Annotated in this window: 35 protein-coding genes, 1 tRNA gene, 2 rRNA genes and 5 pseudogenes (1 of these 43 only partly in view); 19 read left to right on the top strand and 24 right to left on the bottom strand. The window is 63.0% G+C overall.

Annotated features, from left to right (window positions below; genetic code table 11):
* The first annotated feature begins 204 nt into the window (after window positions 1-204).
* The 3 genes from JGR78_RS12825 to JGR78_RS12815 all read left to right on the top strand — a co-directional run bounded on the left by JGR78_RS12825 (window position 205) and on the right by JGR78_RS12815 (window position 3,401).
* Window positions 205-3,036: ribosomal RNA gene (locus JGR78_RS12825) — 23S ribosomal RNA — on the top strand.
* 88 nt (window positions 3,037-3,124) lie between these two features.
* Window positions 3,125-3,239, top strand: a 5S ribosomal RNA gene (gene rrf / locus JGR78_RS12820).
* 85 nt (window positions 3,240-3,324) lie between these two features.
* Window positions 3,325-3,401 (top strand) — tRNA-Met (locus tag JGR78_RS12815).
* Window positions 3,402-3,695: 294 nt separating this feature from the next.
* On the opposite strand, the gene corA is transcribed toward JGR78_RS12815, so the two are convergent.
* Entirely contained in the window at window positions 3,696-4,652 is a 957-nt protein-coding gene (gene corA / locus JGR78_RS12810) for a magnesium/cobalt transporter CorA (RefSeq protein WP_182793276.1), read from the bottom strand.
* Between the two features lie 219 nt (window positions 4,653-4,871).
* Between corA and JGR78_RS12805 the strand changes: the two genes are divergently transcribed.
* Both JGR78_RS12805 and JGR78_RS12800 read left to right on the top strand, forming a co-directional pair.
* Window positions 4,872-5,909, top strand: a complete 1,038-nt coding sequence (locus JGR78_RS12805) for a PHB depolymerase family esterase (protein ID WP_182793275.1) — start codon at window positions 4,872-4,874, stop codon at window positions 5,907-5,909.
* A gap of 242 nt (window positions 5,910-6,151) precedes the next feature.
* On the top strand, window positions 6,152-7,255 hold the full coding sequence (locus JGR78_RS12800) for a Gfo/Idh/MocA family protein (RefSeq protein WP_182806064.1): 1,104 nt from the start codon (window positions 6,152-6,154) through the stop codon (window positions 7,253-7,255).
* A 148-nt stretch (window positions 7,256-7,403) separates the two neighbouring features.
* On the opposite strand, the gene JGR78_RS12795 is transcribed toward JGR78_RS12800, so the two are convergent.
* The 6 genes from JGR78_RS12795 to JGR78_RS12770 all read right to left on the bottom strand — a co-directional run bounded on the left by JGR78_RS12795 (window position 7,404) and on the right by JGR78_RS12770 (window position 13,222).
* On the bottom strand, window positions 7,404-7,571 hold the full coding sequence (locus JGR78_RS12795; RefSeq protein WP_182806061.1) for a hypothetical protein: 168 nt from the start codon (window positions 7,569-7,571) through the stop codon (window positions 7,404-7,406).
* Window positions 7,572-7,586: 15 nt separating this feature from the next.
* A complete protein-coding gene (locus tag JGR78_RS12790) occupies window positions 7,587-8,240 on the bottom strand; it encodes a TIGR02594 family protein (protein ID WP_182806059.1) in 654 nt (217 codons plus the stop codon).
* Between the two features lie 90 nt (window positions 8,241-8,330).
* Window positions 8,331-8,666, bottom strand: coding sequence for a hypothetical protein (locus tag JGR78_RS12785; protein ID WP_182806057.1), 336 nt, complete (start codon window positions 8,664-8,666; stop codon window positions 8,331-8,333).
* 85 nt (window positions 8,667-8,751) lie between these two features.
* Complete coding sequence (locus JGR78_RS12780; RefSeq protein ID WP_182806055.1) at window positions 8,752-10,026, bottom strand: hypothetical protein; 1,275 nt, start codon at window positions 10,024-10,026, stop codon at window positions 8,752-8,754.
* Window positions 10,026-10,760 carry a hypothetical protein gene (locus tag JGR78_RS12775; protein WP_182806052.1) on the bottom strand — a complete coding sequence of 245 codons (735 nt, stop codon included), beginning with the start codon at window positions 10,758-10,760 and terminating at the stop codon, window positions 10,026-10,028. The genes JGR78_RS12780 and JGR78_RS12775 overlap by 1 nt, the downstream gene beginning before the upstream one ends.
* Window positions 10,760-13,222 (bottom strand): phage tail protein, encoded by a 2,463-nt coding sequence (locus JGR78_RS12770; protein WP_182806050.1) that lies wholly within the window; start codon window positions 13,220-13,222, stop codon window positions 10,760-10,762. The genes JGR78_RS12775 and JGR78_RS12770 overlap by 1 nt, the downstream gene beginning before the upstream one ends.
* A 117-nt stretch (window positions 13,223-13,339) precedes the next feature.
* Between JGR78_RS12770 and JGR78_RS12765 the strand changes: the two genes are divergently transcribed.
* On the top strand, window positions 13,340-14,368 hold the full coding sequence (locus tag JGR78_RS12765) for an IS110 family transposase (RefSeq protein ID WP_200559299.1): 1,029 nt from the start codon (window positions 13,340-13,342) through the stop codon (window positions 14,366-14,368).
* Window positions 14,369-14,684: 316 nt separating this feature from the next.
* Window positions 14,685-15,617 (top strand): IS5 family transposase, encoded by a 933-nt coding sequence (locus JGR78_RS12760; protein ID WP_200559301.1) that lies wholly within the window; start codon window positions 14,685-14,687, stop codon window positions 15,615-15,617.
* 407 nt (window positions 15,618-16,024) lie between these two features.
* Here the strand turns inward: JGR78_RS12760 and JGR78_RS12755 are convergent.
* From JGR78_RS12755 to istA, 6 genes and pseudogenes are all read right to left on the bottom strand, one after another.
* Window positions 16,025-16,150: pseudogene (locus JGR78_RS12755) on the bottom strand (ATP-binding protein); the annotation flags it as partial.
* 21 nt (window positions 16,151-16,171) lie between these two features.
* The gene (locus tag JGR78_RS12750; protein ID WP_182806247.1) at window positions 16,172-17,740 is read right to left on the bottom strand and encodes an IS66 family transposase; all 1,569 of its coding nucleotides are present in this window, start codon (window positions 17,738-17,740) and stop codon (window positions 16,172-16,174) included.
* Window positions 17,741-17,807: 67 nt separating this feature from the next.
* Complete coding sequence (tnpB, locus tag JGR78_RS12745) at window positions 17,808-18,164, bottom strand: IS66 family insertion sequence element accessory protein TnpB (protein ID WP_200559292.1); 357 nt, start codon at window positions 18,162-18,164, stop codon at window positions 17,808-17,810.
* Window positions 18,161-18,544: a transposase gene (locus JGR78_RS12740; protein WP_200559294.1), complete on the bottom strand. Its 384-nt coding sequence runs from the start codon at window positions 18,542-18,544 to the stop codon at window positions 18,161-18,163. Before JGR78_RS12740 ends, tnpB begins: the two co-directional genes overlap by 4 nt.
* A gap of 132 nt (window positions 18,545-18,676) precedes the next feature.
* Window positions 18,677-19,354 (bottom strand): annotated as a pseudogene (gene istB, locus JGR78_RS12735) (IS21-like element helper ATPase IstB); the annotation flags it as partial.
* Window positions 19,344-20,873 carry an IS21 family transposase gene (gene istA / locus JGR78_RS12730; protein ID WP_200559303.1) on the bottom strand — a complete coding sequence of 510 codons (1,530 nt, stop codon included), beginning with the start codon at window positions 20,871-20,873 and terminating at the stop codon, window positions 19,344-19,346. The pseudogene istB and the gene istA, both read right to left, overlap by 11 nt.
* 251 nt (window positions 20,874-21,124) lie before the next feature.
* Between istA and JGR78_RS12725 the strand changes: the two genes are divergently transcribed.
* Window positions 21,125-21,346, top strand: a complete 222-nt coding sequence (locus JGR78_RS12725; protein WP_182793803.1) for a type II toxin-antitoxin system Phd/YefM family antitoxin — start codon at window positions 21,125-21,127, stop codon at window positions 21,344-21,346.
* A complete protein-coding gene (locus JGR78_RS12720; RefSeq protein ID WP_182793802.1) occupies window positions 21,343-21,771 on the top strand; it encodes a type II toxin-antitoxin system VapC family toxin in 429 nt (142 codons plus the stop codon). The genes JGR78_RS12725 and JGR78_RS12720 overlap by 4 nt, the downstream gene beginning before the upstream one ends.
* Before the next feature lie 328 nt (window positions 21,772-22,099).
* Here the strand turns inward: JGR78_RS12720 and JGR78_RS12715 are convergent, their stop codons facing one another.
* A complete protein-coding gene (locus JGR78_RS12715) occupies window positions 22,100-22,528 on the bottom strand; it encodes a GFA family protein (protein ID WP_182806141.1) in 429 nt (142 codons plus the stop codon).
* A 376-nt stretch (window positions 22,529-22,904) separates the two neighbouring features.
* Window positions 22,905-23,129 (bottom strand): tautomerase family protein, encoded by a 225-nt coding sequence (locus JGR78_RS12710; protein WP_182793857.1) that lies wholly within the window; start codon window positions 23,127-23,129, stop codon window positions 22,905-22,907.
* A gap of 155 nt (window positions 23,130-23,284) precedes the next feature.
* Between JGR78_RS12710 and JGR78_RS12705 the strand changes: the two genes are divergently transcribed.
* Complete coding sequence (locus JGR78_RS12705) at window positions 23,285-24,883, top strand: alpha/beta fold hydrolase (RefSeq protein ID WP_182806143.1); 1,599 nt, start codon at window positions 23,285-23,287, stop codon at window positions 24,881-24,883.
* A gap of 189 nt (window positions 24,884-25,072) precedes the next feature.
* Window positions 25,073-25,531, top strand: a complete 459-nt coding sequence (locus tag JGR78_RS12700) for a transposase (protein WP_234450744.1) — start codon at window positions 25,073-25,075, stop codon at window positions 25,529-25,531.
* Window positions 25,532-26,027: 496 nt separating this feature from the next.
* On the opposite strand, the pseudogene JGR78_RS18210 reads toward JGR78_RS12700, so the two are convergent.
* A pseudogene (locus JGR78_RS18210) lies at window positions 26,028-26,398 on the bottom strand (integrase core domain-containing protein); the annotation flags it as partial.
* A gap of 125 nt (window positions 26,399-26,523) precedes the next feature.
* Between JGR78_RS18210 and JGR78_RS12690 the strand changes: the two are divergent.
* A complete protein-coding gene (locus JGR78_RS12690; RefSeq protein WP_200559324.1) occupies window positions 26,524-27,807 on the top strand; it encodes an IS110 family transposase in 1,284 nt (427 codons plus the stop codon).
* 211 nt (window positions 27,808-28,018) lie between these two features.
* Here the strand turns inward: JGR78_RS12690 and JGR78_RS12685 are convergent.
* A pseudogene (locus JGR78_RS12685) lies at window positions 28,019-28,628 on the bottom strand (IS481 family transposase); the annotation flags it as partial.
* Between the two features lie 473 nt (window positions 28,629-29,101).
* On the opposite strand from JGR78_RS12685, the gene JGR78_RS12680 reads away from it, so the two are divergent.
* From JGR78_RS12680 to JGR78_RS12665, 4 genes are all read left to right on the top strand, one after another.
* The gene (locus JGR78_RS12680) at window positions 29,102-29,674 is read left to right on the top strand and encodes a recombinase family protein (RefSeq protein ID WP_200559333.1); all 573 of its coding nucleotides are present in this window, start codon (window positions 29,102-29,104) and stop codon (window positions 29,672-29,674) included.
* Window positions 29,671-29,985 carry a WGR domain-containing protein gene (locus JGR78_RS18205; RefSeq protein ID WP_234450743.1) on the top strand — a complete coding sequence of 105 codons (315 nt, stop codon included), beginning with the start codon at window positions 29,671-29,673 and terminating at the stop codon, window positions 29,983-29,985. The genes JGR78_RS12680 and JGR78_RS18205 overlap by 4 nt, the downstream gene beginning before the upstream one ends.
* Before the next feature lie 65 nt (window positions 29,986-30,050).
* Window positions 30,051-30,311: an antitoxin gene (locus JGR78_RS12670; protein WP_182806073.1), complete on the top strand. Its 261-nt coding sequence runs from the start codon at window positions 30,051-30,053 to the stop codon at window positions 30,309-30,311.
* Window positions 30,308-30,715 carry a type II toxin-antitoxin system VapC family toxin gene (locus JGR78_RS12665; protein WP_182806075.1) on the top strand — a complete coding sequence of 136 codons (408 nt, stop codon included), beginning with the start codon at window positions 30,308-30,310 and terminating at the stop codon, window positions 30,713-30,715. The genes JGR78_RS12670 and JGR78_RS12665 overlap by 4 nt, the downstream gene beginning before the upstream one ends.
* A 426-nt stretch (window positions 30,716-31,141) precedes the next feature.
* On the opposite strand, the gene JGR78_RS12660 is transcribed toward JGR78_RS12665, so the two are convergent.
* Together JGR78_RS12660 and JGR78_RS12655 are read right to left on the bottom strand one after the other, a co-directional pair.
* A complete protein-coding gene (locus JGR78_RS12660; RefSeq protein WP_182793556.1) occupies window positions 31,142-31,786 on the bottom strand; it encodes a hypothetical protein in 645 nt (214 codons plus the stop codon).
* Between the two features lie 63 nt (window positions 31,787-31,849).
* Window positions 31,850-33,101: pseudogene (locus JGR78_RS12655) on the bottom strand (IS3 family transposase).
* Window positions 33,102-33,249: 148 nt separating this feature from the next.
* Between JGR78_RS12655 and JGR78_RS12650 the strand changes: the two are divergent.
* The gene (locus tag JGR78_RS12650; protein WP_200559332.1) at window positions 33,250-34,365 is read left to right on the top strand and encodes an asparaginase; all 1,116 of its coding nucleotides are present in this window, start codon (window positions 33,250-33,252) and stop codon (window positions 34,363-34,365) included.
* Between the two features lie 576 nt (window positions 34,366-34,941).
* On the opposite strand, the gene JGR78_RS12645 is transcribed toward JGR78_RS12650, so the two are convergent.
* From JGR78_RS12645 to JGR78_RS12635, 3 genes are all read right to left on the bottom strand, one after another.
* Window positions 34,942-35,085: a hypothetical protein gene (locus JGR78_RS12645; protein ID WP_182793555.1), complete on the bottom strand. Its 144-nt coding sequence runs from the start codon at window positions 35,083-35,085 to the stop codon at window positions 34,942-34,944.
* Between the two features lie 263 nt (window positions 35,086-35,348).
* Window positions 35,349-38,015, bottom strand: coding sequence for a penicillin acylase family protein (locus JGR78_RS12640; protein WP_200559331.1), 2,667 nt, complete (start codon window positions 38,013-38,015; stop codon window positions 35,349-35,351).
* 530 nt (window positions 38,016-38,545) lie between these two features.
* Entirely contained in the window at window positions 38,546-39,139 is a 594-nt protein-coding gene (locus JGR78_RS12635) for a hypothetical protein (protein ID WP_182806082.1), read from the bottom strand.
* On the opposite strand from JGR78_RS12635, the gene JGR78_RS12630 reads away from it, so the two are divergent.
* The gene (locus tag JGR78_RS12630) at window positions 39,138-40,166 is read left to right on the top strand and encodes an IS110 family transposase (RefSeq protein WP_200559299.1); all 1,029 of its coding nucleotides are present in this window, start codon (window positions 39,138-39,140) and stop codon (window positions 40,164-40,166) included. The genes JGR78_RS12635 and JGR78_RS12630 overlap by 2 nt on opposite strands.
* Window positions 40,167-40,475: 309 nt before the next feature.
* Here the strand turns inward: JGR78_RS12630 and JGR78_RS12625 are convergent, their stop codons facing one another.
* Window positions 40,476-41,408 (bottom strand): IS5 family transposase, encoded by a 933-nt coding sequence (locus JGR78_RS12625; RefSeq protein WP_200559301.1) that lies wholly within the window; start codon window positions 41,406-41,408, stop codon window positions 40,476-40,478.
* A gap of 316 nt (window positions 41,409-41,724) precedes the next feature.
* The gene (locus JGR78_RS12620; protein ID WP_200559299.1) at window positions 41,725-42,753 is read right to left on the bottom strand and encodes an IS110 family transposase; all 1,029 of its coding nucleotides are present in this window, start codon (window positions 42,751-42,753) and stop codon (window positions 41,725-41,727) included.
* Between the two features lie 93 nt (window positions 42,754-42,846).
* Between JGR78_RS12620 and JGR78_RS12615 the strand changes: the two genes are divergently transcribed.
* Window positions 42,847-44,425 carry the 5' portion of a hypothetical protein gene (locus JGR78_RS12615; RefSeq protein WP_200559330.1) on the top strand. The gene runs 371 nt beyond the window's last position, so only the first 1,579 of its 1,950 coding nucleotides appear in the window; its start codon is at window positions 42,847-42,849; the stop codon falls past the right edge of the window.

The raw sequence follows: 44,425 nt of genomic DNA, 5'->3' as shown, positions 1-44,425 counted from the left end.
CAGCGTTGTCGGCCGCACCCGAGTGGGGGTGCGGTTCTTCTTCGGAAGAAACGGCGGCGTTGTCCAAGTCAAGTACACTAACCAAGTCTTTCTCTTCGGGGAAAGGCGGGAATAGTTGCATGCTGATCTGGAAAGAAGTTGGCTTGTCCCGCCGAAGGACAGGCCGGACGCCGCAGGGATGCGGGTCTTTCTTCTTCCGGGTCAAATCAAGCGCGAAAAGGGCGTTTGGTGGATGCCTTGGCAGCAAGAGGCGATGAAGGACGCGATACCCTGCGATAAGCTTTGGGGAGCCGGGAATAGGCTTTGATCCAGAGATCTCCGAATGGGGAAACCCACCTGAAATCCGGTTATTGTCACCATTCGGTGTCAATAACCGGGTTAACCAGGTATCTTCAACCTGAATACATAGGGTTTTAGAAGCAAACCCGGGGAACTGAAACATCTAAGTACCCGGAGGAAAGGAAATCAACAGATACTCCCTTAGTAGCGGCGAGCGAACGGGGACCAGCCGAGCCGTGAGACTGACCAGAATGGCCTGGAAAGGCCAGCCAGAGCGGGTGACAGCCCCGTATGGGAAGGTTGATCGGACGCATTAAGTAGGGCGGGACACGTGAAATCCTGTCTGAAGATCGGGGGACCACCCTCGAAGGCTAAGTACTCCTTGCTGACCGATAGCGAACCAGTACCGTGAGGGAAAGGTGAAAAGCACCCCGACGAGGGGAGTGAAACAGTTTCTGAAACCGGACGCCTACAAGCAGTCGGAGGGGCCTTGAGCCCTGACGGCGTACCTTTTGTATAATGGGTCAACGACTTGGTCTGTCTGGCAAGCTTAAGCCGTTAGGTGGAGGCGCAGCGAAAGCGAGTCTTAAAAGGGCGAATGAGTCAGACGGATCAGACCCGAAACCAGATGATCTAGCCATGTGCAGGATGAAGGTTGGGTAACACCAACTGGAGGTCCGAACCGACACCCGTTGAAAAGGGTCCGGATGACGTGTGGCTAGGGGTGAAAGGCCAATCAAATCTGGAGATAGCTGGTTCTCCGCGAAAGCTATTTAGGTAGCGCCTCGGATGAATACCCACGGGGGTAGAGCACTGCATGGATGATGGGGGCCCACAGCCTTACTGAGTCTAAGCAAACTCCGAATACCGTGGAGTACTATCCGGGAGACACACGGCGGGTGCTAACGTCCGTCGTGGAGAGGGAAACAACCCTGACCAACAGCTAAGGCCCCCAATTCGTGGCTAAGTGGGAAAGCATGTGAGACTTCCAAAACAACCAGGAGGTTGGCTTAGAAGCAGCCATCCTTTAAAGATAGCGTAACAGCTCACTGGTCTAATCAAGAGGTCTTGCGGCGAAGATGTAACGGGGCTCAAGCCACGAGCCGAAGCTTTGGGTGTGCAGCAATGCACGCGGTAGCGGAGCGTTCTGTGATATGGAACGCTGCCTCTTTTGCGTCCTCAGATGCAACGGAGGCAATGTTCTGACTGTGAAGCCGGGCTGTAAGGCATCCGGTGGAGTGATCAGAAGCGAGAATGTTGACATGAGTAGCGACAAACAGGGTGAGAGACCCTGTCGCCGAAAGTCCAAGGGTTCCTGCTTAAAGCTAATCTGAGCAGGGTAAGCCGGCCCCTAAGGCGAGGCCGAAAGGCGTAGTCGATGGGAACCAGGTTAATATTCCTGGGCCAGGAGATGGTGACGGATCCTTGAGGTTGTTCGATCTTACTGGATTGATCGGGCAGCTGCGGGGTCCCTGGAAATAGCCCTCCATGAGACCGTACCCGAAACCGACACAGGTGGACTGGTAGAGAATACCAAGGCGCTTGAGAGAACCACGTTTAAGGAACTCGGCAAAATACCTCCGTAAGTTCGCGAGAAGGAGGCCCCGTTGGCGCGCAAGCGTTGGCGGGGGGCACAAACCAGGGGGTGGCGACTGTTTACTTAAAACACAGGGCTGTGCGAAGCCGCAAGGCGACGTATACAGTCTGACGCCTGCCCGGTGCCGGAAGGTTAAAGGGAGGGGTGCAAGCTCCGAACTGAAGCCCCGGTAAACGGCGGCCGTAACTATAACGGTCCTAAGGTAGCGAAATTCCTTGTCGGGTAAGTTCCGACCTGCACGAATGGCGTAACGATCTCCCCGCTGTCTCAAACGTGGACTCAGCGAAATTGAATTGCCCGTGAAGATGCGGGCTTCCCGCGGTTAGACGGAAAGACCCCATGCACCTTTACTACAGCTTCGCACTGGCATCAGGATTGAGATGTGCAGGATAGGTGGTAGGCTTTGAAGCGGGGACGCCAGTTCCCGTGGAGCCACCCTTGAGATACCACCCTTCGCACTCTTGATGTCTAACCGCGGTCCGTTATCCGGATCCGGGACCCTGCGTGGTGGGTAGTTTGACTGGGGCGGTCGCCTCCCAAAGAGTAACGGAGGCGCGCGAAGGTTGGCTCAGAGCGGTCGGAAATCGCTCGTTGAGTGCAATGGCAGAAGCCAGCCTGACTGCAAGACTGACACGTCGAGCAGAGTCGAAAGACGGCCATAGTGATCCGGTGGTCCCGAGTGGAAGGGCCATCGCTCAACGGATAAAAGGTACGCTGGGGATAACAGGCTGATGATGCCCAAGAGTCCATATCGACGGCATCGTTTGGCACCTCGATGTCGGCTCATCTCATCCTGGGGCTGGAGCAGGTCCCAAGGGTACGGCTGTTCGCCGTTTAAAGAGGTACGTGAGCTGGGTTTAGAACGTCGTGAGACAGTTCGGTCCCTATCTGCCGTGGGTGTAGGATACTTGAGAGGAGTTGCCCCTAGTACGAGAGGACCGGGGTGAACGTTCCACTGGTGGACCTGTTGTCGTGCCAACGGCAGTGCAGGGTAGCTATGAACGGACAGGATAAACGCTGAAGGCATCTAAGCGTGAAGCCCCCCTCAAAACAAGGTATCCCTTGAGAGCCGTGGAAGACCACCACGTCGATAGGCCGGAGGTGTACGCGCAGCAATGTGCTCAGCTGACCGGTACTAATGGCTCGATTGGCTTGATTTGATCCGGAAGAAGACAGATCTGCCTTCTTCCTCAGCATCACTTGGACAACACGTGGCGAAAGCCGCAACGCTGAGCGTTTCTTCCCCGGTCTGGTGGCTACAGCACGAGCGAAACACCCGATCCCATCCCGAACTCGGCCGTTAAGCGCCGTCGCGCCAATGGTACTGCGTCTCAAGACGTGGGAGAGTAGGTCACCGCCAGACCTGGAAAGAAACGCACATCCCTCTGATACGATAAACCAACCCCGCACCTTACCACCAGCGGGGACGCTGCCACAGGCAGCACGGACGCGGGGTAGAGCAGCCCGGTAGCTCGTCAGGCTCATAACCTGAAGGTCACAGGTTCAAATCCTGTCCCCGCAACCAAATTTATACAATATGTCAGCAGCTTACGCCCCGCCTCAAAGCGGGGCTTTCGCATGTCCGCAATCCACATCAACGCCACATCAACGTTCGACGAGGCCCCCGACAGCTGACGCATTCTGCGTTGTGGGGGCGCAAACGGCTCCAGCTGACCAGGTCAGTTATCCGCAGTAGGGCTGGGTGCCGGACGACCCGCACATGCTGGCACTCTTCGCCTGGGATTGCTCCTTCAACCTCCGGTCCCCTGGCTTGCAGCTTGCCGGCTGCCGACACCGCCTCAAAATCCTTGAGCAATGCCTAAAGCCAGCCGCGCCGCTGGAAGTAGAGATAGGGCAGGATTGCAGAAAGGACCATCGTTCCGAGGGCGAATGGATAGCCAAAGATCCATTCCAGTTCCGGCATGAACTCGAAGTTCATGCCGTAGATCGAAGCGACCAAGGTCGGCGGCAGAAACACCACCGCAGCCACCGAGAAGATCTTGATGATCGCGTTCTGCTCGATGTTGATCAGGCCCAGCGTGGCATCCAGCAGAAACGTGATCTTCTGCGCCATGAAGCCCGAATGGTCGTTCAGCGACCGCACGTCGGCCACAAGCGCCTTGAGTTGCCCGCGGACCTCCTTGTCGGCCTGGGTAAGCTTTGGCCCGAGGAAGCCCAGAACACGCTCCAGCGTCGCCAGACTGTCGCGAATGTTCGAGGTCAGGTCGCCCTTGCGCCCGATCTCCTCCAGCGTGGTCTTGTAGTTGGCATCCTTCCGCGCTGCGGTCCCCTTCTGGCCGAACACGCTGCGCGAGATCGTGTCGATCTCGCGCCCGGCCCGTTCAAGGATGTCCGCCAGACGATCCACGATGGCTTCGAGCAGGCCAAGCAGGATCGTCTCGCCGCTGTTGAGGCCGAGCGCGGTCTTCTCGGCGCGCTGCGAGAATGTGTTGAAGGCGCGGGGTTCGGTATAGCGGATCGTCACCAACCGGTGACCACAAAGGATGAAGGTGATCGGCTGGATCACCACGTCGTCGGCATCGGTGTGCGACGGGATCAGCGCCGTCATGAAATGCCCGTCATCCTCGGAGTAAAGCCGCGAGGAAATCTCGATTTCCTCCATGTCTTCGCGGGTGGGCAATCCGAGACCCAATCGCTGCTCCAGCCCCGTCTCCTCCTCCCGGTTGGGGTTGAAGAGATCCCACCAGACTGCGGACTCGGCCAATGCGGCGACAGGCTTCAGCCGATCTGCGGACAATTCGTATGCACGGATCATGGCGCCCCCGAAAACATCTGCTTGTGCGCCTATCCCTTTGGGATGGCGTCGTGAAGCCGGCCTGTCAGGAAAATGCACGCGACGCCGTCTGGCTCTTTCGGCGGCCAGAACCAGTCAGGTTCATCAACGTGAGCGGCTTTGAATTGACCCGGCCCGCGACATGGGCGACTGAAGGCGCAGTTCCGTTCCCATCCTGATCATGTGCGCGCAGGGCATCACATGGCCGATCTTCTCAAGACGATGGCCAGCGCGGCGCGGCGCGCCAGAAGGCGACCCTTGTCCGCCGTCCTTGCGCTTCCACGTCTCCTGGTGCCGTCCACCCCGAAGCCCAAGCGCAAGCGCCGCGCATCGGCGTCGCCCCAGACGAAACCGAGTCCGTCCGCGGTGCCGCCGCGTCCGGCGCCGGGCAGCTTTCCCTCCGACACGTTCACCTGTCCGCAGGGCACGCTCGACTACAGGCTCTATACACCGAAGGGTTCGGCGCGCCGGCGCATGCCGCTGGTCGTCATGCTGCACGGGTGTTCCCAGTCGGCATCCGACTTCGCGGCCGGCACCGACATGAACAGGCTGGCGGACGAGCTTGGCTTCCTGGTGCTCTATCCGCAGCAGTCGCCCAAGGCGAATGTCGGGCGGTGCTGGAACTGGCACGATCCGAAGAATCAGGGTCGGGGCAGAGGGGAGCCCGCCGTCATCGCGGCCCTGACCCGGCATGCGATGTCCCTCGGCCGTGCCAATCCTGCGCGCATCTACATCGCCGGCATCTCGGCCGGGGGAACTGCGGCGGCGATCGTCGGCGCCGCCTATCCCGATCTTTTCGCAGCGATCGGCGTTCATTCCGGCCTGGCTCTGGGCAACATCCGGTCCTTGCGTTCGGCGATGGCGGCCATGCTCGGGAAGAACGGGCCCCAGCCGACAGGCAAACTGCCCCCGCAGCTGCCGACGATCGTCTTCCACGGCGACAACGACCGCGTGGTGCATCCCTCCAATGCCGCCGGGTTCCTGAGAAATCTGGAACGGTCGCGTACGGCACCGCTCGTCTGCAAGACAAGCTACGGCCGCTCGCCGGGTGGTCGCGACTATACGCGGAAGGTCCATGCCACCCGGGTCGGACAGACCCTTCTCGAAGAATGGACGGTGCATGGGGGCGGCCACGGCTGGTCGGGCGGCCGCGCCGCCGGCTCGCACACCGATCCCGCCGGCCCGGACGCATCGCGGGAGATGTTGCGCTTCTTCCTGTCTCGGCGGCGGTCCGGCTGAGCCGCAGGCCCGGCGCGCGCAGGCGCTTCTGCATCCTGCCATCTCTCTTTTCGAGGCAGACACGGGCCAGCCAGTCGCCATGTTTGCGGCGACAGGCTTGCCGCGGTACGACTGTGCTGATCGCCCCCTCGCAGCGCCGTACCTCACCTGCGTTCGTATGAGGCTGCGCCGATGGTTGCGAGGGTCGGGGCTGGATTCCAGTCGGGCAGAGGCCTGGCACCCAAGCTGAGAAGGAGAATTTCATGGGCAAGATCGGCGTCGGTATCATCGGCATTCAGCCTGATCGCAGCTGGGGTGCGATTGCTCATATTCCCGCCCTGCGTGAACTTCCGGACAGCTACGACATCGTCGCGGTCAGCACCCGGTCCGAGGAAAGTGCCCGCGCAGCTGCCGAGCATTACGGCGTTCCGCGGCATTTCGCATCCGCAGAAGCCCTTTGCGCGTGTGAGGACGTTGATCTTGTGGCCGTGACCGTGAAAGTCCCCGCCCATCGGGCACTGGTCAGCGCGGCATTGGCTGCGGGGAAGCATGTCTATTGCGAATGGCCGCTCGGGAACGGTCTGGACGAGGCGATCGACATGGCCGGGATGGCGCGGGAGGCTGGAGTTGTTGCTGCCTGCGGGAAGCAGGCGCGCTTCGCCCCCGAGATTGCCTATGTCCGTGATCTGGTTGCTGACGGCTATGTCGGAGAGGTGCTGTCATCGACGGTGGTCGGCACGGGCGGGGTCTGGGGATCGGCGGTGCCGCCGGCCGACGCTTACACTGCTGACATACGCAATGGCGCAACGATGCTGACGATACCGGTGGGGCACACACTTGACGGCATCGTATCGGCGCTTGGCGAGGTCGTAACTGTCTCGGCCACGCTTGCCAACCGCCGGCACGAGCAAGTGGTCATCGGCGAGGACCGGATGGTTCCGCTGACCGCGCCAGACCAGGTGCTGGTGCAGGCAACGCTCGAGAATGGCGCGCCGCTCGCGATTCATTACCGTGGGGGCACCACCCCTGGCACCGGCTTCTTGTGGGAGATCAACGGGACGGCAGGCACCTTGCAGCTGCGCGCCCCGACAGGTCATGCGCAGCTCGTTGACTTGACGTTGTCGGGAGCGACGGGCGAGGCAGACGTGCTGCAGAAGCTGGAAGTACCGGTACATTATCACGCGGGCCGCATGCTTCCTAACTTGGTCGGAAATATCTACCGAATGTATCGTAGTATCGCCGGCGACATCGCAACTGGATCGCGCAACTCTCCGACGTTTGACCAGGCGGTAATGCGGCACCGCGTTTTGGCGGCGATCGAGACCTCGGCTGCGGATGGCGCCCGAACGGTCCATGTTGACAAGTAATGTCACCGGATAAGTCGAAGGCGGAATTTTTTGCAATTGGATCGTGCCGGCGTTCCAGATCTGGTGCACGCGGCACGCCACGCCCGTAGGTGCGACGACCCGAACGCGGGCATGCCCGCTTCGGATCGCGCGCATTCGATTCCGAGCTTTACCGGATCCGCTTGTCGGCGACGGACCACACCACCGACCCGATGGTCAGCATGGCGCCGATCACCGGCTCGACGTCGGATGCCCCGATGTAGCCCTTCGCGACCAGCGCGGTGCCGGCGACGGTGAGGACCTGGCGGATGAGGGCCAGAATGGCAGGTTTCAGCATGGGAAGGTCTCCTGTTCAGGCTTCATTGGTGGTGATGAGAAGTTCGCCCGGCTTCATTGCCGGCAGAGACTGGGCACGAGGCGGAACGGTGGCAGGCCAGCGCGCGCCGAGCAGACGCGACTTGGCGATGCGGGCGACCGTGACGGCGTCGGTCTGGTTGCCGCCCAGCACGTGGAAATGCGTGTCGTCCTGACCGATGGCGAAGCCCACATGGCCGCCAGACCCGCGCGAGAAGACCAGCACCGCGCCACGGGTGGGCGTCACCTCCTGCCCGAACAGGAGCCAGTTGCGTGCCCAGTACGGATTGCTGCCGAGGGCGCCGAGCAGCGGCTCGTCGGGCAGGGCGATGCGGATGCAGGTCTCGACGAAGTCGCCGCACCAGGCATTCCTTGCCGGATCGCCAAGGCTGCGCCCGTCGCGTTTCAACCAGTCCATCAGCCAGGAGCGGTCGCGGGCCTCGTGGCGGCCCAGCGCCGATCTGGCCTCGGCGATCCACGGCAAGGGAGAGGCGTCCGCGACTGGGACCGGCCGTCCGTCGGCGACCAGCAGCGATTTCAGCGCGCCCGCCGTCCGCCGACCCCAGAGGCCATCGACGGCACCGGGGGAATGGCCCAGCCGGTCCAGTGCGCTCTGGATGTTCCGGATCGGCTCGCGGGTATCGGTGGTCATGGCAACTCCTTTCGCCCGGATCCTCGGGCATGAAAAAAACCCGCCTTGCGGGCGGGTCAGTGGTGGTCTGGAGGCGGGGTTCGGCAGGCGCTACGGCCGCTGGGCGAGCTCCCGCAGCAGATCGTTGGACTCGCGCCCCTGCTGTTTCAGCTCGTCGATCGAGGCGGAGAGCGCATCGAAGCGCACGTCTTGGCGGACGGCACTGTTTTCCAGCGCCCGCACGCGGGCCTCGAGCTGCGCCGAGCTGGCGCGTTCCGCCACGATCATCTCGCGGGTTTCCATCAGGGCGACGGTGAGGCGCTCGGCCGCGCCCTGCAGCGAAGCGAGGGTTCCGCCGCCCCACCAGATCAGCCCGGTCACGGAGACGAGCATGGTCCAGGCCAGCGCCTTGTTGACCGTGATGCCGCGGTCGGTGTTGTCGATCATGGGTCCTGCCTGACTGTTGCCCTGTCGGTGTGCGGTCACGCCGCGCGCAGCCGGATGGCCGTCGCGGCTGCGGTGGTTGCCCGGATCATCCCAGCGGGATGCAGCTTGCCGGGACCGGACAGCTGAACTGAGACGCGAGGGACCGCAGCATCGCGCCCTCGTTGGGGTCACGCCCCTGAACAAACGGATGCCAGACACTGCCGGCGTTCGAAGCGTAGGTCGGCGGGTCCGTGTCCGGGTGGTTCGCCCAAACCCCATCCTTGCCGATCCAGAGGCCGCGCGTCGCCGGATCGAAGGCGAACATGAGCACGGCGCCCTTCCCAAACGTCGGACGGGAGAACAACTTGCGCGAGCCGGTCGCCGAACTGTCGCTCGACCAGATATCGCCGTTGCCCCTCCACCCGATGGAGCCAAACTGAAGCGCGTTGCCCGAACCCCCCTGCGCCACCTGTTCCGCGCTCGCGACCCCCATGTAGCCGTTGTAATTCGCGTTCGGCCCGTATTCCCCGGCACATTCGACTTCCCAATATCGCCTCCCGGATGAAAACGACTTCTCGGTCGGCACAAAGCCCTGATAATCGATCCCTCCGGATGAATTGACGACCGTCATCCCCCCGCGCCAGGCCGCATAGCCTGCCTGGGTCCTCGCGGCGTCGAGCCGCCAGGCCCCGGGCGGCAGAACAATCTCTGCCGGAGGAAACGGCAGGAACTCCACCGACCAGAAGGTGGCGTTCCACGTCCCCGATGCGGCAAACCGTGCATGCGGGCCGCGCTCGAGCGCATTCTCTGCCAGAAAGCCCGCAAAGCGCCTTGCCGTGCCGGGGGGCGCCAGCAGCTGCCAGGGCGCGGTCACCGAGGTGACGCCTTCCCCGCCGAGCATTCCCGAGAGCAGGAAGCCCACGCCCGAGGTGTCGAGATCATGGAGCTGAGGCACGGCCCAGTTGGACGCAGGCGCGGCCGCCCACAATGTTCTGGCCACGCGGCCGACGTTCCGCGCGCCCCGCAGAGCGATGAGGAACCCGTAGGCCCCTGTCCAGCTGATGGTTTCACGCGCCGAGGGCGCGATCTTCGTCTGCAGCCGGAACCCGCGCCAGCCGCTCGCCGAGGTGCCCAGCGAAACCCCCGACACGGCCTCGGCATAGCCATGAAGCAGGGCCGGGGGCGCATTGAGCTCCCGGTTCCCCGTCACGGCCACGAGCATGTCACCGGGCTGGTGGGTCGCGAGGGTCAGGGTCTGAACCCCGTTCGCCGTCATGTTGGACAGCGCCACGCCATCCACGAACCTGACCGGCGTCTTTGGCGGTTCCGGCGGCGCAGCCCCGGCGCCGGTGCTGAACAAGGTGGAAAACAGAACGGGCATCAGACGAGGCTCCCCCGGATCGTGACGGAAATGCCCGCGATGCTGGCGTCAGGGACCCGTGGCGCCACGAAGCGCACCACGTCCCCCGCCGAAAGGACGACGGGCGCGTTGCCCGCGGTCGCAAAGGCATACGCGCCCGCTGTGTCGATCGTGATGGTCCCCACCGAGAACCCGTTCCGCGTCACCTCGATGGAAAAGCCCGCGGCGGGGTTCACATCGACATTTCCGACAGCCCCGGCGAAATCGGCCGGCAGGGTCACCGCACGCGGAAGGATGACCTTCCCGAGCGTTTCGGATGCCCCCGGCGTCGGGAAGGAGAGCATCCCGAAGTCGTAGACCTGCTCCTGCTCGGCCGCAGCCGTCGCGAGCCCCGCTGACGAAACCCCGCTCCCCGAGCTGTAGAACACGGCCTGGCTGCCCGGCGTGAGGATGACGACTGGACCGCTCGCATTCCTCACGATCGCCGACCGCAATGTGGTGTTGCTGATCAGCAGCAGGCGCGGAACGGCTGGCAGAAGCAGCGTGAAATCGGCTAGCGGCGTGCCGGTCAGGGCCAGTCGAACGTTCCGTCGAGCCTGCAGCGCCGTGACCGCCACTGAGCCGCCAGCCGAACAGTCCAGGTTGAGCGAGGCGGTGATCGCCAGATCAAGCGCATCCGTCGCGTCGTTGATCGTGACCTCTTTCTGGTTCTGCGCCGCGGCGACGTGCGGCGCGGCAAGGTTCGGGCTGGTCATCAGGCAATCTCCAGGGTGGCGGCGCGCGGGAAGCCCCGGCCGATGACGGCGCTCATCTGACAGATGACGACCGAGAGGGTCGTAGGGATCGCGCCGAAATCGGCGGCAATATCCGCGCTCGAATAGGTGACGGTCGGGCCGGTGGAGGTGAGCGTGCGGAGCACCGCACCGCCGGGCCCGGCGAGGATGTCGACCTCGTAAGCCTCGCGGGCCTCGGCGAGCGGCACCGCCCCTGTGCCATCACGCAGCTCGCCGCCCAGCCGCGTGCGCCTGATCCAGGACAACACGATGTTGCCGCCCGACAGCGCCGCCCGGGGCTGCACCACCGCATAGGGCATCAGATCGCGGCCGGTGTTGGTCCGCGTGATGGTCTCCGCGTCGTCAAAGAGCTGGCCGGCGCCCACCGCGCGCCAGTAACGCGAGACGCCCAGGTCACCCAACGGCAGGGTCAGCGCCTCTATCTTGGCCGGCTCGAGCAGCACGAAGGTCTCGCCGGCCTGATGCCCGGAGGCGAACACGTCCGTGCCGCGCCGGCCGCGCAGCAGGCCGCGCAGGACAAAGCCGCCGGCGGCGAGCGGCGTTGCCTCGCGGAACTGGATGATCTCGGGCTCGCCATTCGCCTTCAGCAGCAGCGCGGCATTGGCCCCGTTCAGCATCGCCTCCTGGGTGACGCTCTCGAGCCGATCAGCCCCCGTCGTCATGAACACACGCAGCTCATTGACCTCGTCGGTTGCGAAGACCGAAGCCGGATCCCCGAGCGGCGTGATCGTGGCGCCGTAGGCGACCTCGCGGCCGAGCCGGCCTGTCAGGTCCCAGACCGCATTGTCCGCGCTCCTGTAGACGGAGGCGCCCGGCCAGCGTTCCGGCCCGTAGCCGCCGGCCATCAGGTAGACACGGCTGCCGACGCCGGCGGTATCATCGACATCCCGCAGCAGCGGCAGATCCGGCAGGATCAGCCGGGTGAACGGCTCGCCCGGCAGCACCTGCGACGGCTGCCCGCTTCCCCCGTCCGCCACCAGCTCCGCCGTGTAGCTCGCCGCCTCCTGGGACACCGCGCGCAGGGCAACGCTGTAATCCGCGCCGACGTCCATCCGCTCGATGCGGGTCCTGAGCATGGCCCCGCCGGGCAGGGTGACGTCGACCACGTCGGTCGGTTCGAGCAGGAGATAGTCGGACGGCAGATGCGCCTCATGCTGGCTGCGCTCGATCCAGGCCGAGTAGAGCGCCTTGGCCGCGATGTTCTTGGCCGTGCTGGCCGTGATCGCCATCGGCAGCTCGACCGAGATCTGATGGCGCGACGACATGGTCGGGAACGGCAGCGCGGCCCGCTTCTGCTGCTGGGTGCCCTGCTGGTAATCGGAGTCCGGGTCCATGTGGATCACGTTGACCCGCTCGGGCAGCTCCACCTCCTGGGTCCGCTGCTCCCGCCAGGTCTCGCCTGTTGCCTCATCGAGCGGCAGCAGCAGATCGGCGTCAAGGGTTGCCACCGGGGCGCGGCCCCGCTTGCGGAACTTCAGCAGGTCGTCGCTTTCGACGCCGTCGAAGAAGAACGCTTGCGCCAGCGGCTCGATCGCGGCGCGCACGGTCGAGGGGCGGGCGATCACATAGCCCGGCACCACATCCGACAGCTCGGAGGTCTCGACGTCCCCGAGCCCGAGCCCGGCACGGTCGCAGAGATCGGAGACGATGCTCCCGACCGCCGCACCACCTCCGCCGCCGCGGTTGAGATGGATCCGCACAATTCCGGATGAGATCGTCGAAAGCAGGATCGAGTCCGAGACGGAGTCGTAGATCTGGAACCCTCTCAGATTGATCTGGCCCGGCCATTGCTCGTTGGAAACAAGCGCGCCGCTGCTGGTGTCGAGCTGGATGACACGGTTCCCGGCCAGCAGCGCCCAACGGCCACCCTGGAGCCGCGGCGCGTAGGATCTCTTGGGATAGACGGAGGTGATTGGGACAACCGTCTTCCAGACGATGCCGAAGCCGTCGCGCCACTTCACGGTGTAGATGTTACCGGGCGTTCCTCCGTTGGAGATCCGCAGCTGGAAGATGAGACTGTCGTCGGTCGGATCATAGGACAGATCCCCGGCCGCGTTGAAAAAGGCGGTCGCGCCCGCCTCGATCTCCGAAGGCATGAAGGTTTTGCGCTTCTCGAAGGTGACGCCGATGGTCTGACGCAGGTCAGTGTCATATCGCGCGCCCGCCATGACCCGGATGCGATACAGGGCAGCCTGGCCATGGTTCGTCCCAGTCCGCGCGCTGCCGAGAACCCACCCCTCGCCAGAACCAGCGCCCGTCGCCCCGCCGACGACGCCCGTGACCTGCTGCTCGTCAACCCCCTGACCAGCGCCCCAGACATAGGTCAGCCCATCTGTGGCCAGCAACCCGACGTCATCAAAGATCCCTCCGGTCAACAGGAAGTCCGAGCGCCCCCGCGGTCCGAACGCGGTGACCATGCCCATGAGTTGGACGTTGGCAAAACTCGTGGTGGTGTTGGACGGCTCTGATGATGTGACCGCCCCCCGACGGCATCTGATGTGCCAAGGTGGGTCTGCAACGATCCACAAAGGGGAGCGGTCATGTCGGAGATTATCACGGTCGGGCTCGATCTGGCGAAGAATGTATTCCAGGTGCATGGAACTGACGGCGCAGGACGAGCCGTTCTGCGCAAGAAGATACGGCGAGGGCAGGTGCTGGAGTTTTTCAGCCAGCTGCCCTCTTGCGTCGTGGCGATGGAAGCCTGTGGCGGCGCTCACTTCTGGGGCCGGGAAATTGGCAAGCTGGGGCATGAGGTGCGGCTGATCCCGCCGGCCTATGTGAAGCCGTTTGTGAAGCGCCAGAAGAATGACATGGCGGACGCCGAGGCCATCTGCGAGGCGGCTATGCGACCCACCATGCGCTTTGTTCCGGTCAAGAGCGAAGAGACGCAGGGCGCGGCAATGGTCTTCCGGGTCCGGGAGTTGCTGATCCGGCAGCGCACGCAGGCGATCAACGCATTGCGCGGCCATCTGACCGAGTTCGGTCAGATCGTGCCACAGGGAGCGGCCAACGCTGCGCGGCTGATCGCGATCGTGGAGGATCCGGATGGCGCTCTCCCTGCTGATGCCGTCCCCACGCTGAAGGCTTTGATCGCGGCACTCACGCATCTGGAGGCAGAGATCAGGAAGCTCGATGCCGAGATCGCCCGGCGCGCCAAGGAGAATGACGTCGCCCGGCGACTGATGACGGTGCCGGGCATCGGGCCGCTGATTGCCACGGCCATCGCTGTTCTGGCGCCGCCACCCGAGACGTTCCGCAAGGCACGCGACTTTGCCGCCTGGCTTGGTCTTGTGCCTCGGCAGCATTCGACCGGCGGCAAGCAACGTCTCGGAGCAACGACCAGAATGGGCGAACGATCCCTGCGACGCCTGCTGATCATTGGCGCCAACAGCGTGGTGATCAAACGTAACGTTCACAAGGAAGCGCAGCCCGGAACATGGCTGGGCAGCCTGCTGTTGCGCAAGCCACCGATGCTGGTGCGGGTGGCTTTGGCGAACAAGATGGCGCGGATCGTCTGGGCCTTGATGGCTCGGGGTGGCATCTACCAATCTCCGGTCGCAGCGGCGTAAGCCGCCGCAGATCGCGAGGACGTCGGAGCGGAAGAGGGCAAGGAGCAGTTTGGCGCAACAGTTGTGAGACGGGATCGGGAAAACCAGTGTGCAACAGAGTGCCTATGAGCACGCGGCTTTGATCTGGACCCGACCTTCGAACACCATACGGGCCCTGCGGCATGGATCGCGCCGCATCATGAGGCCGGACACATGTCAGCACCCGACAACGCGCCAAGATCAGCTTCAAAATCCCTCTTGCGCTTGGGGCGGTTACACATGTTGCACAAATCCCTTCAGTGACTCATGTCGTGAGTCAGCATGGTAGCTGGTCGACATGAGCAAACCCACACGCCTGACCTACAAGACCAGGAACTGGCCGGCCTACAATGAAGCGCTCAAGCGCCGTGGCTCGCTGACGATCTGGTTCGACCCCGAGATGAGCTGGGAGGCGGCTGCGACAGGTCGACGTGGCCGACAGCAGACCTACAGCGATGCCGCCATCCAGACTTGCCTTTCCATGAAGGTGCTGTTCGGCATGGCATTGCGGCAGACGGCAGGGTTCGTCGAGAGCCTGCTTCGCCTGATCGGCCTCGACTGGACGGTGCCTGACTTCAGCACGCTGTCGCGGCGCCAGAAGACCCTGGCCGTCAACATCCCGTATCGGGGCTCCAAGGGACCTCTGCACCTGCTGGTCGACAGCACCGGGATCAAGGTCGAAGGCGAAGGCGAGTGGCACGCCCGCAAGCATGGCGGCCCGAAGCGGCGTATCTGGCGCAAGATTCACATTGGGATCGACGAGGAAACGCTAGAAGTCCGGGCCATCGAGATCACCGGGAGCCACATCGGTGACGCCCCGGTCCTGCCAGATCTGCTCAACCAGATCCCGGCGGACGAGGAGATCGGCAGCGTTACGGCTGACGGTGCCTACGACACCCGCAAGTGCCACGATGCGATCGCCGACCGCGGCGCTCACGCCGTGATCCCGCCCCGCAGGAACGCAAAGCCATGGAAGGCTGTCACGGCCGGGGCCGCGGCGCGCAACGAGGCTCTGCGATCTGCGAAATACCTGGGCCGCACGCTTTGGCGAAGATGGAGTGGATACCACCGCCGGAGCCGCGTCGAGACGAAGATGCATTGCGTGAAACTTCTGGGGCAACGCCTCATGGCGCGGGACTTCGATCGTCAGGTCGCCGAACTTCAGGTCCGGATTGCCGTCCTGAACGGCTACACCGCGCTCGGCATACCCGTCACTGAAGCTGTGGAATGAGTCTGTCCGGGGAAAGGGGGAACAACGGCCATCAGACCATTTGTGCAACATCTGTAACCGCCCCGGGCGCAAGAGGGATTTTATGAGTTGGTGTTGGCGCGGTGTCGGGTGCTGACATCTGTCCGGCCTCTGGTGCGGCCGTTGCATGCCGCGGGCCCGTATGGTGTTCGCGGGTCGGGTCCAGATCAAAGCCGCGTGCTCGGAGGCACTCTGTTGCACACTGGTTCTCCCGATCCCGTCTCACGACCGTTGCGCCATACCGCTCCTTGCCCTCTTCCGCTCCGACGTCCTCGCGGCGTCGGACGGCTTACGCCGCCGCGGCCGGAGCCCGGTATGTTGATTTCCACTCGGAACTGACCCGGGTTTTCCATCGAGAACTGACCCACCCTCAGGTTATGTTTCGTGGGTTAGGCTTGGGTCAAGGCATGGCCGGCCTCCTTGGTTTTCCTGGCTGCTGCGGCTGAGCTTGCCTTGAAGCGGAAGCTGTCGTTTCCGGTCTCCAGGATGTGGCAGCGGTGGGTGAGGCGATCGAGCGTAAGCGCGAGATCGTTGCCCTATGCGGCGATGCTTGACGGCTGGTTGATGCGCCAAGGCATGAGGTCCTCGATGGCGCTTTTTGGGTGACCGTCGAGGATGGCGCGAAGGGTGTCGGCGATGTAGTCGACCGGGTTCACGCCGGACATCTTGCAGGTTGCGACCAGCGAGGCGAGCATGGCCCAGTTCTCTGCACCGACCTCATTGCCGGCAAATAGCGCGTTTTTTCTCGTAAGTGCGATCGGGCGGATCTGGTTCTCGACCGGGTTGGTGTCGAGTTCGAGTGTGCCGTCGTCGAGGAAGCGGATCAGGCCGGGCCAGTGCGCGAGGGCGTAGCGGATGTCCTCGGCCATTTGGGATTTCTGCGGGATGCGCGGCAGCTGCATCTCCAGCCAAGGTTTGAGCGCGGCGATGATGGGGGCCGCATGTTCGCGCCTTGCAGCGAGACGCGCAGCCGCATCCTTGCCGCGCACGGTCTTCTCGACCTGATAGAGCAGCGCGATCTGGCGCAACATCTCCTCGGCGATGGGCGAGCGGTCGCTCTCGAAGCGTTTCACGAAGCGGCGGCGGACATGGGTCCAGCAGTAGACCAGCCGCCAGGGACCATTGTCGCGCGCGATCTCGGTCATCGCGTTGTAGGCCTGGTAGGCATCGCATTGCAGGAACCGGCCCCGATACCCGGCGAGGAAGTTCAGCGGATGCTCCTTGCCCCGACCGGGGGCGTAATGGAACAGCACGATGGGCGGACCGACACCGCCATGGCCGCGATCATCGGACACCACGGCCCAGAAATAGCCGCTCTTCGTGGTTTTGCGCCCCGGATCCAGCACCGGCGCGCGGGTCTCGTCGACGAAGATGCGATCGGCCCGGCGCAGATGGGCCTGCATGTGCCGGATGATCGGCAGCAGGTGGAAGCAGGCACGGCCAACCCAGTTGCCGAGCGTCCCGCGGTCAAGATCGATGCCCTGCCGCTTGAAGATCCCGGCTTGGCGATAGAACGGCAGATGGTCGCCGAACTTCGAGACCATGATCCAGGCGATGAGCTGCTCCGTGGGCAACCCGCCGGGCACGACATGCTCGGGGGCATGGGCTTGCGCCATGCCCTGCGAGCAGCGCCGGCAGGCGTATTTCGGGCGCCGCGTCACCAGCACCCGGAACCGGGCCGGGATGACGTCCAGTCGCTCGGACACGTCCTCGCCGATCCGGGCCATCTCGCCGCAGCCGCAGGGGCACAGGATGCTGGCAGGCTCGACCACCCGCTCGACCCGCGGCAGATGCGGCGGCAGATGCCCCCGGTTGCGCCGGGGCTTGCGGGGCGCATGCGTGCCCTTGGCAGCCCTCAGGGCGGCCTCCGCCTTTTCCTGTGCCGCCTCGAGCACGCCCTGGGCCAGTTCGGCATCTTCCAGCGGCAGGTTGAACTGGTCGGGCGACAGCTTCTCGGAGCTTTTGCCGAACTTCTCGCGTTGCGCCGTGCGCACGATGTCTTCCAGCCGGCGATTGGCCTCCTGCACCTCGGTGAGCACCGCCTCAACCTCGGCAAGGCGAGCCTTCAGCAGGGCGTTTTCGCGGGCGAGAGCGGCAGCATCCATGGGGTGAAGTGAATCATGGAGCGCGGTATATGACCAGTAAAAACAGGGCTTTCCCGCACCATCACGCTCACCCTGCTGCCAGCGGACGACGCGCCCGCTCCGGCCGGACCAGTCGCCAGTCCAGCCCCTCGAACAAGGCGGCGAGTTGCGCGGAGGACATCCGCATCACCCCGTCCCGCACCTGCGGCCAGACGAATTTCCCGCCCTCCAGCCGCTTGTGAACCAGCACCATCCCGGTCTGATCCCAGGCCAGCAGCTTGATCCGGTCGGCGCGTTTCGATCGGAACACAAAGATCGCCCCGCAGAACGGGTCGAGCCCGAACATCTCCTGCACCGCCAGCGCCAGGCCATCGATCCCCTTGCGGAAGTCCACCGGCCGCATCGCCACGAAGACCTTCACGGGTCCGCCCTGGCCGAGCATCATGACATTGCCGCCCGAGCCGCGCGGATCGCCCGCGTCAGCTGGCCCTCATTGGCGTCAGCACCGGCGCGGATCACGACATCGCCGACGACGATCTCCAACTCGGACGCGGCCTCGGCCTGCGGCACAACCGCCGCGCCGCCCTCGACCACCAGTTCCGCAAACATCGGCAGGCCCGCCATGCTCTCGGGCACCACCAACTGTCCCGTCCGCAGCTTCTTGCGCCAATTGTAGATCTGCCAACGCGTGGTGCCGTGCCTGCGGGCGAGTTCCGCCACCCGCATACCCGAGATCAGGCTTTCAGCCGCAATCCGCGCCCGCTCCGCCTCGGTGCGCTGCCGCCGTCCGCTTGGCCCCTCGATCACATCCAGTCGGGAAACCAAGCCACCGGATGAGCCGTCCAAACAGACGCCCAATTTGCCGTCTCTTGCCAAATCGGTCTCCTCCACCACCCGCATACGCGGAGAATGGCCGGTTCAGATCAGCAATGGCAGGAGGGCGTCGGCCTCGCGCTTACGATCGAGCAGCGCGGTGGTCATTTTGGCATCGCCGAAGACGGTGGCCCATTCGCTGAAGCTCAGGTTGGTGGTGATGACAACGCTGGTGCGCTCATAGAGCTTGCTCAGAAGGTGGAAGAGCAGCGCACCGCCTGAAGCGCTGAACGGCAAGTAGCCCAGTTCGTCCAGGATCACGAGATCGAGCCGGGTCAATCCCTCCGCGATCTGGCCCGCCTTGCCCTTGGTTTTCTCCTGCTCGAGGGCATTGACGAGTTCGATGGTGGAGAAGAAGCGGACCTTCCGGCGGTGGTGTTCGATGGCCTGGATGCCCAGGGCGGTTGCGACATGGGTCTTGCCGGTGCCCGGCCCGCCGATCAGCACGACATTCTGCGCGCCGTCGATGAACTCGCAGCGGTGGAGCTGGCGCACCGTGACCTCGTTGATCTCGCTGGCAGCGAAGTCGAAGCCCGAGAGATCCTTGTAGGCCGGGAAGCGCGCGGCCTTCATGTGATAGGCAATGGAGCGCACTTCGCGTTCCGCCAGTTCGGCCTTCAGCAGCTGGGACAGGATCGGCACGGCTGTCTCGAATGCCGGCGCCCCCTGTTCGATCAGGTCGGTGACGGCCTGGGCCATGCCGTGCATCTTCAGGCTGCGGAGCATGATGACGATGGCGCCGCTGGCGGGATCATGACGCATGGCGGTCTCCGATCTGCGCCCGCAGGTCGTCATAGCGTTCGACATTGGCCTTCGGCTCATGGCGCAGGATCAGCGCCTCCGGTGTGTCGATGTTCGGGCCGCCGGTCGTCTTGCCATCGATCAGCCTGTGCAGGAGATTCAACACATGGGTCTTGGTCGCGACGCCTTCGGCCAGGGCCATTTCCACAGCAACCAGCACAGCCTGTTCATCATGCTGCAGGACCAGCGCCAGGATATCGACCATCTCGCGATCGCCACCGGGTCGTCGCAGCATCTGGTCCTGCAACTGTCGGAAGGCCGCGGGCAGTTCCGCGAAGGGCGCACCGTTCCTGAGGGCACCCGGCTTGCGCTGGATGACGGCCAGATAATGCCGCCAGTCATAGATCGTGCGAGGCGGCAGGTGATGGGACCGCTGGATCACCCGCCCATGTTCGCACAGGATCTGTCCCTCGGCGGCAACCACCAGCCGATCCGGGTAGACCCTGAGGCTGACAGGACGGTTGGCAAAGGACGCCGGCACGCTGTAGCGGTTGCGCTCGAAGCTGATCAGGCAGGTGGGTGAGACACGCTTGCTCCGCTCGACGAAGCCGTCGAAGGCAGGCGGCAGCGGCATCAGCGCGGCCTGTTCTTCGGCCCAGGCGTCGGCGACGGTTCCGGGCAGAACCCCGTGCGGGATCTCGCGCCACAACTCCAGGCAGCGCCGTTCCAGCCAGGCGTTCAGCGCCGCCAGGTCAGGAAAGTTCGGCATCGGCTGCCACAAACGAGGCCGGGCATCCTGAACGTTCTTCTCGACCTGTCCCTTCTCCCATCCCGCGGCAGGATTGCAGAACTCCGGCTCGAAGACATAGTGGTTGGTCATGGCGAGGAAGCGGATGTTGACCTGCCGTTCCTTGCCGCGGCCAACGCGGTCAACCGCTGTCTTCATGTTATCGTAGATGCCGCGACCCGGCACGCCGCCAAAGACGCGGAACCCGTGCCAATGGGCATCGAACAGCATCTCGTGGGTTTGCAGCAGATAGGCCCGAACCAGGAAGGCCCGGCTGTGTGCCAGCTTGATGTGGGCGACCTGAAGCTTCGTGCGCTCCCCGCCCAGAACCGCGTAGTCCTCGCTCCAATCGAACTGGAACGCCTCGCCCGGACGAAAGACCAAGGGGACGAAGGTGCCGCGGCCCGTCGTCTGCTGCTCGCGCTGCCGGTCCATCCGCCATTGCCGGGCGAAGGCCGCGACCCGGCCGTAGGAGCCGGTGAAGCCGAGCGCCACGAGGTCGGCATGGAGTTGCTTCAGCGTCCGGCGCTGCTTGCGTGACTTGCCGGCTTCCGTCTTCAGCCACGCCGCCAGCTTCTCGGAAAACGGATCGAGCTTGCTCGGCCGATCAGGCGTCGCGAACCTCGGCTCGATGGTCCCAGCGCTCAGATACTTCCTGATGGTGTTGCGCGACAGGCCGGTCCGCCGTGCGATCTCCCGGATCGGCAGCTTCTCCCGCAACGCCATGCGTCGGATGATGTTCAAAAGTCCCATGTGGATCACTCCATTACCCCCGCCGCGCTCCGCTTTGGGGAAGGTTCACATGGGTCAGTTCTCAGTGGAAATTACGCCCCTACCCGGGTCAGTTCCGGGTGGAAATCAACACATATGCCAAAAGGTTCACTCTCGTTCAGGTTCAACACCCACAAGGGGTTTACCTGCTGCCGTCAGATCTTGGCAAGCACAAGCAGATGGACCAACTCTTGGTTCAAGACTATCTTGTTTTGAGCAAAAGGGGTGCGGTCATGCAGATGAACATCGCGGAAGCCAAGGCCAAGCTGTCGGAACTGATCGCCGCGGCCGAGAAGGGCGAGGAAGTCATCATCGCCCGCGGCGGCCAGCCGGCCGTGCGGCTGGTCTCGGTCCATCGCCCCACTGTCCGCATCGGGATCGGCGATGGACTGGTCAGCAGGGTGCCGGATTTCCTCGCCCCCCTGTCCGAGGATGAGCTGAGGGACTGGGAGTGAGGGCGGTCCTGCTCGACACCCACACGTTCATCTGGAGCCTGTTTCTGTCCTCGGAGCTGAGCGCCACCGCGCGGGGCGTGATCGAGGCGGCGGAGGCAGCCTATGTCGCCCCGATCAGCTTCTACGAGATCACGCAGAAGCATCGCCTTGGGAAATGGCCAGAGCTTGATCCCGTCATCGACCAGCTTCTGCCGCTCTGGCGCGCGCAGGGCACCGAGATCGCGCCCTATACGGCCGAGATCGCGTTTCTGGCAGGGGCAATGCAGTGGAGCCACCGGGATCCGTTCGACCGGATGATCGCGGCGACTGCAGTTGCGCTTGGCTGCCCCCTGATCTCCAAGGATGCGGCCTTCGACGGCCTTAGCGGCGTGCCGGAATGGCAAGGCCGCATCTGGGACGCCGCGTCCCTGCCCTCGCCCGTGTGACCGGGTCAGGTCGCTTTTGGCTTGGAACCTTTCCGGGACCGAGAGGGACCGGCAGGGGAATCCGTGCTGCGCAGGGCGCAGGCGGCACGGGTCCATGCGCGAACAGGTCTTCCCGCCCGCCTCGAAGGTTCCGCCTGTCCGATCGCCCCAGTCCTGCCGCTCGGCATCCGTAAGGCCCTGCCACCAGTCGAGGGCGGGATCGCCTTGGGGCGTTTCCTTGATCGTGGGTGGCGCTGTGACGCTCGTTCTCGGCCACCATCTCCGATGCCTTGCCCGGGTCTTTCTATTGCCATTCGAAGCGAACGGCCATGGTGGAGCGGGGTAGAAGTTATTCTGGAACGAGCAATCCAGACCCACCCAGTTCGGCCGGAAAGTCATTCATCTTGGGCAAGTCGTCATGCAGGTGCAGGACGGTTTCTGTATAGTTCACGTGCGGGGTTGGCTGAAAATCGATCGACGGCAGGATGGCTGCGAACACATCGATCAGCTTGAGGCCGGGGTGGACAGTCATGAGGTGACCGCCACAGACGGTACACCACATCCGGTCACTGGCAGGCGTCTTGCTGTATCCCGCAAGATGCTCCTCGCCTTTTGGTATATGCACCTGTTCTGGATGCCAGAGAGTGAAGGCGTTTACCGGACCCGCAGACCAGTGACGGCAGCTGGCGCAATGGCAGTAACCCATACCGACCGGGGTTCCGGTCACCTCGATTTCGACGGCGCCACAAAGGCAACTTCCGTAATGCTTCGTGGTCATGATTCGTTCCTTGTTGTCACAAGTGGGTAAAGCCGGTCGTTCGTTCGCATGGCGCCGGTTTCACGGATCGGGACCGCAGGACTGCCATGATGGAGTTGTCATCGCCGTCCTGCATGGGCCGTCAGCGCCCATTCCTCGCAGAGACCCAAAGCGCAGAGGTCGGGTGCTAAAATCGCTGCGGCGATGCCATGCAGGACATGCGTCACTGCCGGCTGAACTTAGCAGCCTCATTGGCCGACAGCAAACCGGCCGAACCGGTGAGTGCGAGTGCCATGAGGGTTGCGGCAAGCAAAGGCTGACAAATGTCTGACATGTTTTTTCCTTCTTGATTGAGCGGTATGGTTGCACTTTGGCTTCACCAGGCGTCATGCACCGCTCATGCGGCCTTTCCGCGCGCCAACGCCTGAACATCCGCGGTGGTCAGGGGATTTCCCCCGATGGCCCAGTCGCCGCTGCGCACTTCCCGGATCCTGCACCAGGTGACACCGCGCATGCTTTCGCCTTCGATGGCGACCATGGCATCCGTCAAGTCGTGGATAATCTTCCGCTTCTGCTCCGCGGTGAAGACGTTTTCGATTACATGGACATCGATCAGCGGCATCAGACTTTCCTTCGATGTTGATGGGGTCGCGGGTTGAATCCGCGTGACTACCAGCCCTGCGAATACAGCTATGGAGGAGACGCGTTGATCCGAACGTGGTAGACTGCGTTGTATTCGGCGCCTTCAAACGTGTTTTTTGATGGGGCGATCGTGCGATGCCTATGGTCCTGCGCATGCACGTTCTAGGCGAGTTGCGGGTGCTGCACGGCGGGGAGCCGATCGTGCTGCCCCCTTCGAAGAAGACTCGCGCGCTTCTGGTCTACCTTGCGCTGACAGGGCGGCCGCATCGACGCGAGCGGCTGTGCGATATGTTCTGGGACCTGCCGGACGATCCGCGCGGCGCCCTGCGATGGGCGCTGAGCAAAATCCGCCCGCTCGTCAACGGGCCTGGGCAGACGCGGCTTGAGGCAGACCGCGAGCGCGTGTCGCTGAGCGTCAGGGCGGCCGAGGTCGATCTGCTGGATCTGCGTCAGACGCTTCGCCCAGATGCGGCCGATCCGCCCCTTGATCGGCTGCACGCGATGGCGGCTGCGCTGTCACTGCCGCTCCTCGACGGGCTTGATCTGCCACAGTTCGACGCCTATCAGGCTTGGCTGACGGCCGAGCGTGAAGAGGTGCTGCATCTGCGGCTGGCGGTGCTCGAACGTCTTACCCGGCATCGCGAGACCAGCGACGGGGCGGCGCTGAAATGGGTGCGTGACTGGCACGCCTCCGATCCTCTCTCGCCTGAGGCCGCGGGCATCCTGGTGCGCACGCTGAAGAAGATCGGGCGCAGTGCCGAAGCCGAGGCGGTGGTGCAGGACTACCAGCGGATGGCCATGGAAGCAGGCCTCGGATCGATCCCCGACCTGCTCGCGCAGAGGGCTCCGGAAGACGCCCCCCCGGCAGACAGCGTTCGCCGCCTGCTGCAGCATCAGACAATCGGATTCTGCGAATCCGCAGATCGCGTACGCATCGCCTATGCCACCGTCGGAGAGGGGCCGCCGCTCGTCAAGGCGGCGAACTGGCTCAACCATCTTGAACTCGACTGGTCGAGTCTGATCTGGGCTCGGACCTTCAAGGCGTTTGCTGCGCGGCACACCTTTATCCGCTATGACGAGCGTGGCAACGGCCTGTCAGACTGGGATGTGCCTGAGATCAGCTTCGAATGCTTTGTGCGCGATCTCGAGGCGATTATCGACGCACTCGGCCTCGCGCGCTTTCCGCTCCTCGGCATGTCGCAAGGCTGTGCGGTGTCGATCGCTTATGCCGTGCGCCATCCCGAACGGGTGTCGGCGCTGGTGCTGATCGGGGGCTATGCCGCCGGCTGGCGGATCGGCGCCACCCCCGAAGAGCGCGAGCGGCGCGAGGCGGTGATGACACTGACCCGGCTGGGTTGGGGCAGGGACAACTCAGCTTATCGTCATATCTTCAGTCAGACCTTCATGCCCGATGGCACGCCCGAGGAACTGGCCTGGTTCGACGACTTTCAGCGTCAGACCACCTCACCTGAAAATGCAGTGCGCTTTCAGGAGGCGTTCGGTGATATCGATGTGCGCCATCTGCTGGGGCAGGTGCGTGCGCCGACGCTGGTGCTGCACGCGCGCCACGATGAGCGGATCACCCTGGCGCAAGGGCGCGAGCTCGCCATCGGCATTCCGGGTGCGCGTTTCGTGCCACTTGAGAGCCGCAGCCACATCATTCTCGGTCACGAGCCTGCATGGGACGTTTGCATGGACGAGATAGATCGATTCCTCGATATCCATAACCTTTGACAGCAAGTCAGACGTGGACACATGGCCACGGGTACCCGCCATGGAGAGTGTCCGATCTTCTGTGCATGACTGACTCGGTCCATGCTTCCTGAGAGGAGCAAGGACGATGACGAGTTGCTGAAGGGCTGCAAGCGGCCCGAGGATCTGCTCGGCGATGCCGGGCTGATGAAGTAACCGAAGGTTCGGCTGATGGAGCGGATGCTCGGGGCCGAACTGACCGCGCATCTGGGCTATGAGGCTGGAGCGGAACCGCCACCCAAACAGGCCAACCGCCGCAATGGCACCGCGACAAAGCGGGTGAAGGGCTCGGACGGCGAGGTGCCGCTGGCGGTGCCACGCGACCGGAACGGTAGCTTCGAGCCGGAGCTGGTGAAAAAAGGCCAGACCCGGATCGACAGGGTGGATGACAAGATCATCGGCCTTTACGCCGCCGGGCTTTCGGTTCGCGACATCCAGACGAGTCTCGAGGAGCTTTACGGACTTCGGAGGTCGCCCGACCTGATCAGCCGCGTCACCGATGCCGTGCTGGAGGAAGTCCGGGACTGGCAGCACCGGGCGCTGGACCGAATGTATCCGATCCGTCGTCGGGAAAACGGGGCTCCGCCCCCGTTTTCTGATCCTCCTCCATTATCGACGCCCCGCGGGTGAAGATCCGCGATGCCGACAGCCGGATGGTCAGGAATGAGCCATCAAGGCGCCATCGGTTCGAGCCCAATGACGAATGCGGTCTACATCGCCTTGGGCGTCACCTACGTGGGAGAGCACGAGGTCCTCGGTCTCACGACCAAGGCCGCCTGATCATGACCTCAGGCCATCGCGGGAATTACACCACATTGACGGACGTGACCGGATTTCATGCATGTGGCTCGGCCGATCTGAGAGGTTCGCGCGAAGGCGACGGCCTTGATGAGCCGCTCGTGGCATGCTGCGTACGCTGGTGGTGTTGAAACCGGTTAGTGCCTGCCCCCACCGGTCTGCGCTACGCCATCTGCAGGACGGGGTTGAGCGACGGTGACGTGCTGCTGGTTACTCGATTGCCTCGCGGCTGAACTGGTCACCTCAAGGTGCTGCCTGCGGGGTGCGGATCAGAGCAGAAAGTCGCTCGCGTCCAGCTTGTGCACACCATCGAGGACGATGTTGAGCTGTCATATCCCATGTGATTATACGGCTGCTTTCTGAACAGTTCCGGTTTTTCGCGATGCCAAGCCTTGAGCGCGTCGATGGGCGTTCGACCCTTGAGGACAGGCTGGGGCAACTGGCCGTTGCAGAGGCGGACATGAGCCGCAGGATGGTCTGCTCCAGGTCTTCGCCGCTGTGGAAGCGGTGGCTCTGCAGGACATCCTCGATCCGGCCGTTGAACCGCTCCACCATGCCGTTGGTTTGCGGGTGCATCGGCGCCAGGGGGTGCTCGATGCCGAGATCGTCGCAGAGGCGGTCGAACTCATGATTGCCGGTAGGGGAGCGGCGGCGCAGCCCGAAGAGCCGGTCGGTGAACTCCTTGCCATAGCACGTCAGGAACCCGGCGCCGCATGAAGGTTATGGCCGCGCGCGAAGCCCTCACACGGCGCAGCGCGCGGCCATAACCGGGGCTCAGGTCTCTATGGTGGTTTTGCGAGCCCACACCACAGAGGAGACCGGCTATGGCCAAGGCTGAGCATAATGCGGATGCCCGTGTTCTGGTAGGCATCGACGTTTCCAAGCATCGCCACGAGGTGCTGATCGCCGTTCCCGGCAAGACGCGCCGGCGGCGGCTGACGATCACCAATACGCTCGAGGACTTTTATCGTCTCATCGCCCTGCTGGGTGATTATCATCTCCCGGTCAGGATTGGGTTCGAGGCAACGGGCAACTACCATCGCGCGCTGATGTATCGCCTCGGCATGGCCGGCTTCGACGTGAAGCTCGTTTCATCGGTCGCGTTGGCCAGAACCCGCGAGGCGCTGCACAACAGTTGGGACAAGAACGATCCGAAGGACGCCCAGGTTATCCTGCACATGCTCCAGATCGGCGCCACGCAGGTCTTTCTGGATCCGCTCCACGCGGGGATCAACGACATCCAGGAGCTGTCCAAGACGCACGAGATCGTATCAAAGGCCAAAACCGAGCTGTGGCATCGGATCTTGGGGCACTATCTCCCTCTCTATTTTCCTGAAGCTGGCCGCTTCCAGCGCAGTTCCCGAAGCGACTGGTTTCTTGCCTTTCTCGAGATGTTCCCGTCGCCACACCTGATCACCGCAATGGACAAGGATGATTTCGTTGCGGCCGCATGGGCAGTCGTGGGGAAGAAGGTTTCGAAAGCCGCTCTGATCTCAGACATTTACGAGACGGCGCGCAGTTCGGTGGGGTTGCCGGTCGCAGCCGATTCCGATGCGCTGCGGATGTTCCGCATGGTGCTGGCCGAAGGCCGCAGCTTGATCCGCCAGCGCAACGAGATCGAGAGTCGGGCAGTTGAACTGCTCAGTGATCACCCCCACTACCAGCTTCTCACGTCAGTGCCTGGCATCGGCCCGATCAATGCGCTAACCATCCTGGCCGAGGCGGGAGACCTGCGCCGCTTCAATCATCACCGGCAATTCCTGAAGTTCTGCGGCATGGATCTGGCCACGGTGCAATCCGGTCTGTTCCGCGGCAGAAGCAGGATCTCGAAGTATGGCAATGCCAGATTGCGGCGGACGCTCTGGATGGCTGGACAGACCGCCGTGCTCCAGCGGGCCAACAGCTTCCGCGACAAGTTCGAGCGCTACATTGCGCAAGACCGCCATAATCCGGACCTCCGTCGCAAGGCCTACACCGCCATCGCCGCGAAGATGGCCCGCACCATTCACGCCGTGATCAAATCCGGCGAACCCTATCGTCCCTTCTTCGAGGGGGCGAGCCCGAGCGGAAGGACCTCTCTCTGGCGAGCCGTGGAGGCAGCGTGCTGACCTCGTAGATAATGTTCGGGCCTTCCGCTTGGGAATTCGGATCTCGTCTTGAGGACGGTGAGGGCGGCGACCGGGCCGACCCTGTGTTTGCTATGGGAGAGACCACTTCTTGACGGCGGAGCCCGCTCGGGCGAACATCTTAAGGGTATCCGGTCGCTCGGATGCCCCGCGATCTGACGCCTCAAGCGGCGATTTGCTCCTGACATAGGACGTTGTCGGTCAGCACCCGGTTGATCCGCATCGGCGCGGCGCGTTCCAGGTCGCGTGAGACAAGCGCCGCGCGTTCGCAGCCGTCTTCGCCGGGTAGACGCGCACGAACACCCAACGGGTGGCGCGGTCGATGGCCACGAACAGGTAGCGCCGCCGGTCCTCGTCGGCCATCTGCGGCAGATGTTTCACGTCGATGTGGAGGTAGCCCGCCGCATAGTCCTTGAAGGGCTTGTGGGCGGGCCTGGGCGCGGCCGGTTTCAGATCGCGCAAGTTGCCGGCGCTATGCCGCCGCAGGCAGCGGTCGAGGCCGGAACGCAAGACATTCGGATTGAGGAACTCGCGCACCACCGAGAGCAGATCGTCGAGCGGCAGCAGCAAGGACTTGCGCAGCGCAACCGCCACCGCCTGCCTCGGGCCGGCGTCAGCGTGGTCTGCAACCGGTGCGGCGTGTGGCTCCGGTCATGGACGCCGTCGCGCTTGCACCATTTCCAGACGGTCTGCCCGGAGATGCCGTAGCGCTCGGCCGCCATCCAAGCCGGCTCCGTGCCCGCCTGGATGGCGGCCCGGATCTTCGGTGTCGTGGTTGCCTGCCTGTGCAGAGAGATCAACAGGCCCGACTCCCGTCCCGGACCTCACCCAGGATCGATCTTGCCATGAACAAGGCGGCCCGGCGACCGTCTATGTGATCATCCGGGATGGAACAATTAGGAAAGGCCATGGTGGCAACGTCCATAACTTTGCACGGGGTAGAAGCAATCGCAGAGAACGCTGTTCTGCAAGCCGATCATGCGGATGAATTCGCCAACGCCATTGTTTCACTTCGTGACACGGCAGCGGCTGACCAAATTACCCGTCGCTAGGGATTGGCACGCCATGGCGACATTAGTCCTTCGGATAGACGCAGTTGCTAGTAAAAGCAGCGGATTTAAGTTGATCGCTGTGTGCGGGTGTGTCCAAGAAGCGTTCGTATATTGGACATCCTTGGCGAGGACAGGTCGGACACCGACTTTTCACCTCTTTTATGTCCAAAAACCGTGTCAGGGAATTATTTGTCCGATAGACCATGTTGATCTACTAAACTGACATGCTGATCGCCTATGCGCGCGTGTCAACCAACGACCAGAACCTGGACCTGCAGCGCGACGCCCTGCAGCGCGCCGGCTGCGAGCGCATCTTCGAGGAAAAGGAGTCTGGTCGCGCCGGCACGAAGCGTCCAGCGCTTGAAGCTGCGCTCGCATTCTTGCGCCCCGAAGACCAACTCGTGGTTTGGAAGGTGGACCGGCTGGGGCGCAGCTTGCGCGAGATTCTGGACATGGCCCACAAGCTGCAAGGGCAGGGGGTCCGGCTCCGATCCCTGACCGAGGCCGTGGACACCGAAACCCCGACGGGGCGGCTGATGTTCAACTTCCTGGGCACCATCGCCGAGTACTTCCTCGATCTCAACCGCGAGCGGACAATCGAGGGGCTGAAGGCCGCGGCTGCTCGGGGCCGCAAGGGCGGACGACGCCGCAAGCTTTCCGAGGAGGACCTTGCGATGGCACGGGCCCTCCTCAAGGACACCAACATTCCAGTGGCGCAAATCGCCAAGCGGCTGAACGTGAGCCGGGCCACCTTCTACGCCTACTTCCCCCGAGCAAGGGCGCGGAGCCTGTCGTGAGCGAAGAACAGTTCGACCTTTTGGAGGGACTGGCCGCGCATCCGTCGGGTTCCGCCGAAGTACAAGCTTCCGACGATGCTTCTGCTGGGCCTGTCCGGCTCACCCGCATCGACCCCGCCTGCAATATGCAACGCTTCTACAGCCTGGAACTTGTCACCAGCCTTTTTGGCGAGCATGGGGTGGTGCGCCACTGGGGGCGGATCGGAACCGCAGGTCGCAGCCGTACAGACTGGTACGAGGAGCCCGGTGAGGCGGAGAGCGCCTTCCAGACTCTGCTGCAGTTGAAGCGCAAGCGGGGTTATGCGTCCTGAAGCCCTGACCTTGTTCCGGCGATCTCTCCTGTGTATATACTATGATGTACTCACAGGAGGCGGTCATGCCCCATATTGCCAAGGTGTTCCGCTCGGGCAACTCCCAGGCTGTCCGGCTGCCGAAGGACTTCCGCCTTGAGGCCAGCGAGGTCGAGATCTCGCGGGAAGGCGATGCCCTGATCCTGCGCCCGAAACTGGCGACAGACAGGCCTTGGGCGTCGCTGCACGCAGCAGTCGAGCGAGGCTTCAGCGAGGATTTCCTGACCAGCGGCCGGGAACAGCCCGCCGAACAGCAGCGTCCCGACCTTGACCAGCTCTTTTCATGATCCGACACCTTCTCGACACCAACGTTGTGATTGCACTTGTCGGGCGACGCTCCGCCGAACTGCTCAGGCGGGTTGAAGCCTCCGAGCCGGGCTCGCTCGCCATTTCCTCCATCGTGGCGCATGAACTCTGGTACGGGGCCTATCGCAGTCAGAAAGTTGCCTTCAACCTGGAGACCCTGCGGCTTCTCTTCGCCGACCTCGCCATCATTGACCTCGACCCTGAGGACGCGCGAGCCGCAGGGGAGATCCGGGTAGAGCTTGCGCGGCAGGGCACGCCCATCGGGCCCTATGATGTGCTGATCGCCGGACAGGCCAAAGCGCGAAACCTGACGCTGGTGACGAACAACATCGGCGAATTCTCTCGCGTCGCCGGGCTGAGCCTCGAAGACTGGACCGCTGCATGATCTCCAAGTTCTGTTGAAAAAGGCCGATCGAAGCCGGGTCCGGGGCTTTGACGGACCTTGGAAGGGGTACGGTTGCCCGCAGCCCTGCCACTGGCAGGTGAGGCTGCAATTCCAAGGCTTCCGGCTCGGTCAGGCTGGGGCTTGAGCACTCGTCGGGGGGGTGCAGCCAGGCTGCAGGCAGAGCCGCCGCAGATTCTGAGCAGTGGCGGCCAAGAGGAACTTGTCGCCCGCTAAGAACATCTCGGGCTCCTGCAACCCATCGTGATGTTGCGGGACATTCAGGCGATGATAAAGTGTCGGCTCGGTCAGGCAATCAGGCAGGCAGATGACAGCACGTTCACAGCGCGTCGGTTCAGCACGCCTCTGGAGGATCGTGGCTTGGGGTTTTGCGATCCTGTTGCCCCTGCTGGCAATGCAGGTCACCGATCAGGTAAACTGGGGCGTCTTCGATTTCGTCGCCGCAGCCATGCTGATCGGCGGCGTCGGCCTCGGATGGGAACTGGCTCTGAGGATGAGCAACGATCGCGCTTGGCGCGTGGGCATCTCGATAACGCTTTCAGCGGCTTTCCTGCTGATCTGGGCCGAACTCGCCCGCTTCCAGCAGGGGGCGATCGAAAGGTGCCGGTTGGCCTCCTCCAGCGCCCGGATACGGGCGGCGATGGGCTTCATGGCCTGCGGATCCAAGGCCGCTGCTGCCGCCTGAACCTGGAGGCGCTGCAGCTCCTCGCGGTTCTTCACGAACTCGGTGCTCTCCGAGAACTTGGCCCGGCTGCCCTTGGCGATCTGGGTGATGGGAGCGCCCGCCAGCGCCAAGTGCAGGGTGTTGGACAGGATGTTGCCCACCGCCACAACGACCGATCGGATGATGGTGGTCTTGGCATAGGAGACCACGTCCTGGACGAGGTTCTCCGCCTTCCTGAGCCAAGGGAAAGCCTTGGGGCCGAGCATCTCCAGCGTCTCCCTGACCACCTTTTGGCTGTCGTCCGACCAGCGCGATGTCCCGGTCCAGAAATCCGTGACCGAAGCCGCCCGGTAGCCGATGGCGTCATCCACCATGTCGCACCGGACCATGAAGGTCTTCGGCCCGAAGGCTACCGCGATCTCCTGCTTGATCCGTGACCTGCCACGGGTCCTTCATCCAGCCGCGACCGGAGCCCGTTGGTGGTTCATGCCTGTTGGGGCGGGGTGAGCAATCGCCCGGCGCGCGGAACTCTCATGGCGTGCAGCGGGTCGGGCGATTGCGGTGTTCAGGTGCAGGGCGAACCCGGCGGGGGTCTGGTCGCCGAGGGCCGAATGGGGCCGCGCGGTGTTGTAGTCAGTGACCCAAGCCGCGGTCAGCTCGCGGGCGTGGGCGAGGTTTCGAAACAGGGTCTCGTTGAGGAATTCATCTCGCATCCGGCCGTTGAAGCTTTCGACGAAGCCGTGTCTTGCATGGGCTTGCCTGGCGCGATGTAGTGCCACGCGAGCCTGTTCTCGGCGCACCATCTGAGGATGGCGTTCGAGGTCAGTTCCGTCCCGTTGCCAGAAACGATCATGCCGGGCGTGCCTCGCCGTTCGATCAGCGCCGTCAGCTCCCGGGCCACGCGGCGGCCCGAGATCGACGTGTCAGGGATGGCTGCCAAGCATTCACGGGTCACGTCGTCGATCACGTTCAGCACCCGGAACCGCCGCCCGCAGGCGAACTGGTCATGCACGAAGTCGAGCGACCAGCGGGCATTGTCCCGCGCCTCGACCAGGATCGGGGCCCGTGTGCCGATCGCCTTGCGGCGTGCGCTGCGTTTACGGACGGTTAACCCTTCCTGGCGGGAGAGCCGGTAGATGCGGTTGATGCCCGAGGGTTCGCCTTCGCGGCGCAACAACACGAACAGACGCCGGTAGCCGAACCGCCGCCGCTCGTTGGCGAGATCCCGCAGCCGTCCGCGCAGGGCCGTGTCAGATGGCCGCTGCGGCAGGTCACGGACCATCTTGCGATCCGCCCCGGAAGTCCGGCACGCCCGCCGTTCCGACAGGCCCAACCGGGCCTGCAGATGCGCGACTGCCTCGCGCTTCACGGCGGGCCAATCGGCGGGAAAACAGTCCCCCGGACTGTTTTCTGATCCGCCTCATAACCACTTTCTTGACAGCAGCTCCTTCATCGCCGCCATCTCGAGCATCTGCTCGGCCAGCAGCTTCTTAAGCTTCGCATTCTCGTCCTCGAGCGCCTTCAGCCGTTTGGCCTCTGATACCGTCATCCCGGAATACTTCGCCTTCCACGCTGAGACACGTGCCTTCCGACATGCCGTGCTTGCGGCAGAGGTCAACGACCTTCGCGCCGTCGACGTAGACGTCGACCATGCTCCTGCAGGATGCCGATGATCTGCTCCTCGGTCCGTCGCGCCTTCTTCATCGTCCGTCCTCTCATGGGGGCGGACTCTCATCGCAGGTGGAGGAAAAAGCCCGCGGCAGGTCACTCGCACCGGCGACGCCGCAGTGTTAGCTTTTCTCCTTGAAGGTGCCCTCCTTCACGAACACCCGCGATTTCGAAGGATTACGCCATGAAGCCTCGTTATCTTCTCGCCATCCCCGCACTCTTCGCCGCAATGCACACCGCAGGTCCGGGAGCCGCCCAGGAGGTGGCCCAACAGCCGGCCGCAAACCAGAACGCGGCCAGCGCCCAGAATGCGGCGGACAGCGGGAACCTTCCCAACGTGACCGTCGTCGCGACAGGCGGCACGATTGCGATGACGGTGGACGAAACCGGCGCCCCGGTCCCGGCGCTCTCGGGCGAGGATCTGGTGGCCGCGGTGCCGGCGCTCGCCGGCTTGGCCGACATCGGAGTGGTGGAATTCAGCAATGTCCCGAGCCCATACATGGGCCCAGACCTTTGGCCAAATCTCGCCCGTACGATCCAGGAGCAACTGGCTGATCCAGACGTCAAGGGCGTCGTCGTCACGCACGGGACGGACACGATCGAGGAGACCGCCTACTTCCTCGACCTCACGGTTCAAAGCGACAAACCGGTCGTGCTGGTCGGTGCGCTCCGAAGCGCATCGGAGCCAGACAGCGATGGCCCGCGCAACATCACCAATGCCGTGAAGCAGATCCTCGACGAGGATTCGGGCGGCAAGGGGGTCACCGTCAACATGAACCATGTCATCCATCCCGCCCGGGCGGTGCGAAAGACGAATACCAGCAACGTCGCCGCCTTTGGATCAGGGCTGTATGGCCCGATCGGCTATGTCGATCGCGACGATGTCGCCTTTCAACAGGAGCCGCTGCAGCACCCGCCCCTGCCGCTGCCCGAGACGCTGCCTCGGGTCGACCTCATCGCCATGTATACGGGTGCCGACGGCGGCTACGTGCGGCAGGCGGCCGACGACGGCGCCAAAGGGATCGTGATCCAGGCGTTCGGCTGGGGCAACGTGAACGAGCCGATGTACGAGGCGATCAAGTACGCAATCGGCAAGGGGGTGCCCGTCGTGATCACCTCGCGAGTGCCGGACGGCAGCGTCCAGCCAAACTACGGCTTCGTCGGCGGCGGCGCCACGACCGAGGAGCTTGGCGCGATCTTCGGCGATGACCTGTCGCCGTCAAAGGCGCGCATCCTGCTGATGCTGGCGCTGGCCGAAACTACCGACAGAGATAAGATCAAGTCCTATTTCGACCGGTAATTACTCGTGGGAGACAGGTCCATGTTGATCGTGGTCATCGGGTGTTCCCATGGCTCGTGGTTGAGCATCAAAACTCCACCTCGGCCATATACCGCGATAGCCACCTTATGCCCCCAACAACCATCGATCTATCTCGGTGCGTAAGGTCTGCATCCCTGGGACGCACAAGCAGCGCAGCGGCCCCGGCGCGGGCAGCGCCATGATTGGGGAACCGGTGCGCCAGACCGGTACCCCGATCGGCAAAAAGAAGGCATTGCGTGAGACAAGACCAGTTGATCCTCCGGCCTGAAGGAAAGGGGTCAGGCAGCGTTGCGGCCCTGGATGCGGCCGAGGCAGGCAAGCTGGTTGTTCACGCCCATGATCGCAATGGAGTCCAGTGACCGGCGCAGTTCTCGCGATGCGGACAGCCGAAGCGGCGAGAGTGGTGCTGCAGCGCGCAGGGACAGAAGTGTGGCGGTGTCCAACTCGACCGCGACCAGCTCGCGCGGGAATTGCTCGATGTTCCGGGCGCACGCGGCGTTGATCTGGCGACTGTAGCGCGGATTGTGTTCCGGCGTCCAAGCATGGGCAGTCCAGTCAGGCAGGGTCCAGCCGGCGCGTCGCTACGGCTGCATGACGGACCTCAATCACGGGCGCGGGCGCGCGGGTCAGTTCGCCGTGCTGCTCGATGAACAGCCGGTCGGCCTCGGCTTGGCGACCGGCGTGAAGATCGGAGGCCATGTGGCCGTCCGGGCGTCGGCACCAGAGGCCGGGGGCCATGCCGCAGGTCGGGCAACGGACGGTCAGAACGGGGTGTTTGTGGGCAGTGAAATCGGGCATGATCTTGCCACTCCTTCGGAGGTGACCCGCAAGCGGTGTTCCGATCACACATGATCGTGCCATATTGCGCCATTCTGGCTGCGCAAATGGCTCTGAGTATCTGCCAAGTGTCTAAACTAGGGCGCCACCATCATGATGGTAGCGCCCTGCCCATCAGCCTGTAATCAGTTCCCCGGAGTGAGGGAGATCATGTGCGCGGCCGCATTCTCGACAGCCTCGCGGGAATAGATCAGCGGTGCATAGTCTCCGGCCGCCCAGAGTGGCGCGAGGTCGCGGTAGTGCGGGCTCATCGGATCGCCGGATTGGCCGGGAGTGTTGATGAACCGGCTTGCGTCCCAGTTGCCCACATCCAGAACCATGCGGAACGACGCGCCCGAGGTGACCTCGAAGCTGTCGTTGTAGCTGGCCGCCCGCGGGCTGTAGGCCGAGCCGCCCATTGACAGCGGGCCCACGTTCATCTGGCTGGAGAAACCCGGCTGGGCCAGACCCGCGACGCCATGGGTGAACTTGCCCTTGTGCAGATCGCCCCAGCGCCACTCCGACATGTCGCTGCCCAGCCGTTCGGTCGTTTCAGCAACGGCGCCCGACAGGGCAGTAGCCAGGATGTCTTCGCGCGCCTGTCCGGGATTGTCGCCCAGCCTTTCGTCAGGCTGCGCCAGAAGATCCATCACCGACGAGATCGCGCCGCGTCCCAGCAGTTCGGCCAAGTCCTCGCCTAACACGCGGGGCGCCGTGGTGGGCACCAGATACTTGCTCAGCATCGTCTCGGCCACTGCGGCCGCGGCGCTGTCGGCCGAAGTCACGCCGTCCCAGCCCTGGATCAGGGCCAGCGCGTCGCGGTCGGCCTGGGATGCGGTTTCCGGCAGACTCAAACCCTTCATCAGATCGACCACGCGGCGCTGCATGACGCTGTGATCGTCGTTCTGGAGCGCCATGGAATCGGCAAGCGATACCTGATCATCGGCGCTCAGCACTTCGGAAATCCGCTGGATGCGGGACGGGTCCGACCATTCGAAGCCGACCTTGTAGTCCTTGTAGGGATAGTTCGCCGGCAGGTTCATCTCGTTGGCAGTGGCGAACCAGCCCTTTTCGGGGTTGTAGGCCGATGGCAGCTTCTCCCGTTCAAGGAACCCCCACTCATAGCGTCCGTCGCCCGGCACCGGCAGCAACCCGTCCCAGTTTTCGCGCTGTGGTGTCATGGCGCCGACGATCCAGCCGATGTTGCCGTCGGTATCGGCATAGACCTGGTTTTCGGATGGCGTCGAGAAGCGTTCCATCGCGGCCGAGAACTCGTCCCAGTTCTGCGCCCCCATGTAGTCGACCGAGCCGAAGTAGGCCGATGTTCCCGGCTCGAACCAGACGCTGCGGAAGGCGAAGGCACGGTTGTTGTCCTCGTCCACCTTCAGGACGGGTCCGTGGCGGGTGAACTTCATCGTCACCTGCTGTGGCGCGCCGTCACGGACGTTGATGGTGTCTTCCACGACCTCCATGTCGACCCATTCGCCGTTGTAGCGATACTGGTCCGGGTTTTCGGGGTTCAGCTCGTAAACATAGAGGTCTTCCTGGTCGACCGCGAAGATCGTCAGCCCGTAGGCGATCTTGCCGTTATGGCCGATCGAGACGCCCGGCAGTGCCGGCTCCCCGGCCCCGATCACCGACATGTTCGGCGAGTTCAGGTGCACGACATAGCGCAGGGACGGCACGCCATGGGCGCGGTGCGGGTCGTTGGCCAGGATTGGGCGCCCCGTCTCGGTGCGCGAGGGCGCGATGGTCCAGTTGTTGGACCCGATCTCCTGCACGTTGGACGAGGTGACCTTGAGAAAATCCGCAGGCTCAAGCGCGCTGCTGCTGCGGTTGCCCGAGCTTTGTCCGTCCTCATGCGCGGGTGATGCGGCAGGATCTGTCGAGGAGGCCGGGGCGCCGTTGGCCGGGACGGCCCCTGCAGGAGGTGAAGATGCTGCTGGCGCGCCGGCCCCCGGTACTGTTTCCGGGGTCTCGGCGGGCCGTTCTGCCGCAGGTGGGGTCTCTGTCCCGAGCGGCGGTGCGGCAGTGGAGGCGGCTGGAGGTTCCGCATCGGTCCCGGCTTCTGCTTCGGCTTCGGGCGGTGCCTCGAACTTCACGTTCTGCGTGGCAAGCTCATAAACGTCCAGCACGTCCGCCGGGATCGTGCAGGGGTCCAGCCCCTCGGGCACGGTCGGGGTCCATTCAGGCTCCAGCCGCTGACGCAGGCGATCGGCCTCGATCCCTTCGGCGCAGGTGATCTGCGCGCGGCTGACTTCGGAACTGGCGTTGCGGGTCAAGCCGTGGCTGCGAATGCGGACCACATCCTCGACCGCCCACAGTTCGGGCTGCGAGCCGGTCAACTGGAACTCGACAGGCAGCTCAGCCCGTCCGTCCAGCACCTGCTGGACATAGGCGTTGACGCCTTGCACGAAGGCCTCGGCATAGCTGCGGCCGTTCGGACCGTAAGCCGCCCATTCCGGTTCGATATCACCTCGATAAAGGAACGTTCGCGCGGCGTGGTCCTGGTCCACGAAGGTCGGACCGAAGCTTTCCGCCAGCCGCCCCAGTCCGCGCTTGCGCCACAGGTCGATCTGCCACAGCCGATCGCGTGCGGCATTGTAGCCTTGCAGAAACAGCGCGTCGCGATCGCTGCCTGCATAAATATGCGGCACGCCCCAATGGTCAATGATGATTTCTGCCGGTTGTTCCAGCCCGGCAACGCTGCGGGTCTCCCGCGTGACGGCCGATCTGATCTCGGCTTGCGCAGGAACTGCGCCGAAAGCGGTCCCCAATGCCAATGCCGACGTGAGTGCGTGCCTGAACATCATGTCTCCTTCCGTAGATCACCTGACTGTGGCCTGACTCAGAGCCGCTGCATAGATGAGCCGTGCTGGGGGTATACCTCAGAAGAGCAGCCCCGTCGGACATCCTCTTGCGTTCGATCAGGGTTATCTTGCTGGTTTCGGACAGTAGCGTGACTGGCTCTGGACTTCAGCTGGACAGAGGCGCCTCCCATGACCCTCTACGGCTACGCCCGCGTGTCATCGACCGATCAGGACCTGTCCCTGCAGGAAGCCGCTCTTCGGGTGGCTGGCTGTCAGGTGGTACGGGCCGAGAAGAAGACCGGCACCCGCCGCGAGGGCTGCGCCGAGCCCGACATCCTGCTGCGGTTCCTGCGTCCACTCAACCTCCCTGTTCAGATTCCCCGTGCCAGATCAAAAGGCGAACATCCCCGGCTGTTCCCCCAAATAGAAAACAGCCTATCCACTGGCCGGGTCTTGCTCCGGCGCAGCGGCACCACGCTGCCGCTTCGTGGCCTGGTTTGTCACTGTCCTACACAAGTCAGGAAGCAACTGCCTCAATTCTCCTTCGGGATCAGACCTGCAGCCTGGTCGAAATACTGCTTTGCTAAGCCAGGTATATCAGGATCTCGGCCTCCACGAATTATCTCAAGTATATTTGTAAACATCGTCACGCCATCTGCGCTACCGCTTCGAAGCACATTCTCAAGAAATGCGACGTTTTCACTCAAGACGTTTTGACTAGGATCGAGAGCTAAACTCTCGTCAAAAAAGGGAAGTGCCTGGCGAATACTATCTGGTATTGGCGATCTTACCAAGTATGCCGCCCCTAGGCAACGTTTTAAACTTGCGAGAACTCTATCCTGCAGACCTGATCCATAACGACGAGCAATATACTCAAGTTCTTGAACGATTTCGTCATCTGGGCTCTCGTATGGCCAAGCCTCAATTTGCCGGCAGTTTGCCGAGATACTCCCTTCGATTTGCCGTACCTTATCTGGATCTCTGGAAGCATTCCAATTTTCCTCTGCCGCAACATCTTGATCCGAGGGACTTTCCTCCTCACACGGGCTCTGATGATGTGACCGCCCCCCGACGGCATCTGATGTGCCAAGGTGGGTCTGCAACGATCCACAAAGGGGAGCGGTCATGTCGGAGATTATCACGGTCGGGCTCGATCTGGCGAAGAATGTATTCCAGGTGCATGGAACTGACGGCGCAGGACGAGCCGTTCTGCGCAAGAAGATACGGCGAGGGCAGGTGCTGGAGTTTTTCAGCCAGCTGCCCTCTTGCGTCGTGGCGATGGAAGCCTGTGGCGGCGCTCACTTCTGGGGCCGGGAAATTGGCAAGCTGGGGCATGAGGTGCGGCTGATCCCGCCGGCCTATGTGAAGCCGTTTGTGAAGCGCCAGAAGAATGACATGGCGGACGCCGAGGCCATCTGCGAGGCGGCTATGCGACCCACCATGCGCTTTGTTCCGGTCAAGAGCGAAGAGACGCAGGGCGCGGCAATGGTCTTCCGGGTCCGGGAGTTGCTGATCCGGCAGCGCACGCAGGCGATCAACGCATTGCGCGGCCATCTGACCGAGTTCGGTCAGATCGTGCCACAGGGAGCGGCCAACGCTGCGCGGCTGATCGCGATCGTGGAGGATCCGGATGGCGCTCTCCCTGCTGATGCCGTCCCCACGCTGAAGGCTTTGATCGCGGCACTCACGCATCTGGAGGCAGAGATCAGGAAGCTCGATGCCGAGATCGCCCGGCGCGCCAAGGAGAATGACGTCGCCCGGCGACTGATGACGGTGCCGGGCATCGGGCCGCTGATTGCCACGGCCATCGCTGTTCTGGCGCCGCCACCCGAGACGTTCCGCAAGGCACGCGACTTTGCCGCCTGGCTTGGTCTTGTGCCTCGGCAGCATTCGACCGGCGGCAAGCAACGTCTCGGAGCAACGACCAGAATGGGCGAACGATCCCTGCGACGCCTGCTGATCATTGGCGCCAACAGCGTGGTGATCAAACGTAACGTTCACAAGGAAGCGCAGCCCGGAACATGGCTGGGCAGCCTGCTGTTGCGCAAGCCACCGATGCTGGTGCGGGTGGCTTTGGCGAACAAGATGGCGCGGATCGTCTGGGCCTTGATGGCTCGGGGTGGCATCTACCAATCTCCGGTCGCAGCGGCGTAAGCCGCCGCAGATCGCGAGGACGTCGGAGCGGAAGAGGGCAAGGAGCAGTTTGGCGCAACAGTTGTGAGACGGGATCGGGAAAACCAGTGTGCAACAGAGTGCCTATGAGCACGCGGCTTTGATCTGGACCCGACCTTCGAACACCATACGGGCCCTGCGGCATGGATCGCGCCGCATCATGAGGCCGGACACATGTCAGCACCCGACAACGCGCCAAGATCAGCTTCAAAATCCCTCTTGCGCTTGGGGCGGTTACACATGTTGCACAAATGGTCTGATGGCCGTTGTTCCCCCTTTCCCCGGACAGACTCATTCCACAGCTTCAGTGACGGGTATGCCGAGCGCGGTGTAGCCGTTCAGGACGGCAATCCGGACCTGAAGTTCGGCGACCTGACGATCGAAGTCCCGCGCCATGAGGCGTTGCCCCAGAAGTTTCACGCAATGCATCTTCGTCTCGACGCGGCTCCGGCGGTGGTATCCACTCCATCTTCGCCAAAGCGTGCGGCCCAGGTATTTCGCAGATCGCAGAGCCTCGTTGCGCGCCGCGGCCCCGGCCGTGACAGCCTTCCATGGCTTTGCGTTCCTGCGGGGCGGGATCACGGCGTGAGCGCCGCGGTCGGCGATCGCATCGTGGCACTTGCGGGTGTCGTAGGCACCGTCAGCCGTAACGCTGCCGATCTCCTCGTCCGCCGGGATCTGGTTGAGCAGATCTGGCAGGACCGGGGCGTCACCGATGTGGCTCCCGGTGATCTCGATGGCCCGGACTTCTAGCGTTTCCTCGTCGATCCCAATGTGAATCTTGCGCCAGATACGCCGCTTCGGGCCGCCATGCTTGCGGGCGTGCCACTCGCCTTCGCCTTCGACCTTGATCCCGGTGCTGTCGACCAGCAGGTGCAGAGGTCCCTTGGAGCCCCGATACGGGATGTTGACGGCCAGGGTCTTCTGGCGCCGCGACAGCGTGCTGAAGTCAGGCACCGTCCAGTCGAGGCCGATCAGGCGAAGCAGGCTCTCGACGAACCCTGCCGTCTGCCGCAATGCCATGCCGAACAGCACCTTCATGGAAAGGCAAGTCTGGATGGCGGCATCGCTGTAGGTCTGCTGTCGGCCACGTCGACCTGTCGCAGCCGCCTCCCAGCTCATCTCGGGGTCGAACCAGATCGTCAGCGAGCCACGGCGCTTGAGCGCTTCATTGTAGGCCGGCCAGTTCCTGGTCTTGTAGGTCAGGCGTGTGGGTTTGCTCATGTCGACCAGCTACCATGCTGACTCACGACATGAGTCACTGAAGGGATTTGTGCAACATGTGTAACCGCCCCAAGCGCAAGAGGGATTTTGAAGCTGATCTTGGCGCGTTGTCGGGTGCTGACATGTGTCCGGCCTCATGATGCGGCGCGATCCATGCCGCAGGGCCCGTATGGTGTTCGAAGGTCGGGTCCAGATCAAAGCCGCGTGCTCATAGGCACTCTGTTGCACACTGGTTTTCCCGATCCCGTCTCACAACTGTTGCGCCAAACTGCTCCTTGCCCTCTTCCGCTCCGACGTCCTCGCGATCTGCGGCGGCTTACGCCGCTGCGACCGGAGATTGGTAGATGCCACCCCGAGCCATCAAGGCCCAGACGATCCGCGCCATCTTGTTCGCCAAAGCCACCCGCACCAGCATCGGTGGCTTGCGCAACAGCAGGCTGCCCAGCCATGTTCCGGGCTGCGCTTCCTTGTGAACGTTACGTTTGATCACCACGCTGTTGGCGCCAATGATCAGCAGGCGTCGCAGGGATCGTTCGCCCATTCTGGTCGTTGCTCCGAGACGTTGCTTGCCGCCGGTCGAATGCTGCCGAGGCACAAGACCAAGCCAGGCGGCAAAGTCGCGTGCCTTGCGGAACGTCTCGGGTGGCGGCGCCAGAACAGCGATGGCCGTGGCAATCAGCGGCCCGATGCCCGGCACCGTCATCAGTCGCCGGGCGACGTCATTCTCCTTGGCGCGCCGGGCGATCTCGGCATCGAGCTTCCTGATCTCTGCCTCCAGATGCGTGAGTGCCGCGATCAAAGCCTTCAGCGTGGGGACGGCATCAGCAGGGAGAGCGCCATCCGGATCCTCCACGATCGCGATCAGCCGCGCAGCGTTGGCCGCTCCCTGTGGCACGATCTGACCGAACTCGGTCAGATGGCCGCGCAATGCGTTGATCGCCTGCGTGCGCTGCCGGATCAGCAACTCCCGGACCCGGAAGACCATTGCCGCGCCCTGCGTCTCTTCGCTCTTGACCGGAACAAAGCGCATGGTGGGTCGCATAGCCGCCTCGCAGATGGCCTCGGCGTCCGCCATGTCATTCTTCTGGCGCTTCACAAACGGCTTCACATAGGCCGGCGGGATCAGCCGCACCTCATGCCCCAGCTTGCCAATTTCCCGGCCCCAGAAGTGAGCGCCGCCACAGGCTTCCATCGCCACGACGCAAGAGGGCAGCTGGCTGAAAAACTCCAGCACCTGCCCTCGCCGTATCTTCTTGCGCAGAACGGCTCGTCCTGCGCCGTCAGTTCCATGCACCTGGAATACATTCTTCGCCAGATCGAGCCCGACCGTGATAATCTCCGACATGACCGCTCCCCTTTGTGGATCGTTGCAGACCCACCTTGGCACATCAGATGCCGTCGGGGGGCGGTCACATCATCAGAGCCGCGGGCAGATGCATTGGAATTTATGCTCGGTTCCGGCGATAAGGTCGACGTTACGGTCTGCCAGCACGTCAGGACACGGTTTGACAAGCCGACCAGATGGGAAGTCAGCAATCGTCACGTGAAATCAACCCTGGCCTTGGCTGCGCTGGAGAACTGCATCGGCTGGTGGTCGTTCGGTATGTTGATTTCTCGTGAGATGATCGAAAAAAATCAGATTCGCTTCCGAGAAGCGGTGTACTTCGAGGATATAGATTTCAATATTCGTGTCTTCCTAGCTTCGCAGTCCCATGTAGTTACCAAGGAGGTGTTGTATTATTATATTGACCGCAATGACTCGACGGTGAACTCGATCAACGAAAAGAAGCTGTTGGACTCTGTCGGCGCCATTGCTGTAGTTGCCTCTATGCTGTCAGATAGGAGGGCGGAAGAGCGGGAGAGGTTTTACAAGAAGGCGTCAGCTTGGCTTCAGTTGCAGGCGCGGAGAATTCGTGATTGCGGAGAAGATAAAGACGAGCGAATTGCTCTTGCTGGTATTTTTATCATGGAGTTAAAAGAAGCCGGGCTACTAAAGAAATTGGCCCCTGACCTAGAAAAGCAGATTCTTGGCGCAGCGACGGCTGCACCGGCTAGCAGTACTGTGCTAGGAAAGGTTCCGGATAATTTCTGCTTCAATCCTTGGCTGAAAGATTTTGCCTGCGAGTTTTTCGAGAGAGTAATATTCTTCTGTGAGGTGGACTATCACATACGCAGCGCCGCTCCTGTGGCGCGTCAGCTAAGATTAATGGGTATTAACAGCGTCATTATCGACGCCTCACGTTCGACTACCTTCACTTCAAACCGTCCGCTCCCGGACGACGAGCTGCCACTTTACGCTGATGTGGATCTGCGGTCGTTCAATATTGCCGAGACCCTGCCTTTCGCTACAAACGCGGCCGCTTTCGTCTTCATGAACGATCTCACCTATACGAAGCGCTTGATTTTCGAGAACTTCGGCTTTGGCGTCCCGACGTTTGGTTTCTATGAAGGGATCAACGATGACTGGAACTTGGATCGCAAGGCGCTACGCCGCCCATATCGCAGCGTTGATTACCTTTTGCTGCCGGGCATCTACCAGCAGGGTTTCTATTCTGACCGAGAAACCCGTGTGGTTGGGCTCCCCAACGTTAGGTCGCGGCTGGCGCAGCCTTATGTGCAGCCGACCAAACGGCGCGCCATAATCAACGTCAACTTCACCTATGGTGTGCTGGAGGATCGGCGCGACCTGTTCGTCGAAAGCGCCGTTGCGGCCTGCACCGAGGCCGGGTTGGATTACATCATCACGCAACACCCTGCCGACAAGGGCGTTCTGTCGCGCTACAATGTCGGCACGGACAGCGTCTACTCCCTGCTCGAGGAAGGAACGATTCTCATCAGTCGTTTCAGTACCACCATCCTTGAGGCACTGGCGATGGGGCGTCCGGCAATCTATCATAATCCGATCGACGAGCGCGTTCCGAAGTTTAAGTTTCCGCTGGGGGCCTATTCAATCACCGATGGCAAGGATGCTCTCAAGCAGGCTCTTGAGAGCGAGTTGACCTTTTTGGACGACGGGG

Source organism: Paracoccus sp. MC1862 (genome assembly GCF_016617715.1).
Taxonomy (GTDB): Bacteria; Pseudomonadota; Alphaproteobacteria; order Rhodobacterales; family Rhodobacteraceae; genus Paracoccus.
The sequence above is the reverse complement of the archived record's forward strand: the minus strand, read 5'-3'. Positions and strand labels throughout refer to the sequence as shown.

Bases quoted from the DNA above. Each gene is read 5' to 3' on its own strand.
- corA (WP_182793276.1), bottom strand. From the start codon at position 4,652: ATGATCCGTGCATACGAATTGTCCGCAGATCGGCTGAAGCCTGTCGCC.
- JGR78_RS12805 (WP_182793275.1), top strand. From the start codon at position 4,872: ATGGCCGATCTTCTCAAGACGATGGCCAGCGCGGCGCGGCGCGCCAGA.
- JGR78_RS12800 (WP_182806064.1), top strand. From the start codon at position 6,152: ATGGGCAAGATCGGCGTCGGTATCATCGGCATTCAGCCTGATCGCAGC.
- JGR78_RS12795 (WP_182806061.1), bottom strand. From the start codon at position 7,571: ATGCTGAAACCTGCCATTCTGGCCCTCATCCGCCAGGTCCTCACCGTC.
- JGR78_RS12790 (WP_182806059.1), bottom strand. From the start codon at position 8,240: ATGACCACCGATACCCGCGAGCCGATCCGGAACATCCAGAGCGCACTG.
- JGR78_RS12785 (WP_182806057.1), bottom strand. From the start codon at position 8,666: ATGATCGACAACACCGACCGCGGCATCACGGTCAACAAGGCGCTGGCC.
- JGR78_RS12780 (WP_182806055.1), bottom strand. From the start codon at position 10,026: ATGCCCGTTCTGTTTTCCACCTTGTTCAGCACCGGCGCCGGGGCTGCG.
- JGR78_RS12775 (WP_182806052.1), bottom strand. From the start codon at position 10,760: ATGACCAGCCCGAACCTTGCCGCGCCGCACGTCGCCGCGGCGCAGAAC.
- JGR78_RS12770 (WP_182806050.1), bottom strand. From the start codon at position 13,222: ATGGGCATGGTCACCGCGTTCGGACCGCGGGGGCGCTCGGACTTCCTG.
- JGR78_RS12765 (WP_200559299.1), top strand. From the start codon at position 13,340: ATGTCGGAGATTATCACGGTCGGGCTCGATCTGGCGAAGAATGTATTC.
- JGR78_RS12760 (WP_200559301.1), top strand. From the start codon at position 14,685: ATGAGCAAACCCACACGCCTGACCTACAAGACCAGGAACTGGCCGGCC.
- JGR78_RS12750 (WP_182806247.1), bottom strand. From the start codon at position 17,740: ATGGATGCTGCCGCTCTCGCCCGCGAAAACGCCCTGCTGAAGGCTCGC.
- tnpB (WP_200559292.1), bottom strand. From the start codon at position 18,164: ATGATGCTCGGCCAGGGCGGACCCGTGAAGGTCTTCGTGGCGATGCGG.
- istA (WP_200559303.1), bottom strand. From the start codon at position 20,873: ATGGGACTTTTGAACATCATCCGACGCATGGCGTTGCGGGAGAAGCTG.
- JGR78_RS12725 (WP_182793803.1), top strand. From the start codon at position 21,125: ATGCAGATGAACATCGCGGAAGCCAAGGCCAAGCTGTCGGAACTGATC.
- JGR78_RS12715 (WP_182806141.1), bottom strand. From the start codon at position 22,528: ATGACCACGAAGCATTACGGAAGTTGCCTTTGTGGCGCCGTCGAAATC.
- JGR78_RS12710 (WP_182793857.1), bottom strand. From the start codon at position 23,129: ATGCCGCTGATCGATGTCCATGTAATCGAAAACGTCTTCACCGCGGAG.
- JGR78_RS12705 (WP_182806143.1), top strand. From the start codon at position 23,285: ATGCCTATGGTCCTGCGCATGCACGTTCTAGGCGAGTTGCGGGTGCTG.
- JGR78_RS12700 (WP_234450744.1), top strand. From the start codon at position 25,073: ATGGAGCGGATGCTCGGGGCCGAACTGACCGCGCATCTGGGCTATGAG.
- JGR78_RS12690 (WP_200559324.1), top strand. From the start codon at position 26,524: ATGGCCAAGGCTGAGCATAATGCGGATGCCCGTGTTCTGGTAGGCATC.
- JGR78_RS12680 (WP_200559333.1), top strand. From the start codon at position 29,102: ATGCTGATCGCCTATGCGCGCGTGTCAACCAACGACCAGAACCTGGAC.
- JGR78_RS12670 (WP_182806073.1), top strand. From the start codon at position 30,051: ATGCCCCATATTGCCAAGGTGTTCCGCTCGGGCAACTCCCAGGCTGTC.
- JGR78_RS12665 (WP_182806075.1), top strand. From the start codon at position 30,308: ATGATCCGACACCTTCTCGACACCAACGTTGTGATTGCACTTGTCGGG.
- JGR78_RS12660 (WP_182793556.1), bottom strand. From the start codon at position 31,786: ATGGTCCGGTGCGACATGGTGGATGACGCCATCGGCTACCGGGCGGCT.
- JGR78_RS12650 (WP_200559332.1), top strand. From the start codon at position 33,250: ATGAAGCCTCGTTATCTTCTCGCCATCCCCGCACTCTTCGCCGCAATG.
- JGR78_RS12645 (WP_182793555.1), bottom strand. From the start codon at position 35,085: ATGGCCTCCGATCTTCACGCCGGTCGCCAAGCCGAGGCCGACCGGCTG.
- JGR78_RS12640 (WP_200559331.1), bottom strand. From the start codon at position 38,015: ATGATGTTCAGGCACGCACTCACGTCGGCATTGGCATTGGGGACCGCT.
- JGR78_RS12630 (WP_200559299.1), top strand. From the start codon at position 39,138: ATGTCGGAGATTATCACGGTCGGGCTCGATCTGGCGAAGAATGTATTC.
- JGR78_RS12635 (WP_182806082.1), bottom strand. From the start codon at position 39,139: ATGACCGCTCCCCTTTGTGGATCGTTGCAGACCCACCTTGGCACATCA.
- JGR78_RS12625 (WP_200559301.1), bottom strand. From the start codon at position 41,408: ATGAGCAAACCCACACGCCTGACCTACAAGACCAGGAACTGGCCGGCC.
- JGR78_RS12620 (WP_200559299.1), bottom strand. From the start codon at position 42,753: ATGTCGGAGATTATCACGGTCGGGCTCGATCTGGCGAAGAATGTATTC.